The 48,601-nt window shown below is 43.6% G+C and carries 46 protein-coding genes, 1 tRNA gene and 2 pseudogenes; 23 read left to right on the forward strand and 26 right to left on the reverse strand.

Annotated features, from left to right (window positions below):
• Positions 1–197: 197 nt before the first annotated feature.
• On the reverse strand, positions 198–452 hold the full coding sequence (locus F6K49_RS14590) for a hypothetical protein (protein ID WP_070392913.1): 255 nt from the start codon (positions 450–452) through the stop codon (positions 198–200).
• A 432-nt stretch (positions 453–884) separates the two neighbouring features.
• Here F6K49_RS14590 and F6K49_RS14595 point away from each other — a divergent pair, with 432 nt between their 5' ends.
• The gene (locus F6K49_RS14595; RefSeq protein WP_293071548.1) at positions 885–1,073 is read left to right on the forward strand and encodes a hypothetical protein; all 189 of its coding nucleotides are present in this window, start codon (positions 885–887) and stop codon (positions 1,071–1,073) included.
• Here F6K49_RS14595 and F6K49_RS14600 read toward each other — a convergent pair.
• The 4 genes from F6K49_RS14600 to F6K49_RS14615 all read right to left on the reverse strand — a co-directional run bounded on the left by F6K49_RS14600 (position 1,024) and on the right by F6K49_RS14615 (position 4,165).
• Entirely contained in the window at positions 1,024–2,364 is a 1,341-nt protein-coding gene (locus F6K49_RS14600) for a TIGR03279 family radical SAM protein (protein ID WP_293022969.1), read from the reverse strand. The two genes, F6K49_RS14595 and F6K49_RS14600, sit on opposite strands and share 50 nt — an antisense overlap.
• Positions 2,365–2,406: 42 nt before the next feature.
• The gene (locus F6K49_RS14605; protein ID WP_293097708.1) at positions 2,407–2,706 is read right to left on the reverse strand and encodes a hypothetical protein; all 300 of its coding nucleotides are present in this window, start codon (positions 2,704–2,706) and stop codon (positions 2,407–2,409) included.
• 102 nt (positions 2,707–2,808) lie between these two features.
• A complete protein-coding gene (locus F6K49_RS14610; RefSeq protein WP_293037040.1) occupies positions 2,809–3,645 on the reverse strand; it encodes an undecaprenyl-diphosphate phosphatase in 837 nt (278 codons plus the stop codon).
• A gap of 301 nt (positions 3,646–3,946) precedes the next feature.
• On the reverse strand, positions 3,947–4,165 hold the full coding sequence (locus F6K49_RS14615) for a hypothetical protein (RefSeq protein WP_293097712.1): 219 nt from the start codon (positions 4,163–4,165) through the stop codon (positions 3,947–3,949).
• Between the two features lie 105 nt (positions 4,166–4,270).
• Between F6K49_RS14615 and F6K49_RS14620 the strand changes: the two genes are divergently transcribed.
• The 3 genes from F6K49_RS14620 to F6K49_RS14630 all read left to right on the forward strand — a co-directional run bounded on the left by F6K49_RS14620 (position 4,271) and on the right by F6K49_RS14630 (position 6,607).
• Positions 4,271–4,426 (forward strand): hypothetical protein, encoded by a 156-nt coding sequence (locus F6K49_RS14620; RefSeq protein WP_293097717.1) that lies wholly within the window; start codon positions 4,271–4,273, stop codon positions 4,424–4,426.
• Between the two features lie 208 nt (positions 4,427–4,634).
• A complete protein-coding gene (locus F6K49_RS14625) occupies positions 4,635–5,276 on the forward strand; it encodes a DUF3120 domain-containing protein (RefSeq protein WP_293022980.1) in 642 nt (213 codons plus the stop codon).
• Between the two features lie 311 nt (positions 5,277–5,587).
• On the forward strand, positions 5,588–6,607 hold the full coding sequence (locus F6K49_RS14630; RefSeq protein ID WP_293023025.1) for an adenylate/guanylate cyclase domain-containing protein: 1,020 nt from the start codon (positions 5,588–5,590) through the stop codon (positions 6,605–6,607).
• 235 nt (positions 6,608–6,842) lie between these two features.
• On the opposite strand, the gene F6K49_RS14635 is transcribed toward F6K49_RS14630, so the two are convergent.
• Both F6K49_RS14635 and F6K49_RS14640 read right to left on the reverse strand, forming a co-directional pair.
• Positions 6,843–7,205 carry a hypothetical protein gene (locus F6K49_RS14635; RefSeq protein WP_293097724.1) on the reverse strand — a complete coding sequence of 121 codons (363 nt, stop codon included), beginning with the start codon at positions 7,203–7,205 and terminating at the stop codon, positions 6,843–6,845.
• 69 nt (positions 7,206–7,274) lie between these two features.
• Positions 7,275–7,487: a hypothetical protein gene (locus F6K49_RS14640; protein ID WP_293097730.1), complete on the reverse strand. Its 213-nt coding sequence runs from the start codon at positions 7,485–7,487 to the stop codon at positions 7,275–7,277.
• A 39-nt stretch (positions 7,488–7,526) separates the two neighbouring features.
• Between F6K49_RS14640 and F6K49_RS14645 the strand changes: the two genes are divergently transcribed.
• The 5 genes from F6K49_RS14645 to F6K49_RS14665 all read left to right on the forward strand — a co-directional run bounded on the left by F6K49_RS14645 (position 7,527) and on the right by F6K49_RS14665 (position 11,498).
• Positions 7,527–8,390 (forward strand): hypothetical protein, encoded by an 864-nt coding sequence (locus F6K49_RS14645; RefSeq protein WP_293097737.1) that lies wholly within the window; start codon positions 7,527–7,529, stop codon positions 8,388–8,390.
• Positions 8,391–8,458: 68 nt separating this feature from the next.
• Positions 8,459–10,522: a tetratricopeptide repeat protein gene (locus F6K49_RS14650; RefSeq protein ID WP_293071758.1), complete on the forward strand. Its 2,064-nt coding sequence runs from the start codon at positions 8,459–8,461 to the stop codon at positions 10,520–10,522.
• Between the two features lie 225 nt (positions 10,523–10,747).
• The gene (locus F6K49_RS14655; RefSeq protein ID WP_070392920.1) at positions 10,748–10,948 is read left to right on the forward strand and encodes a hypothetical protein; all 201 of its coding nucleotides are present in this window, start codon (positions 10,748–10,750) and stop codon (positions 10,946–10,948) included.
• Positions 10,949–11,203, forward strand: a complete 255-nt coding sequence (locus F6K49_RS14660) for a hypothetical protein (RefSeq protein WP_293071751.1) — start codon at positions 10,949–10,951, stop codon at positions 11,201–11,203.
• 106 nt (positions 11,204–11,309) lie between these two features.
• The gene (locus F6K49_RS14665; RefSeq protein WP_293071752.1) at positions 11,310–11,498 is read left to right on the forward strand and encodes a hypothetical protein; all 189 of its coding nucleotides are present in this window, start codon (positions 11,310–11,312) and stop codon (positions 11,496–11,498) included.
• Here F6K49_RS14665 and F6K49_RS14670 read toward each other — a convergent pair.
• Positions 11,467–13,119 (reverse strand): AarF/ABC1/UbiB kinase family protein, encoded by a 1,653-nt coding sequence (locus F6K49_RS14670; protein WP_293097752.1) that lies wholly within the window; start codon positions 13,117–13,119, stop codon positions 11,467–11,469. The two genes, F6K49_RS14665 and F6K49_RS14670, sit on opposite strands and share 32 nt — an antisense overlap.
• Positions 13,120–13,145: 26 nt before the next feature.
• Positions 13,146–13,271 (reverse strand): hypothetical protein, encoded by a 126-nt coding sequence (locus F6K49_RS14675; protein WP_293060914.1) that lies wholly within the window; start codon positions 13,269–13,271, stop codon positions 13,146–13,148.
• An 89-nt stretch (positions 13,272–13,360) separates the two neighbouring features.
• On the opposite strand from F6K49_RS14675, the gene F6K49_RS14680 reads away from it, so the two are divergent.
• Positions 13,361–13,433 (forward strand) — tRNA-Phe (locus F6K49_RS14680).
• On the opposite strand, the gene F6K49_RS14685 is transcribed toward F6K49_RS14680, so the two are convergent.
• The 6 genes and pseudogenes from F6K49_RS14685 to F6K49_RS14710 all read right to left on the reverse strand — a co-directional run bounded on the left by F6K49_RS14685 (position 13,415) and on the right by F6K49_RS14710 (position 18,352).
• On the reverse strand, positions 13,415–13,585 hold the full coding sequence (locus F6K49_RS14685; protein WP_293022990.1) for a hypothetical protein: 171 nt from the start codon (positions 13,583–13,585) through the stop codon (positions 13,415–13,417). The two genes, F6K49_RS14680 and F6K49_RS14685, sit on opposite strands and share 19 nt — an antisense overlap.
• Positions 13,554–14,066 (reverse strand): hypothetical protein, encoded by a 513-nt coding sequence (locus F6K49_RS14690; RefSeq protein ID WP_293022993.1) that lies wholly within the window; start codon positions 14,064–14,066, stop codon positions 13,554–13,556. Before F6K49_RS14690 ends, F6K49_RS14685 begins: the two co-directional genes overlap by 32 nt.
• A gap of 58 nt (positions 14,067–14,124) precedes the next feature.
• Positions 14,125–14,451 (reverse strand): annotated as a pseudogene (locus tag F6K49_RS14695) (DUF433 domain-containing protein).
• A 247-nt stretch (positions 14,452–14,698) separates the two neighbouring features.
• Positions 14,699–17,308: a bifunctional aconitate hydratase 2/2-methylisocitrate dehydratase gene (gene acnB, locus F6K49_RS14700; RefSeq protein ID WP_293097824.1), complete on the reverse strand. Its 2,610-nt coding sequence runs from the start codon at positions 17,306–17,308 to the stop codon at positions 14,699–14,701.
• 169 nt (positions 17,309–17,477) lie between these two features.
• Positions 17,478–17,900: a DUF4278 domain-containing protein gene (locus F6K49_RS14705; RefSeq protein WP_293083037.1), complete on the reverse strand. Its 423-nt coding sequence runs from the start codon at positions 17,898–17,900 to the stop codon at positions 17,478–17,480.
• A gap of 269 nt (positions 17,901–18,169) precedes the next feature.
• Complete coding sequence (locus F6K49_RS14710) at positions 18,170–18,352, reverse strand: DUF4278 domain-containing protein (protein WP_070392931.1); 183 nt, start codon at positions 18,350–18,352, stop codon at positions 18,170–18,172.
• A 749-nt stretch (positions 18,353–19,101) separates the two neighbouring features.
• On the opposite strand from F6K49_RS14710, the gene F6K49_RS14715 reads away from it, so the two are divergent.
• On the forward strand, positions 19,102–19,545 hold the full coding sequence (locus tag F6K49_RS14715) for a HEAT repeat domain-containing protein (protein ID WP_293097763.1): 444 nt from the start codon (positions 19,102–19,104) through the stop codon (positions 19,543–19,545).
• A 366-nt stretch (positions 19,546–19,911) separates the two neighbouring features.
• Positions 19,912–22,080, forward strand: a complete 2,169-nt coding sequence (locus tag F6K49_RS14720) for a HEAT repeat domain-containing protein (protein ID WP_293097826.1) — start codon at positions 19,912–19,914, stop codon at positions 22,078–22,080.
• 322 nt (positions 22,081–22,402) lie between these two features.
• Here the strand turns inward: F6K49_RS14720 and F6K49_RS14725 are convergent, their stop codons facing one another.
• The 4 genes from F6K49_RS14725 to sufR form a co-directional block, all read right to left on the reverse strand.
• On the reverse strand, positions 22,403–22,879 hold the full coding sequence (locus tag F6K49_RS14725; RefSeq protein ID WP_293097768.1) for a hypothetical protein: 477 nt from the start codon (positions 22,877–22,879) through the stop codon (positions 22,403–22,405).
• A gap of 796 nt (positions 22,880–23,675) precedes the next feature.
• Positions 23,676–23,933: a hypothetical protein gene (locus F6K49_RS14730; RefSeq protein WP_293038642.1), complete on the reverse strand. Its 258-nt coding sequence runs from the start codon at positions 23,931–23,933 to the stop codon at positions 23,676–23,678.
• Between the two features lie 61 nt (positions 23,934–23,994).
• A complete protein-coding gene (locus F6K49_RS14735; RefSeq protein ID WP_293071374.1) occupies positions 23,995–24,138 on the reverse strand; it encodes a hypothetical protein in 144 nt (47 codons plus the stop codon).
• Position 24,139: 1 nt separating this feature from the next.
• Entirely contained in the window at positions 24,140–24,805 is a 666-nt protein-coding gene (sufR, locus tag F6K49_RS14740; protein WP_293023008.1) for an iron-sulfur cluster biosynthesis transcriptional regulator SufR, read from the reverse strand.
• A gap of 392 nt (positions 24,806–25,197) precedes the next feature.
• On the opposite strand from sufR, the gene sufB reads away from it, so the two are divergent.
• Positions 25,198–26,637 (forward strand): Fe-S cluster assembly protein SufB, encoded by a 1,440-nt coding sequence (gene sufB, locus F6K49_RS14745; protein ID WP_075899490.1) that lies wholly within the window; start codon positions 25,198–25,200, stop codon positions 26,635–26,637.
• On the opposite strand, the gene F6K49_RS14750 is transcribed toward sufB, so the two are convergent.
• Positions 26,634–26,822, reverse strand: a complete 189-nt coding sequence (locus F6K49_RS14750; RefSeq protein ID WP_293023013.1) for a hypothetical protein — start codon at positions 26,820–26,822, stop codon at positions 26,634–26,636. The genes sufB and F6K49_RS14750 overlap by 4 nt on opposite strands.
• 284 nt (positions 26,823–27,106) lie before the next feature.
• Between F6K49_RS14750 and sufC the strand changes: the two genes are divergently transcribed.
• From sufC to F6K49_RS14780, 6 genes are all read left to right on the forward strand, one after another.
• Entirely contained in the window at positions 27,107–27,895 is a 789-nt protein-coding gene (gene sufC / locus F6K49_RS14755) for a Fe-S cluster assembly ATPase SufC (protein WP_293023016.1), read from the forward strand.
• Entirely contained in the window at positions 27,895–29,244 is a 1,350-nt protein-coding gene (gene sufD, locus F6K49_RS14760; protein WP_293097779.1) for a Fe-S cluster assembly protein SufD, read from the forward strand. Before sufC ends, sufD begins: the two co-directional genes overlap by 1 nt.
• 1 nt (position 29,245) lies before the next feature.
• Positions 29,246–30,508, forward strand: a complete 1,263-nt coding sequence (locus tag F6K49_RS14765) for a SufS family cysteine desulfurase (protein WP_293097782.1) — start codon at positions 29,246–29,248, stop codon at positions 30,506–30,508.
• Positions 30,509–30,683: 175 nt separating this feature from the next.
• Positions 30,684–30,959 carry a hypothetical protein gene (locus F6K49_RS14770; protein WP_293097785.1) on the forward strand — a complete coding sequence of 92 codons (276 nt, stop codon included), beginning with the start codon at positions 30,684–30,686 and terminating at the stop codon, positions 30,957–30,959.
• Positions 30,929–31,828 carry an Rpn family recombination-promoting nuclease/putative transposase gene (locus F6K49_RS14775; protein WP_293097788.1) on the forward strand — a complete coding sequence of 300 codons (900 nt, stop codon included), beginning with the start codon at positions 30,929–30,931 and terminating at the stop codon, positions 31,826–31,828. The genes F6K49_RS14770 and F6K49_RS14775 overlap by 31 nt, the downstream gene beginning before the upstream one ends.
• Before the next feature lie 291 nt (positions 31,829–32,119).
• A complete protein-coding gene (locus tag F6K49_RS14780; RefSeq protein ID WP_293097791.1) occupies positions 32,120–33,043 on the forward strand; it encodes an Rpn family recombination-promoting nuclease/putative transposase in 924 nt (307 codons plus the stop codon).
• A gap of 209 nt (positions 33,044–33,252) precedes the next feature.
• On the opposite strand, the gene F6K49_RS14785 is transcribed toward F6K49_RS14780, so the two are convergent.
• The 3 genes from F6K49_RS14785 to F6K49_RS14795 form a co-directional block, all read right to left on the reverse strand.
• Positions 33,253–33,810 (reverse strand): amidohydrolase family protein, encoded by a 558-nt coding sequence (locus tag F6K49_RS14785; protein WP_293097794.1) that lies wholly within the window; start codon positions 33,808–33,810, stop codon positions 33,253–33,255.
• A gap of 475 nt (positions 33,811–34,285) precedes the next feature.
• A complete protein-coding gene (locus tag F6K49_RS14790; protein ID WP_293097797.1) occupies positions 34,286–38,296 on the reverse strand; it encodes an FAD-dependent oxidoreductase in 4,011 nt (1,336 codons plus the stop codon).
• Between the two features lie 1,325 nt (positions 38,297–39,621).
• The gene (locus F6K49_RS14795) at positions 39,622–41,343 is read right to left on the reverse strand and encodes a thiamine pyrophosphate-binding protein (RefSeq protein ID WP_293097800.1); all 1,722 of its coding nucleotides are present in this window, start codon (positions 41,341–41,343) and stop codon (positions 39,622–39,624) included.
• 139 nt (positions 41,344–41,482) lie between these two features.
• On the opposite strand from F6K49_RS14795, the pseudogene F6K49_RS14800 reads away from it, so the two are divergent.
• Together F6K49_RS14800 and F6K49_RS14805 are read left to right on the forward strand one after the other, a co-directional pair.
• Positions 41,483–41,698, forward strand: a pseudogene (locus F6K49_RS14800) (IS701 family transposase); the annotation flags it as partial.
• Between the two features lie 120 nt (positions 41,699–41,818).
• Positions 41,819–42,877 carry a Glu/Leu/Phe/Val dehydrogenase dimerization domain-containing protein gene (locus F6K49_RS14805; protein ID WP_293097803.1) on the forward strand — a complete coding sequence of 353 codons (1,059 nt, stop codon included), beginning with the start codon at positions 41,819–41,821 and terminating at the stop codon, positions 42,875–42,877.
• 178 nt (positions 42,878–43,055) lie between these two features.
• Here the strand turns inward: F6K49_RS14805 and F6K49_RS14810 are convergent, their stop codons facing one another.
• The 3 genes from F6K49_RS14810 to F6K49_RS14820 all read right to left on the reverse strand — a co-directional run bounded on the left by F6K49_RS14810 (position 43,056) and on the right by F6K49_RS14820 (position 46,440).
• Entirely contained in the window at positions 43,056–43,868 is an 813-nt protein-coding gene (locus tag F6K49_RS14810) for a hypothetical protein (RefSeq protein WP_293097806.1), read from the reverse strand.
• Between the two features lie 5 nt (positions 43,869–43,873).
• Positions 43,874–44,575 (reverse strand): hypothetical protein, encoded by a 702-nt coding sequence (locus F6K49_RS14815; RefSeq protein WP_293097809.1) that lies wholly within the window; start codon positions 44,573–44,575, stop codon positions 43,874–43,876.
• A 1,178-nt stretch (positions 44,576–45,753) separates the two neighbouring features.
• The gene (locus F6K49_RS14820; protein ID WP_293097812.1) at positions 45,754–46,440 is read right to left on the reverse strand and encodes a hypothetical protein; all 687 of its coding nucleotides are present in this window, start codon (positions 46,438–46,440) and stop codon (positions 45,754–45,756) included.
• 641 nt (positions 46,441–47,081) lie between these two features.
• Here F6K49_RS14820 and F6K49_RS14825 point away from each other — a divergent pair.
• Positions 47,082–48,050 carry a carbohydrate kinase gene (locus F6K49_RS14825; protein ID WP_293097816.1) on the forward strand — a complete coding sequence of 323 codons (969 nt, stop codon included), beginning with the start codon at positions 47,082–47,084 and terminating at the stop codon, positions 48,048–48,050.
• Between the two features lie 197 nt (positions 48,051–48,247).
• On the forward strand, positions 48,248–48,493 hold the full coding sequence (locus F6K49_RS14830) for a hypothetical protein (protein ID WP_293097820.1): 246 nt from the start codon (positions 48,248–48,250) through the stop codon (positions 48,491–48,493).
• Positions 48,494–48,601 lie beyond the last annotated feature (108 nt).

Raw genomic sequence — 48,601 nt, forward strand, 5'->3', positions numbered from 1 at the left:
CCCGATTCCCGATTTCCGATTCCCGATTCCCGATTCCCTACTCCCTTCTTAACAAAAAAAAATAGCCGCAGAAATACCATCCACGGCTAGGAAATTGACCTTATGTGATTCCGTTTTCAACCCTATCCAAACCTGCTCCGATAGCAGCAGACTCGATGATTTTGCCAGGGGGCAAAGCCCCCCAGTAAGTTAATCCGTTAACCCAGAATTATGTACTTGGTCATCATCGTAATAAATTCTCCAGGAATGCCCGTCGGTTGTAGAGGACTCCACTCAGAAATTTCGGCGTAACGCAGTGCATAGAGGGCATGCATCGTGTTAATGATAGCCTTGCGGGAGCCCTTGAGAATGTGCTTAACAGGGTATTTTTTTGGAGAAGATTCCTGAGGATTATTACTAGGAGTTATATCCTCAGGGTTATTTTCAGGGTTTGGGCGAAATTCGGAATCCATGTTGGTCACCTTTTGCTTGTTGTTTGTATAATATAATTATAATGATTATTAAATGTGTTGTCAAGGGTTTTTATAAATTTTTTTTTGGGAAGGTATTTTAAATAAAATGTACGGGAATGGAATGGAGTGTGATTTTTTTAAGGAGTAGTTGAAAAAGGGAATCGGGAATAGGGAATCGGGAATCGGGAATAGTGCTATAATTATTAATAATTACTGATTAATATAGCGGGTTTTAAGCTAGTAAGGTACAATTTTTTTGGTTTATAGGGAGCAGGGAGCAGGGACTTCGGAGCAGTAAAGTCAGAAGAAAGAAAAGGTAAAAAATCCTGTGTACCTCATTAGGCTAAAAACCGCTGTAATTACTGATTAATAATTACTGATTACTGATTCCTAAACTATTTGCGATCGCAAAACTGATCTAGCGGTTCTCCTATGAATCAGGTAAACAGAATTTTTTCCCGATTCCCGATTCCCGATTCCCTACTCCCGATTCCCGATTCCCGATTCCCTACTCCCGATTCCCGATTCCCAATTCCCGATTCCCGATTCCCGATTCCCTACTCCCTACTCCCTACTCCCTATTCCCAAGAGCCCCATCGATCAATTCCTCAACACCATTAACAGGAATAATTGGAGTATTGAGCTGATCAGCCACTTCTGCTACAGTCATATCATCCAGAAACCGGGTATCACCATGCTTAAGCATCAACCCAGGTAACAGAATCATTTCTCCTAAATCTTTTCCTTTTAATCCCTTCAGTAAATCTTGTCCAGTCAGCAAGCCAGTAACCGTTATCTCCTGACCCCAGTAATCACTAGATAACGCCACCATCCTAATCTCCAATCCTGGCACAGCATTGAACCGCTCTACCACAGGTTCAAACGCTTTTTCCACCGCATTACCCACTACCCAAGTCCCCCGTCGGGGGATTTCTAGACCCTTAGGTAACCGTTGAGTAGCAGCAGTTTGGAATTGTTTCAGGAACAACCGAATCGAACCAACACCATTCCCAATTTGAGGGTAGTCTCCGTAATCCGATTCTGGAGGTAACTCTTCTCTAGCAATCAAAAACCACTCATCTGCCAACCAAGCAAAGGTAGACCCCAACTGGTGCTTAAATTTCTCCTGAAGCCTTTGAACCTGAGCAATCACTTCCCTAGCTTTCTCCCCAGTAACACTAATTAGTTCATCCTCCTGGGGTCGAAACCGAGTCAATCCCACCGGTACTACTGCCGTTGAAGCGACTGCGGGCAGATCACCGGTATAGAATTGAGCTAAATCTAACAGAGTACGTTCTAAGTGAATGCCATCATTAATTCCAGGACACACCACTACCTGGGCATGAATTTGCAGCCGTCGCTCCTGAAACCACCTTAACTGCTCTAAAATTAGCCCAGCCCGAGGATTTTTCAGTAACCGTATGCGCACATCCGGTTCAGTAGCATGAACCGAAACATAAAGAGGAGATAGACGCATCCGTTCGATCCGATCCCACTCCGTTTGCTTCAGATTAGTCAGGGTTAAGTAAGACCCATACAGAAAACTAAGCCGATAGTCATCATCTTTGAAATAAAGGCTTTGGCGCTTACCTGGTGGTTGTTGGTCGATAAAGCAAAATGGGCAACGATTATTGCACTGAATCAAACCATCAAATAACGCTGTCTCGAATTCCAGCCCTAAATCGTCATCATAGTCTTTCTCAATTTCGATCACATGAGTCTTACCCGCCCCATCGATCACTTCCAGTTCTAGAATTTCATCCGCACACAGGAATTGATAATCAATCAAATCACGGGGATGGCTACCATTAATCGCAACAATAGAATCCCCTGGTTCAAATCCAACCTCAGCAGCAATGGAGTTGGGAAGAACCTTTGTGATTAATACTGGACGAATCGAGCTTTGACTCATTGATAGCAGTTTTCAATTGGGTGACGCACAAAGTCGTTGGTTTTAGGGAACAGCGGATCTGGGAACAGGGAACAGGGGGAAGAGTGTGGGGAGAGAGGGTAGTGTGGGGAGAGGGGGGAGAGGGAAGAAGAGTGTGGGGAGAGGGGGGAGCTCACAAGGGTAGGTCTTTAAACATTGGGGCGAGTAATTACTTTCATTGCCTAGAATCTCTTCCAAATAAATATATATCAAAATATACAATAATTGCTGGAATAATTCTCCCCATCTCCCCACACTTCCCACACTTCCCACACTTCCCACACTCTTCACTAGTTTAAGGGATAATTCTCCCCATCTCCTCATCTCCCTATCTCCCCATTCCCCTCCTGGGAGGGGTTAGGGGTGGGTCCCCATCTCCCCATCTCCCCATCTCCCTATCTTCCCATATTCCTACACTTGCGATCGCTAACTATTTTGTAAAACCCCAGTTATAATAGCACCTAAAATTGCTATCCCAAACAATAACCGATACCAGACAAATATCCAGACACCTTGTTTCTTGAGATAGCTGATCATCCATGCGATCGCTACGTAGGAAAATACTGCTGATGAAATCACCCCTACAATCAGTGACATTGCGCCAGCATCCCCAATGCCATCTTTGAGCAAACCGACTAACTCCACTAAACCAGCTAAGGTAATGGCGGGGATGCCCAACAAAAAGGAAAACCGTGCTGCGGTTGCTCGTTCCAAACCCATGAATAAACCAGCAGTGAGAGTCGAGCCAGACCGGGAGACACCAGGCATTAAAGCCAACGCCTGAGCCAAGCCCATCCCAATCCCATCTTTAAGACCTAAATCCTCAAAGTTACGCTTACGCTTACCCACGACTTCAGAAACACCCATCAACAAACCCATCACAATCGAGACATAGGCGATTGACATGGTACTCCGTATCGGAGAATTATCATAATCAGGGATAAAGATTTTAATCAGCAGTCCAAAGAAGACAATGGGTAGGGTGCCCAAGGCAATTCCCAGGGCCATCTGGAAGTCTTGGGATTGGTAATCGGATGTACGGATAGCTTTGAATGCGCCAGTAGTGACTTTAGCCAAGTCTCCCCAGAAGTACCACACTACCGCCGCAATGGAGCCTAGTTGAATCACAGCCGTAAACGCAACCCCTGGATCACCCCAGCCTAAGGCCACAGGTACCACTTTTAAATGAGCGGTACTACTGATGGGCAGGAATTCCGTGAACCCCTGTACAAAACCCAGCACCACAGCCTGAAAAATAGTCATGTGGGGCGTAGTAATTGTAGCAGTGGTACTGGTTGAGGATAAGACATCTGGGGCAGGAGTTGTGGCGAGAACCTTCAAGGGGAAGGTAAGGCAGGCGCTAAGGACAGCAATGATAGAAAAATTGATAAATTGACGTTTTGATAAGACCATTCTTTCCCCTATTGAGGTTGCTCCAGCTGAATCAGCCAGCCTTAATTCAATCGGTATTCTGGCATAAGTTACCAACAATCGCCAAGGGAATCTGGATACTTAGCAAACTCTTTATCGTATCCCAATTCCATGTCGTATTGATCCTTAATCCTTAAACCTTAATATTTAATCCTTCTCGGGAATCAGGAATCGGGAGTCGGGAATCGGGAATCGGGAATCGGGAATCGGGAATCGGGAATCGGGAATCGGGAATCGGGAATCGGGAATCGGGAATCGGGAATCGGGAATCGGGAATCGGGAATCGGGAATCGGGAATCGGGAATCGGGAGCGGTGCGCTTGACCTAGGGAATCGGTAAAAAAGTCTAGCAATAGCCCTGGCCCTACCGGTAGCGCACCACCCAGGCTAAGGAAATCTTAATTTTCCATAAATTTTTGAGTTCATCCTTCAGATTTTAGATGGCAATTATCATAATCATGAGGTACAAAAAATTTTTTCCCTATTCCCTACTCCCTACTCCCTACTCCCTACTCCCTACTCCCTACTCCCTGTTACCTATTCCCTATTCCCTATTCCCTATTCCCTACTCCCTACTCCCTAAAAATTTGTACTTCACCCAATTGAAAAATTAAATATTTCTACCCTTGCCATCAACCACCACATTTCAGTACTATTACCAATATGCCCCCAGGGGGGATATTGGTAATGATATATTAAGTTCAATAAAGATAATTAACGATAAGTAACAAAATTTTGTTGAAAAATACTTGGTTTTCTGCTAGAGCCCCAAGGAATTCCCATCAGTCAGGGCAACTGCTTCTATCGATCCCCCCTAGGGGAGTGAGTAATCCTCAAGGATGGCTATTATTTGCTGCCGCCTCTTTCCTGGTTTCTGTACCAGTGTTCTTTCAAGCTCCCCTAGTGCGCCTTTTCCCACTGTTGAGTTTAGTCATCACCTTCGCTTGGGTGTGGCTGGGGGTAAAACTGCTCCAACGTCCATCAACCCAAGTCTGGGGTGACTTGCTGTTGGGATTTAGCTGGAGTTGGCTGGCTGGTTCACTATATTGGGGTTGGTTGCGCACTGAACCTCTATGGCATTTACCCGTAGAAGCGATTGGTCTACCATTCGCTCTGTGGGGATTGTGGCGGGGTTGGGGAAAGGTAGGAAATCTATTTTACTTGGGTTCGTTATTCGGTACAGCCATGACCGACATCTATTTCTACTTGACGAATCTAATTACTTACTGGCGTCAGGTGATGGTAGTAGAGCCAGTCCTGGCAAAACCAATCTTTCAAAATGCGATCGCACAAGTCCAAACCCCTTGGGGAATTAGCTGGGCAGTGGTTTTGGTTGCTACGCTAGGAATAGTTGGTCTTTGGTCATTGACAAAAGAACAGCCCCATTGGTGGACGTTTAGTGGAGCGGTGTTGAGTACAATCGTGGTAGATAGTCTTTTTTGGTTGGCAGCTAACCTAGCATGATCACTCCAGACACTAACCCTAAAGGGTACAGTGTGGGCTTCTTCGGAAGCCTTCGTCATTTATTTATTTATATTTAGTGATTTATATATTTATATTAGGTTAGGTTAGTTTTGAGCGTTGTCATTCCGAAATGACTTGATCATCCTTTGAATCCATCTACTAGGGTCAGCTTCTGAGTCTTGCTGGGTCATTGACAGCAGCAAACTCAAGCTCGATTAGCAGTAATTGGTTAGTAACTTATGGCTGCTATTGTTTCTCCAACTTCTGCGCTATCCTTCCCTGATCAGGGGAAATCTTGGAAAATTGATGCAATGATCAACGTCTCAATTAACCCTGTTGTTGCTCCTATATCTGTGGTGACTTTGCGATCCACCCCTTACCTACTTATGCCTACCGGCTCTGACGATCAGTATATGCCATTAGTTGGTAGTAATTGCTGGACCGTCGGTCGTAGTTATGATAACAATTTTGTACTTTCAGATCGCTGGATTTCCAGAAACCATGCGATGTTGCAGTGTACCGAAAACGGTGATTTCTATCTTATTGATTTAGGCAGCCGTAACGGTACATTTGTCAATGGACGCAGAGTCAGTATTCCGGTGACCTTGCGCAATGGCGATCATCTTACCTTTGGTCAGACAGAATTGGAGTTTTATTGCCCACCCAAGGCTCATAAAACTGAACCATCCGAACCTATACATAAAGATACCCAAACCTCAATATTGCACGTGCGCCGCCTGATTTCTGTGATGGTGGTGGACATCCGGAATTTCACCGTACTCACCCACCAGTTAGATGAAACCACCCTCTCAGTGGCAATTGGTAGTTGGTTCCGGGAGTCTGGAGAAATTCTGAAAAGGTGTGGCAGTTGGGTAGATAAATACATCGGTGACGCGATTATGGCGATTTGGTTTCATGGCTCTGAAGGGGTCAGTGATCAAGAAGCCATGAGTATTTTGCAAGCAGTCAATGACCTCAACAAAATGACTACCAATCTGTCTAATGAATATCCTCTGCCCTTCCCACTGCGAATTGGTACTGGAATCAACACAGGAATTGCGATTGTTGGTAACACCACTGGTAGTGGCGATCGCCCAGAATACACTGCTATTGGGGATACTGTAATTGCCGCTTTTCGCCTCGAATCTGCCACCAAGGAACTTGGTCTAGATATTGCCCTAGGGGAGGATACATACCGTTACGTTTCTAAAATCGGAAAGTCTGAGCTTAACTTCAAGCAACACACTGTAAATCTCAAAGGTTATGATAATTCCACTATTACCTACGCTGGAACCTATGGAGATTTAGAAAATTTCTTGCGTGCGAGTTAATTCTACTCAACCCGCTATTGAATAAGCTTTATTAAAAGGTATTGCTAAAGTATCAATCATTTCGGTAACGGTTAGTAGAATTGAGAATTGAGAATTGAGAATTGAGAATTGAGAATTGAGAATTGAGAATTGAGAATTGAGAATTGAGAATTGAGAATTGAGAATTGAGAATTCAATATTCAACCTTTAACCTTCAACCTGCTAACCTGCAACCTTAAAAATTAATCCCTAACTATTAAAACTTGAACTGAGCCCCTGCTTGGACTCTAGCATCAAATCCCTGGTCACCGGTACCTAGTTTAGAATCTATAAATATACCATTATCTGAATGGTACCTCAAGATAGCGCCATAGTTAAAGTCTGAAACTCGACTTTCAAGCCCCACATTGGTAGTGGTGAAATTTCTGACATAAGCGCCTAGAGAAAAATTATCGATCACTCGTTGTAAAAGCTCTACATCATAAAACACCTTTCTACCTATCTCTAGATTAAGCTTGGATTTTAAACCGCCGACAGTTCCTAATTCTCCAGTAATATTATATCCGACAATTTCCCATAGGAAAGGATTCACCGCTAAATTCAATAAATCCTTGGTCATCGCTCCCTTTGGCTGTGCAAGTTGAGAATTATTTAATAGGCGGAAAGTTTTGAATTTTATTAAATAAATTTATTTTATTTGATAACAAAAAAATAAGTAATTTTTTATCCGGATAAAAATAGAAGAATAGGGAACAGGGAACAGGGAGTAGGGAGTAGGGAGTAGGGAGCGGCGGAATATAGGGTAGACAGAGAATATATTGGCACTTTCTGGATTTCTCACCACTGAATCAGTAGCTAATATAATGGATAGCAAGAGCATCAGGGTCACGAAGCATCTCAATAATAATCTCAATGACCTTCATTCCTGGAGAGCTAGTCTGTGAGTGATCGTAACGATTTAATTGAAATTTTTGGTGCTCAGAATCCCTCTCGCCGTGGGGATGTAATTTTTGTCCATGGACTCGGAGGTGATGCCCGGGGTACTTGGCACCCGCAAGAACGGCGAGATGATAATAATTTTTGGCCTGCTTGGCTGGGGGAAGATTTATCAGATGTGGGAATTTGGTCTCTGGCTTATGAGGTAGAACCATTTAGATGGAAGGGTAATTCTATGCCTCTGGTAGACCGGGCGACTAATAGTTTAGATCTACTGGATAGCTATGAGATAGGCGATCGCCCAATAATTTTCGTTACTCACAGTATGGGGGGACTGCTGGTGAAACAGATGCTGCGCAGTGCTAGGGATTTCGGCAAATGGCAAGCGATCGCATCTGGGACCAGGGGAATTGTTTTCCTGTCTACGCCTCATTCTGGTTCTGATCTGGCAAATTGGATTAATTATATTGGCACAATTCTACAAACCACTGTCAGTGTTGAGGAGTTGGAGGCGCACCATTCTCGCTTACGGGAACTGAATCTTTTGTATCGCAATGACGACCAGTTTAGCCAAATCCCGATGCTGGTTTACTGCGAAACCAAAGCTACTAATGGGATTTTAGTGGTGAATCAAACCAGTGCTGACCCTGGTATTAAGGGGGTTATTCCTGTCCCGATGGATGTTGACCATATTTCTATCTGCAAAGTAGAGCATAAAAAGAATCGAATCTACCGTCAGGTAAAGCGGTTTGTCAATCATAATTTAACAACTCCTCTGCCACTGATTCAACCGAAAGTAGCAGTTCATCCCGATAGTAATCCTGATAGTAAAGAAGAAGAGGAAAAAAAAAAGTTGATGATGGACTAGGTTTAAAAGACATTCCCCAAAATCTGCCCCGCACCTATGTTTCCAAATTCGTTGGACGCTCAAGTGAACTGGAAACTCTACACCAGCGGCTACAGCAGGCAGAACGGGTGGTAATTTCTGCTATTTCTGGCATGGGTGGTATCGGTAAAACTGAATTAGCCCTGCAATATGCCATCAACTATTACCGGAAACATTATCTCGCTGGGGTTTGCTGGCTGCAGGCGCGGGATGTGGATTTAGGTAATTTAGGGACTCAAATTGTAAAGTTTGCGCGGAACAAAATGAAGTTATCCGTGCCGCAGAAATTAGACGACCAACCCCTCAATCTCGACGAACAAGCGCAGTGGTGCTGGGACAATTGGCAGCCATCGGATAATTTGGTGCTGGTGATTTTGGATGATGTTACTGAATATGATAAAATTAAAGCCTATCTGCCTCCAAATCACCCCCGTTTTAAGATTATTATTACTACCAGGAAGCAGTCGTTAGCAGAGTCTTTTGAGATGTTGCCATTGCAAGTACTTTCGGAAGCAGCGGCTTTGGAGTTATTGGAATCCCTAATCGGAAAAGAAAGACTAAACCGGCAGTGGTCGGAAGCCAAAAAACTCTGCAAATGGTTGGGATATCTACCCCTAGGTTTAGAATTGGTAGGGCGATATTTAAAAACGAAAAAGGATATATCCCTGACAGATATGCAGCAGCGGTTGGAAAAAAAGCATTTGGAACAGCGATCGCTAAAAGAACCAACTGCTACTATGACAGCACAAAAAGGAGTGGCAGCTGCTTTTGAGTTGAGTTGGCTTGAACTGAATCAAGATGCCCAGCAGTTGGGTTGTCTGCTGAGTTTGTTTGCTTTGGCTCCCATTGAGTGGGAATTGGTGGAAAATTGTTTGCCTGACCAAGACTCAGAAGATTTAGAAGATCTTAGAGATGACTTTCTGTTGGAACTGAATTTACTTGGGCGCAAGGGTCAGGGAATCTACCAGCTGCACGAGTTGATTCGAGAGTTTCTACGGGACAAAATGGAACATTACGATGGGGCTGATCAACTCAAGCAGGGATTTGGTGAGGCAATGGTGGCCGTAGCAGATAAAATTCCCAAAGCAACGACACAAAAGGATATTGCTACAGCTAGTCCCGCCATCCCTCACCTGACAGAAGCTGCGACAGTACTCTTAGACTGGCTCAAGGATGAAGATTTATACCAACCTTTCCAGGGTCTGGGTTGGTTTTACGAAGGTCAAATGGCTTATGACCAGGCATTACTCTGGTTAGAGCAAGGCTTAGAGCTTACCCGCGATCGCTTGGGAGAAGAACACCCAGATGTGGCCACCTCCCTCAACAATCTGGCAGTACTCTACTATAGGCAGGGACGGTACTGCAAGGCAGAACCTCTCTATGTCCAAGCCTTGGAGATGAAGAAAAAACTTTTAGGTACTGAACACCCCTCTGTCGCCATCTCCCTCAACAATCTGGCATTAGTCTACAATTATCAGGGGCGGTACTGTAAGGCCGAACCTCTTTTTGTCCAAGCCTTGGAGATCAGGAACAAACTATACGGTCAAGAACACCCACGTCTCGCTATCTCCCTCAACAATCTGGCATTAGTCTACCGTTATCAGGGACGGTACTGTGAGGCCGAACCTCTCTATTTCCAAGCCTTGGAGATGAAGAAAAAACTATACGGTCAAGAACACCCATCTATCGCTATCTCCCTCCACAATCTGGCTACTATCTACTGTGATCAGGCACGGTACTCCGAGGCAGAATCTCTGCATGTCGAAGCCTTGGAGATGAAGAAAAAACTTTTAGGTCAACAACACCCACGTGTCGCAGAATCTCTCAACGGTCTGGCTAATCTCTACTCTAATCAAGGACGGTACTGTGAGGCCGAACCTCGTTTTGTCCAAGCCTTGGAGATGAGGAAAAAACTTTTAGGTCAACAACACCCAAATTTCGCCAACTCCCTCAAGGGTCTGGCAGAACTCTACAATAATCAAGGACGCTACTCCGAGGCAGAACCTCTTTTTGTCCAAGCCTTGGAGATTTTTGAACAAAAGTTAGGGTCAAATCATCCCAAGACTATCGCTTGCCGCGAGAATCTTCAAAAATTGCGGGATGAGCTGACCTAGGAAGGCAGAAGGCAGAAGGAAAGGCAAGAGGCAAGAGGCAAGAGGCAAAAGAAAAAAAAATAGCAATTAAAGTAGGGTGGGCAAAGTAATCTAATCTATCAATACTCACGCATAACCAAACGGTTTTTGCCCACCCTACAAGCTAAAAACTATAGCCTAGAACAAGTTAATTTTTATGCTATACTATAGAGGTTTAATCACCAGTATTGCAGTCAGTTTTTTCTGATGACAAAAGTAGAACAGATTCAAGCTGAAATTGAGGCTCTCTCTAAGGAAGATTTCGTGCGCTTGAGAGAGTGGTTTGCTGAAAGAGACTGGTTACTCTGGGATAAACAGCTTGAAGCTGATATTGCCGATGGTAAGTTAGACTTCTTACTTGAGGAAGCAATGACAGCTAAATCCGAAGGAAAATTACAGGATTTGTAAGTGCATCGAACAACACCGCAATTTTGGAAGCGTTTTTACGCACTACCCGAAGCTGTTCAAGGTCTAGCCCGAAAAAATTATGAGTTGCTCAAAGCAGACCGACATCATCCATCTCTAAACTTTAAAAAGGTGGGTAAAAAATATTGGTCAATACGTGTTGGATTGAGTCACAGAGCATTAGCAATAGAGGATGGCTCTGACTTCATTTGGGTTTGGATAGGTGACCACGATGAATATGACAGACTAATCCGCTAGCTTCACTTTTCTGTTTGAGCTGGAGGAGCGAGACTGGTTGACTGACAAAAGATCATGGCGTAGGGAGTCGTTGAGGCAATGAAACCCAACAAAGGGTTAGACTTTCGTGTTCGTTACGCTATCGCTAACCCAACCTACGGGAGCATCAACTGTTCCCTGTTCCCTGTTCCCTGTTCCCGATTCCCGATTCCCGATTCCCGATTCCCGATTCCCTACTCCCTACTCCCTACTCCCTACTCCCTACTCCCTACTCCCTGATCAAATTACCGTAACCGTCCCGAACGCAAGATACTAACAATCAGCCACAAGCCTAAAAAACTAGCAGCAGCAAACAGGATATTAGTAACCACAGACATCTGGGGAGTTTGGCTTCCTGAGGCCACAATTGCTGCACCCACAATCAGGGAACCGACTACAATACTGAAGGAGAGTCGATTAGCGGAATCATCGATACTGTAACGTAGTTTGTCTAGCTCTGGGACAGTAATATTCCACTTCAGGGTTTCGGAACTGACCCGGTTTAAAAATAATTCGATTTGAGAAGGCGATCGCAATGACAGGCTTTTGAGATCCAAAACCGTTCTCAGAAGGGTTTGTAAGGGATCATCTCCCAGGAGTTGACGGCGAAACACTTCCGTAATCAGGGGTTTGATTTGGTCGAGCAGGTTAATTTCGGGATAAAACCCACGGGTAACCCCTTCCAAGTTAGCTAGGGTTTTGGCATATAAACCCATATTACCGGGTAAGCGGATTTTATTATTGCGCGAGACTTGCAGTATCTCATAAAACACTTCACTAAAGTTGATTTTGGAGAGGCTTCGGTTGTAATACTTGCGCAGCATACGGTCATAGTCATTTTCCAGGCCAGATAAATTGACCGACTCACCTGCTTCAGATAGTTGTAGGGTTAACTGAGCACATCGCTTGCCATCTAAATCTACAATTGCTAAGAGCATCTCCGTCAAAATCTGTTGGCTGCGGGGGTCTAAGCGTCCAATCATGCCACAGTCTAATAAGGCGACGCGACCATCCCTCAGATAAAATATGTTTCCGGGATGGGGGTCAGCATGGAAGAAGCCATCGATGTAAACCTGCTGGAAAAAAGCCCGAAATAACAGGGTGGTAATTTCCCGTCGCTGGGTCTGGGTATCTTTGCCCTCTTGAGTTTGTGATAATTGCGCCGATAGCAGAGGTGCCCCTTCCAGCCACTCAATGGTAAGTAGCTTTTGGCTGGTCAAATCCCAGTAAATCTTTGGTATCACTAATTGCTGGGAATCGAACCAGCGGCTATTGGATAGATTACTGCGGAGTTTATCGGTATAGTTAGCTTCTTGGGTAAAATCCAGTTCTGCTTCTAGGGCAGTAACAAATTCATCGGCTATGGCAACGATATCGTAAGTCTTACCAAATTCCGTCAGAGACACTAACTCTGCTAAGCCTCTAATGATAGCAATATCTTGGGCAACGATCTGGTCAATCCCAGGACGTTGAACTTTCAGGGCCACGTCTTGACCATTTTTGAGGGTAGCCCGATGGACTTGACCAATGGAACCAGCAGCAATGGCTTGGGGATTGATGGTAGTAAAGGTTTCTGAGATTGGCTGTGCTAGTTCTTGCTGTAGCAAGCTTTCTATTTCACTCCAGGCTACTGGTGGTACATTGGCTTGCAAGTCAGTCAGGACTTCCACATAGGCTCCTGGTAATAGGTCGGGACGGGTAGACAGAAGTTGTCCTAACTTAACGTACACCGGACCTAAATTGATTAAAATGTTGCGAAGGACAGCAGGAGGGGGGAGTTGAGGTTCGTCATTATTTTTGTTGCCCGTTAGGAGTCCTCGCATGTAATCCCAACCGTTTCGGAACACAACTTCTAGGATTTCTCGCTGGCGGGTACTGGTTTGAGTTAGGGAAAACATTCGCTGAGGGTGGTTGAGTCATTTGGTTATATACTAGACTTCGCGGCAAAGTGGGGAAGAGGGAATCGGGAATCGGGAATCGGGAATCGGGAATCGGCAACAAGAATTGATGCCACAGCGTCGAAGCCTGTGGCACAAGGGCTGGATCGCACAAAAAAAAATTTTCTGATCTACTTGCCAATCCAGACTAGGTTTGTTAGACTTAATAAGGCGTCAAAAAAGACAAGCCGAAAAAAGACAAGCCGGGATAGCTCAGCTGGTAGAGCAGAGGACTGAAAATCCTCGTGTCGGCGGTTCAAGTCCGCCTCCTGGCATCTTCTTTAAATTGGGTGAGTTGCAAATTCTTGGGTTTTAGGGAATCGGGAATCGGGAATCGGGAATCGGGAATCGGGGAAAAATCCTGTGTGGCTGATTGCTGATAGCTTAAATAGACTTCAATCCCACCAATAGCAAACAACAACTGCATCGCGATCACGTTGAATACCGTCTCCCCATAATGCCCCTTCGTATCGATATCTTAATCGGCGTTTGAGTCGGTAACTATACTCTTCGTTTGTGCCATCAGTTACCTCTACCGAGTCAGCTCGCCATTTTTTACCCAAATCGATTAGTTGGGAAACTTTGGTATCTTGATTTTCTGCAAGTATGTATAGGGTATCTGCTGGATAGGCCACAAAATGAATAATGCTGCTATCTGGCATTGGACGATAGTTTGCCATTGCCAGCAGGGTATCTAGCAAACCACCAAAACTTAACCCATGTTCATCTGGGGCAAAGACTGGTTTGGTAAACAGAAAGCTTGCCCATAAATCTCTGTGCTTGGAAAGGTCAGTAATAACTTCTGGGCCATCAAACTCATTGAATCGGCGCTGCCAAACTAAAGCAGCAAATAGTTCTTGGGGAGAATAGGATTCAGCAAGGGATTGGATTTTAGTCAAGTCAAGCATTGTTGTTATGAGGGGTTTTACCTCGCCTAACTTCTTCTGCGTAAAAACGTGCCATCTACTAGGCTACCTCATTGCGCTCAATCGCTATTTCGATTTCATCGGGGTGAGCTTTTGCGTATACCCAAGCATTGGCTAAATCAGCAGCTGTAATTGTTGGATAACTTGTTAAAAGGTCACCATCACTGTATCCAAGACGACGAGCTTCTACAATTACCCAGACCGTAATACGAGTATTGGCAATACAAGCTTATTCCCCACAAACTCTAGGGTTTTTCTCAATTCCTTGCCAATTGTTTGTGAGACTTTGAGCCAGTAACTGAATAACCTGCACTTTTTCACTAGGGCTAAGGGCAAGAAGTTTTTGCTCTAAGTCTTGAAGTATCACAGAAGTCAATCCTTTGCTATAAATCTGATCTTAGTATAATATCATGTTAATAGAATCACTTATCAAAAAATATACCTTACTTTTGGTAGGTAATCTTCCTCCTTATCCCCTGTTCCCTGTTCCCTGTTCCCTGTTCCCTTTTATCTACTAATTATAAGTGTTCAACCAACCTTGATATAAGTGATAAAAATAATCGGGTGAACCCAAAAGCTCACCCGATTATTCAGCTAAACTAAACTAAACTAATCTACTTAAGGGTTCCCGCTGGGATGCCTAAAATATCTTCAATCTTGGGCATTTCTTCGATAGGAATCACCCGTCCTTCATCTTCAAATCCAGCGATTTGATCAAAATTCAAATACTGATACAAATCACTAGCAAAGGGATTAATTTTCTCGGCTACAATTGACTGATACTCTTCAGCGCTGGGAATCCGACCTAACAAGGCACAAGCTGCTGCTAATTCAGCAGAACCCAAATAGACTCGGGCACCTTTACCCATACGATTATTAAAATTACGAGTAGAGGTAGAGAATACGGTGGCTTTATCAGCAACCCGAGCTTGATTCCCCATGCACAGGGAACATCCAGGCATTTCAGTCCGGGCACCAGCTATGCCAAAGATACCGTAAACCCCTTCTTCTTTGAGTTGTTTCTCATCCATCCGGGTAGGGGGACAAATCCACAACCGAGTGCTAACAGGGGGTTCCCCTTCTAGGACTTTGGCAGCGGCACGGTAGTGTCCAATATTGGTCATGCAAGACCCAATGAAGACTTCATCAATGCGATCGCTTGCGACTTCAGACAACAATTTCACATTATCTGGGTCATTGGGAGCCGCTACAATCGGCTCAGTGATTTCATTCAAGTCAATCTCGATAATTTCAGCATACTCTGCATCTGGATCTGCTTCCATCAGTACCGGATTTGCCAACCATTCTTCCATCTTGGCCACCCGACGCATGATCGTACGGGCATCTTGATAGCCTCGTGCCACCATATTTTTCAGTAGCGCGATATTGGAACGCAAATACTCAGATACTGTTTCTATTCCCAGCTTAATGGTACAGCCAGCACAAGACCGTTCCGCAGTAGCGTCAGTAAGTTCAAAGGCTTGCTCAACTTTCAAATCGGGCAATCCTTCTATTTCCATAATCCGTCCCGAGAAGACATTTTTCTTATTCTTCTTCTCTACCGTCAGCAACCCTTGTTGAATAGCCACATAGGGAATAGCATTGACAATATCCCGCAATGTTACCCCTGGTTGCAATTCACCTTTGAACCGCACTAACACAGATTCGGGCATATCTAAGGGCATGACTCCCAAAGCGGCACCAAAGGCCACTAATCCAGAACCGGCAGGGAAGGAAATGCCTAGGGGGAAACGGGTGTGAGAGTCTCCACCAGTGCCTACGGTATCAGGTAATAACATCCGGTTCAACCAAGAGTGGATAATGCCATCCCCAGGACGCAAGGCTACACCAGCACGAGAGGCAAAGAAGTCGGGCAATTGTTTATGGACTTTGACATCAACGGGCTTGGGATAAGCAGCAGTATGGCAGAAGCTTTGCATGACTAGGTCGGCACTGAAACCAAGACAAGCCAGTTCTTTTAATTCATCCCGAGTCATGGGTCCTGTGGTATCCTGGGAACCAACTGTAGTCATGATCGGTTCGCAAGAGCTACCTGGACGAACACCCGGTAAGCCACAGGCTTTACCGACCATCTTCTGGGCTAAGGTGAAGCCTTTGCCTGTATCTTCTGGTATGCTTGGACGGGTAAACAGGGGACTTGGTTCTAATCCCAAGGCTTCCCGGGTTTTATCCGTAAGCGATCGCCCAATCAGTAACGGAATCCGTCCACCAGCACGGACTTCATCGAGGATGGTATCGGGTTTGAGGGTAAAGGTGGAAATGACTTCCCCAGCTTGGTTAGTGATTTCACCCTTGTAGGGATGGATAGTAATCACATCCCCAGTTTCCATTTTTGAAACATCGCACTCAATGGGCAATGCACCAGAATCTTCAGCAGTGTTGAAGAAGATCGGGGCAATTTTGCCACCTAAGATATATCCCCCAGCTCGCTTATTGGGAACATAGGGGATATCTTCACCGATATGCCAAAGTAAGGAATTAATTGCGGATTTCCGGGATGAACCAGTACCAACAACATCCCCAACATAAGCCACAGGATACCCGTTTTGTTTTAATTTAGCAATAGTATCTAAAGCCGACGGTATCCGAGATTCCAACATGGCCAAGCCATGTAACGGAATATCTGGGCGAGTGGTGGCGTGAGTGGCCGGGGATAAGTCATCGGTATTGGTTTCTCCGGGTACCTTAAATACAGTCACAGTAACTGCTTCGGGGAGTTTGGGACGCTGGATGAACCAGGCAGCATTGGCCCAAGCATCGATGACTTGCTTGGCGTAAGGATTGACATCGGAAATTTCTAGAACATCATTGAAGGCATCAAAGACAAGTAATGTCTTACTTAGGGCAGTAGCGGCTTCGGCTACTAAGGTGGTCTGATCAGACTGGAGTAACTCAACTAGGGATTGGACATTGTAGCCTCCGACCATAGTACCCAATAGGTCTACAGCACCCTGGGGGGAAATTAGGGGACTAGTGAGTTCTGCTTTTGCGATCGCAGTTAAAAACCCGGCTTTGACATAAGCTGCTTCATCCACTCCAGGGGGAATGCGATCGCGTAACATAGCCATTAATGCTTCTTCTTCCCCAGCTGGTGGATTTTGCAGCAGTTCACAAAGTTGGGATGTTTGCTCAGCACTTAGGGGTAGGGGAGGAATTCCTTTAGCTCCCCGTTCAGCTAGGTGTTCACGATAAGAGTTCAGCATCATAGATTTACCTGTGCGCGGGCTTCATGTAAGACAATTGTTACAAAATATTGCCCTACCAGAGTGTGGCAAGTCATCAAAGCATCAAAAATCAAAGCATCAAAAAAGCGATCGCTGTGGATCGCTGTGTCTGATGTTAGAGAGTTGTGAGAGTATCTGGGTTAACTCACTAGATAGGCTGCATCTGCTTTGACTCATCTTCTAGAAGCCTGACCAAATTCTGATCACCTTTAGCTTTAGCTACCTCTAGACGATGTTCCAAAGTTTGGCGCATCGTAGCCAGATGAACTTTTCTGCTCTCATTCAAGACTTTTTGCAGCCGGTGGCGAGCAATCGATGTCTTTGCCGCTACAGTAGAAATCGATTTAGCCATTGGTTGAGAATCAGCGACAGTATTAGTTACAGTTGCATTACCAGTGCAGTAAGAAACACCACGCCATTTCAGATGATTTACCGGTGGCGGTTCAGGCATGTGTCTGGGATAGTGAACTCTCCAATTCTGAGCCCGATAAGTGCCACCAATTTCACCCTCTCTCACTTCTAGTAGAGAGGGTTCAGCGTCGTAACTTACACCACGATACCTAAGTTTCATATCTATTACCCCTCCGATTGACTAATAATAATATCAGACTACTTTTTTCAATAGTCTTGAGTGCTTTGAATAATGTTGAGTACTGAAATATTGAGTAATGAAATCTTGAGTACTAGAATGCTGAGTACCGAAATGCTGAGTACCGAAATGTTTAGTACTGAAATGTTTAGTATTGAGTAATATGTGATCAATGTTTACTCAGCCCTGAGGTCTTGACGCACCCAGCACCCAGCACTTTTTGACTCAAACAAAACTAGTGATACAAAGAGCTACCCTCTTTTATAGCTAACACCACGATAGGTCATGTTAGCCGATGATTTACGCCAAGGATTATGCTTAATCCGGTGAACTTTCCAGCTATGACCCCGGTAAGTTCCACCAATTTCCCCTTCAGATACTTCTAGGGTAGATGGTTCACTTTGATAACTAACACCTCGGTAAGAAAGTTTCATTGCTCGAATACCTCCGATTGGATTGCTTAATGAGATTGCTTAATGGAATTGCTTAATAAGTTGCTTGGCCAAGAATTGCTTAATAAGTTGCTTGGCCAGGTGAGGAATTCTGTCTAAGGGTTAGGCAAGCCTGCCCTAGGTATTACTTTCTTGGATTCTCTACGGCTGATCTACTTCAGGACATCTGAGTTGAGAGCCACTGAGCCGACAGAGACCTCAGTGTTTATTCAATTCCAATTTTTATTTCTGTATCTATTTTGACACTTTTTTCCAAAAAAGTCAAATGTTAAGAAAAAAAAACCAAATTAGATCCTATCCAGTGATTCAGGTTATAGGCTAAGGAGGTTCTGACCAAGTTTGCTAGCTCCTCGGAAAGCACGGAAGCCCTCAACTACGCCTCTTGTCCCTAATACTCAATAATTAATACTTAAGTATTAATTATTGAGTATTAATGCCTAAAACTTAATATTTCTAAAACTTAATATTCCTAAAACTTAATATTTAAAACAGTAAGCTATCAGCGCTGCCTCCCCAAGACCGCGCTGCATCGCTCCTAAACTCCGAAACGTGAGTCTAGTTTACTTCTGACTTCTGACTTCTGACTTCTGACGCTAAGCGTAGCGCTATATCAGGGAGTGGGGAATCTTCAAGAGTACCCCCAAGGGTACTTTTATAGCCCTTGAGAGACATAAAACTGGATTTTTGAAGAGATTCTTGTATCTATACTAACGAAACCTTGGAGAACTTCTATGATTAGGTGCATAAAACAACCCACTTCCTCAGTGCTCAAGGTGTTTTTACTGGGCTGCTCATTGCTACTGCTGCCCTGTAGTCCTGCCTTAGCTCAAGGGTGTACTCAAGCAGAGATTAAGACTAATATCGCCAGATTCAACGATATAAACAATACAACCGCTAAAGAAGCTATAGTCCAATGTGGTCCAAAATCTGTCTATTTACTGATTGAAGCCCTGAAGACGGATAAATCTGCTGCAGTTCGGGAGGGAGCTGCTGTTGCTCTGTGGAGTATAGGAGAGGAAGCGGATCAAGCTGTCCCTTGGTTGATTAAAGCCCTAAGGAACGATGAGTCGGCGACAGTTCGTGCCAAAGCCTCTGCTGCTCTGGGATTGATGGGAGAAGCATCTTTTGACATCCTCCCGCCGCTAAATCTGGCGATTATAGCGGGGGATTCCTAAACCTCGCAATTTAGGTTTTCTGCTTCATAGCAACAGCCTCCACCCTCAAGGGGCTTTCTGGTCTTACGCTCGCTCCACAGACTATCCCCGCAAGCCCTGCGGTTCTCATGTGTCGAGTTTTTAAAAGTATTGATTTACTTTTGATTCAAGGGTTGGCCTTCCATTGCCCCGTCATCTTTTCCCGGTCTACCAATTTTGCTGCGCCGCCAGATTACTGGACTTCGCTCGTTAGGCTGTCTGAATCCATTGTCTCGGGTGGGTCATTGACCATTTTTCTTATAACACATTTGTCCTCGGAAGACGCAATTCCTCTCCCGCTAACCCTACGGGTATAACGGGAGTCTCCTTGCTCTTAAGGATGAAGCTATCCCTGATCTGATTGATGCACTTAAGGATGAATCTGCTGAAGTTCGCGCCAATGGTGCTTATGCCTTAGGGAACTTGGGAAAGAAAACCCATGAGGCTGTACCTCACCTAATTGAAGCCTTGAGGAATGACCAATCTGCTCAGGTTCGTGCTAACGCTGCTTATGCCCTAGGGAATAAAAAAGAGGCAGCCAAGTCAGCTGTACCTTACCTGATTGAAGCGCTAAAGGATGAAACATTCTCGGTTCGTATGACTAGCATCAATGCCCTAGAGCAGATTGCCGAGAAAACTAAAGATGTTGTTCCCCAGCTCATTGAGCGACTCAGGAACGATAAATCTGTCCTGATCCGGATTCGCGCTACCGAGGTACTAGGGGAAATTGGAGAGGCAGCTAAGGATGCTCTGCCTCTATTAATTGAGTTGCTTGAGGATAACTCAGTCTATGTTCGCTATTATGCCGCCTCTGCTCTAGGAAAGATGGGAACGGAAGGGGTTCAGGCTGTCCCTGACCTAATAGATGTCTTTTTCAAAGATGAATCTATCGATGTTCGCTATTCCGCCCTCTCTGCCGTTGTCGAAATTTCTTCTAAGGTTGGAAAACAGAGGAAGCAGCTCACCAAAGTGCAATTGGAACAATCCATACTGGAATTTGAAACAGTTATTCAAAGGCTAGAGCAAGACACGGAGAAAATTTTCCAGGATAGATGGATCGAAACCGTGCGTGGTGGTCTTGATAATCTCCAGCAAGAACAGGATTCTCGTAGTTATCAGAAAATTTTTAGCAAAGGGGTGATTATCTGGCTAACTCATATGCTGTTTTGGTTTGGACTAATACTGGTTTATCCCAAATCCCCCCAAGTCCAAGCTATCTTCTTTTGGAATCCCTCGGTGCGGAAGTTTTTTGGACTGGGGTACGTAGGCATAGCCCTAACTTGGATTCCCTTTCTACGCTCGAAGTTATTTGCCCCCTTCCAGGAATCCTTGCTGTCAGATGCAGATTTAGAAAACTTTGATGAACAAGCTTACTTTCCTAACTTGGAAGTCCAGCCCCAGGGAAGAAGTATAACGCAACCCATTCAAGAAGCAATACCGGATCTGGAATTACCCATTGTCCTGGAAGGAGAATCAGGATTAGGGAAATCGATGTTTCTACGGCACTTAGTGAAATCATCTAAGCGGATCATCGTCTATTTACCTGCTGAGAAATGCGCTAATGGCGTGATCGAAGCGATTCAAGCAAAACTTCATGGATTCGCCCAAGACTCTGGTTTCTTGCGAGACCTGATTTACAGTGATGCCATTGATATCTGTATTGATGGACTCAATGAAGTCACTCCAGACACACGAGCGATGATTACCACTTTTGTGGAAAGTTACTTCAAGGGCAATATTATCATCGGGACCCAATCCATGGAGTGGCAGACCCCCTCTTGCGCTACAACCTATGTACTGCAACCATTGAAACCTAAGCAGATTGAGAAATTTTTACTATCGCGCTATAAAATTATGCCCCCAGATGCTCCCATCTCGGGTATAAAGTACAAACAAGCCTGCGAAAAGTATATTGACACCGTTTTACATCAGTACCAATCAGAAGAAGAACACAGAGCTGTGCGTCGGATGCTGTCTAACCCTATGGACCTGACCATAGTGGCTCAGATGATAGCCCATGGGCAGAAACCAGACTTGCTGAATTTGCAGCAACAGCAGTATCAATATATGGCTCAGGAGTATGAACAACTCTATCTGAGAAAATTTCCCCTAGAGGCATTTGCTGAGACAGTTTACCAGATGCGCTTGCAAGATGAGGTAGCTATACCAGCTGAGAAATGGTTTGAAGAACTGATTTGCATCGAACGCCACAAAATGGTTTTGTCCCGTCTGTTTGTTGACCATGAAGGCAATGATCGAAAAGAATGGTATTTCCGCCACGACAAAATCCAGGACTTTTTCATCGTGCAGACCTTTCTAGGTGAGGGAAATGATTTGCCAAACAAGCATATCAGTGACCCTAGATTTCGCGGTGTGTACTTCCTCTTGGCAACTCTACTGCCGTGGAATGCTGCTTGGCGCTTGCGGGAAACCTTAATTAAATACGCAGCGAATACTAAAGACCATACAGTTAGTGATACTTTTGTTCAACTGTTGTTGTCCCGACAAGCGGCATGATCTGTTGAAGGTTGAGGGTTGTTGGTAAGAATGTAGAATGCAGAATGTAGAATTAATAATTAAGAATTAAGAATGGAGAATGAAGAATGGAGAATGAAGAATTAAGAATGAAGAATTAAGAATTAAGAAGGGAGAATGAAGAATGAAGAATGAAGAATTAAGAATTAAGAATTAAGAAGGGAGAATGAAGAATGCAGAATGAAGAATGCAGAATGAAGAATGGAGAATGAAGAATGAAGAATGGAGAATGGAAAATGCAGAATTCCAAATTCTAAATTCTAAATTCTAAATTCTAAATTCTAAATTCTAAATTCTAAGAAGGTTAAGGGTTCTGATAAAAGCCCATGACTCTCTGGACATAGTCAGCAGTTGCGCCACTGTTGCAGCCAGAGGGTTTTCCTGTCATCCACCAACAGGCGGTACGGCGAACAGCAATCATTTCATTGTTGCCACTATCTGTCAATTCAATATCCAGTTCCCGTCTGATGATACAAGCCACAACACTGCGTGCTGTTGCCGGGTCGGCTTCAAATTGTGCAGGTGTCATGGCCTGTCCTGCACATTGAGATGTCCAGCTCGGGATAATGGCCGGTAAAACTTGCCACTGGCTGTACATGCCGTCATTGGGACGATTGGGTGGTGCCGAAAGCCGCAGTGCTTCTACCAGAGCGTTGACTTGCTCATCCTCTACTTGTGCTGATACTGGTATTGCCCACAACCCCACACTCACTATTATTCCGGTCAAGAGCAGATTTTGAAATTTATTGATTACTTTATTGATTACATTTAAAGTGATCATTTTCAGATTTATTTGATATCTAAAATTAACTGAACTAAGAATGCTACTGGTCGCGACAGTGCTCAGGGAACTATGAATAATTAATGATTAATAATGATAACCCATGCTAGGAGTTAGGGGCTTGTACTGGCAAAACGATTAATGCAGAATTGTTAAATTCTGTATCTTATGTGTCTTATGTGTCTATTATGTATGTGTATGTATGTGCCGATTCATCGTTCATCATTCCTAAGACATAGTTCCTGAGACTTAAGGAATTTTTGATAATAATCCGATGATGATGGGGACTGTGAACAATAGAGCAATATCTAAAATCGTGATGGCTGCGAAGCTAATTTGTTGAGTATTCATGATGCACCGTTTCCTTGAGTATTAACAGCTGACCTAAGAATGCTAGCGGTAACTTAAATCCATTTCATCGATTTAGATCACGCAAGACTGTGATTTATGACAATCTATCTATGTGATATTGATCACTAATTTTAACCAAAATACTCTATACTATTCTATACTGTAATTTATAAAGAAAAGATTAAATCGCTGTAGGGCGCTTGATAGCGTAGACCATTGGTAAGTTTTTACTAGTGACAGGACTAAAATTAGTCCCAGAGGAACTATATTATATAAGTGCTTTAAAAATTATTAACGCACCCAAAGGATTTAATATTTATTTTATGAATAAGCTTTAAATTACTGATTTTTGATTAGGTTTGGTTGAGGTTTGTTTGTCAACAGTACTAGGCAGTAAACTATGAACAAACAACCGATTATATCAAGTCCAATGAATCACTTCTAATTACCATTTCAAAAATGCTGCCTCAACCCCTTGTTCTCGCCGAATCTTACTATCCTTCTCAAACCACTCGATGATCTGCTGATGGGTCAACTCTTCCATGGGCACCCCAGTATCTTGTGAAATATGCTTCAACAGTCTGAGGGAGGAAATCGTTAAACGAGTTAAAAATTTCTCTGGGGAAGAGAGCAATGCTTGGTCTACATCAGCGGATTCTTCCGGAGTTAAGAATTGGATTGAGGATTGCTGGGAATCAGCCATAAGGGTTTTCAAGGTTGACTACATAACTTTTAAGCTATCAGCTATCGGCTAATGCACTATGTCACAGGCTAGAAGCCTGTGCCACGCAAGCTAGTTGAGGTGCTATTAGCCAAAGGCTTGTGGCCAAAGGCTGACAGCTGAAGGCTGACGGCACCTCAAGTAGCGTGCGCGTAGCGCTTAAGCTTACAGGCTTAGTTATTGGCATGTTAGTTATTTGCTGGCGCTTTGATTAAATAGCCACACTGATGCTCTCCATTATTGAGCCAGTGAGTACGCTCGACTGTACAATCTGGCAATACGGCGGCAAACATTTCCAATTCATGACCACAGACACTGGGGTAAGATTCGGCAACGTTGGAAATAGCACAATTGTATTCAGTTAAAATATACTGCTCACTAACCCCATTATTTAAATTACCTGATTCTAGGGTGTGCCACTCTGCCATATAACCTTCTAGTCTACGTAGTTCTACCAACTTGGCTACTCGCTCTCCCACTGTACCATTCCCGATACACTCCCGGTATTCTTGAGCTTTACGTTGCCATTGCTTTTGTAGAATCGTGCTAGTCTGTTCACGACCCAAGGTTTCTGTCATGGTATCAAGCAGGGAAACAGAAAACTCTCCGTAATGATGGGGAAAGCGATCGCGTCCTTTGTGAGAGAGGTGATAGATATGTTGAGGACGCCCCATACCAATTTGAACAGCTTTGTACTCAATTAGCCCTTCTGCCTCCAATTCTTTGAGATGACGTCGAATAGCTTGGGCGCTAACCCCTATGGCTGTGGCTAACTCCTGGGCTCTTGCTCGATCCTGTTTGAGGAGATATTGTAGGATGTCTCGCTTGGTGGAAGTTTGCTGAGTAGGCATCATGGGCTTAGGAGTTGGGGAATTGGGTAACAGGGGAAGGGCACTCAGGCTTCCCTTTGGTGCTTGTCGGTACCGTTATTTCTATTTAATCTAAATTCTCTTGACTTTAACAACATGTTTGTTGTTAATATAACCTAGAATAGAGTTAAACAACAAAAACGTTGTTTTAATCCACCCAGTAACCAGATCACATCCCGTGGGCATGAGGAAGCTATGGATTTTAGTTGTAACCGGCGATAAAAGCAAGCCGCTGTCTTGATGCAGTCGCTACCCGCAGTCTACAACCTCTAACCTTCCAAGCTGCCAACCTACTCTACGGGAAAGTCAAAGGCGAACAAGCTATCACTGTGTTTGTAACTCTGTTGAATCCTTAATGATAAGAGAGCACTAAATCGATGACTGCCACTGTCAAGACATTAGTCAACCAGCCCTATAAGTACGGCTTTGTCACAGATATTGAAGCGGATACCATTCCTCGCGGACTCAATGAGGATATTATCCGTCTGATTTCCGCTAAGAAAAACGAACCTGAGTTCATGCTGGAGTTTCGCCTAAAGGCGTATCGACAATGGCAGAAAATGACCGAGCCAACCTGGCCCCATGTCACCTATCCTCCCATTGATTACCAAAAGATTATCTACTACTCAGCACCCAAACAGAAGAAGGAAAAACTCAATAGCCTGGACGAAGTTGACCCAGCTTTACTGGAAACCTTTGATAAATTAGGCATTTCCCTATCTGAGCAAAAGCGGCTGGCTAATGTAGCAGTGGATGCCATCTTTGATAGTGTCTCGATCGCCACTACCTTCAAAGACAAGCTGGCTGAGTCGGGAGTAATTTTCTGCTCGATTTCGGAAGCGTTGCAAGAACACCCAGAGTTAGTAAGAAAATACCTGGGTAGTGTTGTTCCTGTGGCAGATAATTACTTTGTTGCTCTCAATTCTGCTGTTTTCAGTGATGGTTCCTTTGTCTATATTCCCAAAGGAGTCAAGTGCCCGATGGAACTGTCTACGTATTTCCGGATTAATAATGGAGATACTGGACAGTTCGAGCGTACCCTAATTGTGGCGGAAGAAGGCAGCAATGTTAGTTACCTAGAAGGCTGCACTGCGCCCATGTACGATAGTAACCAGCTGCACGCAGCTGTGGTGGAATTGGTTGCCCTGGACAATGCTGAGATTAAATACTCCACGGTGCAAAACTGGTTCGCTGGGGATAAAAATGGTAAAGGTGGGATTTACAACTTTGTTACCAAGCGGGGATTGTGCAAGGGAGTCAACTCGAAGATTTCCTGGACTCAGGTCGAAACTGGTTCTGCAATTACTTGGAAGTATCCCAGTTGTGTTCTAGTCGGTGACAATTCTATTGGTGAATTCTACTCTGTTGCTCTAACCAACAATCTCCAACAAGCCGACACAGGTACCAAGATGGTGCATATCGGTAAAAATACCCGCAGCACGATCATTTCTAAGGGGATTTCTGCTGGTAAGTCCAAAAATAGCTACCGTGGTTTAGTAAAAATTGGTCCGAAGGCAAAGGGAGCACGGAACTACTCCCAGTGTGATTCTATGTTGATAGGGGATACGGCTGAGGCGAATACGTTTCCTTACATTCAAGTCCAGAACAACATGGGCAAAGTGGAACACGAAGCCTCGACTTCTAAAATTGGTGAAGACCAGCTATTTTTCTTCGCTCAACGAGGGATTTCAGAAGAAGATGCGATCTCCATGATGGTGAGTGGCTTCTGTAAAGATGTCTTCAATGAACTTCCCATGGAATTTGCTGCTGAAGCAGATAAACTTTTAAGCCTGAAGCTCGAAGGCACAGTGGGCTAACTAAGGTTAGCAGGTTGAATGTTGAATGTTGAATGTTGAATGTTGAAGGTTGAAGGTTGGGAGGTTGAAGGTTGAAGGTTGGGAGGTTGAAGGTTGAAGGTTGGGAGGTTGAAGGTTGAAGGTTGGGAGGTTGAAGGTTGAAGGTTGTTAGCAGGTTGAACGCGCACGCGTGGCCTTTTGGCCAAGGTTTATAGATTAAGATGTTCAAAGTTAAAGCTGATCAAATTCAACTATTATTCAACCTGATAACCTTCCACCTCAAACCTAGTAACATTCAACCTTAAACCTTAAACCTTAAACCTAGTAACATTCAACCTTAAACCTTAAACCTTAAACCTAGTAACATTCAACCTTTAACCTGCTAACATTCAACCTTTAACCTGCTAACATTCAACATTCAACCTTAAACCTTAAAGCTGATAACCTTATAACAACACTTCTGGGATAAAGCATTTATTATCAAGTCGAAATGATTAGTGAAACTAGTGAAATAATATTGTCTGTTCGGGATTTGACGGCAGATGTGGATGGTAACCAGATTCTGAAGGGATTGAATCTGGAAGTTAAAGCTGGAGAAATCCATGCGATTATGGGGCCAAATGGTTCTGGGAAGAGTACTTTGTCTAAGGTATTAGCCGGTCATCCTGCCTATGATGTAACGGGAGGCGAGGTAAGTTTCTTAGGGCAAAATCTGTTAGAAATGGAACCGGAGGAACGCTCTTTGGCTGGAGTATTTCTGGCGTTTCAGTATCCGTTGGAAATTCCTGGTGTCAGTAATTTGGATTTCTTGCGGGTGGCTTACAATTCCCGTCGAAAGCACAAGGGATTGGAAGAAATTGATACATTTGATTTTGAGGATTTAGTTGAAGAAAAGCTGGAAATTGTTAAAATGAATCCCAGCTTTCTAGAGCGTAGTCTAAATGAAGGCTTCTCTGGAGGAGAAAAGAAGCGGAATGAGATTCTCCAAATGGCACTTCTAGAACCTAAGCTGGGGATTTTGGATGAAACAGATTCTGGCTTGGATATTGATGCTCTCAAAATTGTGGCCAATGGGGTGAATCAATTGGCAAGTAGCGAGAATGCGATGATTTTGATTACTCACTACCAACGTTTACTGAATTATATTGAGCCGGATTTTGTTCATGTGATGGCAGATGGTCGTATACTCAGGACTGGTAGCAAGGAGTTGGCTCTAGAGTTGGAATCCCGTGGTTATGACTGGGTGCTAGAAGACGAGACTGCTGAGGTGAGTGTCTGATGACTATGGAAGTTTCTGTAAAACGGGAGGTTTCTTATTTGTCGGCACTGCTAGAGCAATGTCGCCAGGATAATCCAGTTGAGATGGATTGGTTACAAGAGCTAAGTAACCACGCTAGGGGGATTGCTCAGGAATTGGCGATTCCCACCACTAAAGATGAGGAATGGCGGTTTACGGATTTGTCGCCACTGTTGCAGGAGACCTTTGAGGGTGCTGTAGCTGTTGATACAAGCACCATTGATATTAGTCCGGTAGTTTTGCCAGAGGCGGTTAACAGCCGATTAGTATTTGTCAATGGGATTTATGCCCCCGAGCTATCGTCTTTGGCTGGGTTGCCTGAAGGGGTGTTTGTGGGGAATTTGGCCGAGTTGCCATCAGAGTATCAGAGCCGAATTGCTGATTATTTGGGCAAGCAGCAGGGGGCAACCGATGTGTTTACGCTGCTTAATACCGCTGGTTTGACTGATGTGGCGGTGATCTGGTTGCCTAGGAATACTGAGGTGACGGTTCCCATTCATCTGCTGTTTGTTTCCATGGCTGATGGGGTGCCTAGGCTGTTTCAGCCCCGTTGTTTGGTGGTGGCGGAGGCCGGTAGTCAGCTGAGTTTAGTTGAAGAGTATTGGCAAGGCCAAGAGGAAAATAGCGCCCAGGGTGTTTATTTGACCAATTCCGTGACCGAGGTATGGGTTGGGGAGAATGCCAGAGTGACTCATATCCGGGTTGATGGGGAAAGTAACCAGGCTTTCCATGTCGGTAAGAGTGCGATCGCACAATCTCGGAATAGTTTTTATAGTTGCCATGGGGTAGCCTTTGGGGGGAAGTTGTCTCGCCATACTCTGGAAGTGTTTCAGATGGGTGAAGGGACCGAAACGATTCTAAATGGCTTGACCGCGATTAGTGAGCAACAGTTGGCAGATACTCATAGTGCGGTGATGTTGAATCATCCCAATGGGATCAGTAATCAGCTGCAAAAGTGCATTATAGATGGTAGTGCTCATGCGGTGTTTAATGGTAAGGTTAGTGTTCCTCAAGCAGCCCAGTTGACCAATGCAGCTCAGTTGAATCGTAATTTGTTGCTATCGCCGAAGGCTAGAGTTGATACCAAGCCTCAGTTGGAGATTACAGCTGATAATGTGAAATGTTCCCACGGTGCTACAGTCAGTCAGCTGGAAGCGGATGAAGTCTTCTATTTGCAAAGTCGTGGACTGAAGGAAACCGATGCCCGTAATCTCTTGATTGATGCGTTTGTAGCAGAAATAATCAATCAAATTCCCCTAGCTTCTCTTCGTCAAAGACTTTCGGAAACAGTCATCAGTTCAAAACGGGAACAGAATAACGTTCAACAGTAACATGACCTTAACTCAAGAAAAAACCATTGCTGATCAAGTCCGGGCTGACTTCCCTATTTTGCACCAGGACGTTAACGGTAAACCGCTGATTTACTTTGATAATGGGGCTACTGCCCAGAAACCGGTAGCGGTACTGGATGCACTGCGCCACTACTACGAAATGGACAATGCTAATGTTCACCGAGGTGTCCATACCCTTAGCACTAGAGCGACAGACGGTTATGAGGGGGCACGGGATAAGGTAGCTAGTTTTGTAAATGCCCAGTCACGACAAGAGATTGTTTTTACCCGCAATGCTTCGGAAGCGATTAACTTAGTGGCTTACAGCTGGGGTTTGGAAAATCTGCGCCAGGGAGATGAAATTATTCTCTCGGTTATGGAACACCACAGCAATTTGGTGCCTTGGCAAATTATTGCTCAGAAAACTGGAGCCCTATTAAAGTATGTGGGATTGACCGAGACTCAGGAGTTTGATTTACAACAGTTCCGACAGCTGATTTCTGAGAAAACCAAGCTGGTAAGTGTGGTTCATGTCTCCAATACTTTGGGATGTATTAATCCCGTAGAGGAAATTATTGCGATCGCACACAACTATGGCGCTATGGTAATGATTGATGCTTGCCAAAGTATCCCCCATATGCCCATTGATGTCCAAGCTATGAATTGTGATTGGCTAGTGGCATCGGGTCATAAAATGTGTGCTTCCACAGGGATTGGTTTTCTGTATGGGAAACTAGACTTACTGCAAGCCATGCCTCCATTTTTAGGTGGTGGTGAAATGATTGCCGAGGTATTTCTGGATCACTCCACCTATGGGGATTTACCCCATAAATTTGAAGCGGGGACACCAGCCATTGCTCAAGCGATCGCACTTGGTGCTGCAGTAGACTATCTGACTGGGTTGGGTATGGATACTATCCATAGCTATGAAGAGGAATTAACCGCTTATTTGTTTAAGCAGTTGCAGGAAATTCCCGATCTAATCATGTATGGTCCCCAACCAACAATAGATGGTAAAGGTAGGGCAGCATTAGCAACATTTAATATTAAAGGATTGGATGCTAGTGATGTGTCTACGCTGTTGGATCAAGACGGTGTAGCTATTCGTTCTGGAAATCATTGTACTCAACCCTTGCACCATCGTTTAGGAGTGACTGGTACAGCACGAGCTAGTTTGTATTTTTATAATACTCGTGAAGAGATTGATCGGTTTATTGTGGCGTTGAAAGAAACAATTGAGTTTTTCAGAAGTGCTATGGATTGAATATAGCAATTATTTGGGTGAGGTACTTTTGTTATGGGTTTTAGGGAGTAGGGAGTAGGGAATCGGGAATCGGGAATCGGGAATCGGGAACAGGGAAAAAATATCTAGCAATTATCTTTTCCATGAGGTGCAAAGGGATCCCCCTAAATCCCCCTTGAAAAGGGGGACTTTGAGGTTGATAAGTGTACCTCATACATGCCATAAATTACATACCTCATTAGGCTATAAAAAGCTAGATAGCAATCCTAAATTAATTGTTATAATTATTAATCAGAAGTTACCTACTCCCTACTCCCTACTCCCTGTTCCCTATTTCCCTACTCCCTACTCCCTACTCCCTACTCCCTGTTCCCTATTTCCCTACTCCCTACTCCCTACTCCCTACTCCCTACTCCCTATCAGCCATAAAAGCATTTTGATATGGTTTTCCCGTTGCCAGATAAATACATAGACCTGCTCACGGATTTCGGCTTTAAACGTGTCTTTGGCACTGAGCCAAACAAGGCACTGTTGATCGACTTCTTGAATACTCTGTTGCCTCCCCATCATCAGCTGAAGAATGTTACCTTTAAGAATCCAGAGTTTTTGGGCAATACTTTAGTAGATCGAAGGGCTATTTTTGATATTTATTGTCAGAGCGAGACTGGTGAACGGTTCATCGTAGAAATGCAGAAGGCCAAGCAAAATTTGTTTAAGGATAGAAGTGTATATTATTCTACTTTCCCGATCCAAGAACAGGCTGAACAGGGATTTTGGAACTATGAGCTTACAGCAGTTTATACGGTTGGCATTCTAGATTTTGTATTTGATGACCATAAGCATGAGTCGGAATTGCTACATGTGGTGGAGTTAAAAAATCAGCACTGTGAAGTGTTCTACGATAAGCTCAAGTTTATTTATGTTGAGCTACCGAAATTTAGCAAGTCTCTTGATGAGTTGGAGTCCCATTTTGACAAGTGGTTATTTTTATTCAAACATTTAGCCCAGTTGAATGAACCCCCATTACCGTTGCAAGAGGATGTGTTTGCCCAGCTATTTGATGTTGCAGAGATTGCCAATTTTTCATCTAGGGAACAAGCGCTGTATCAGGATAGCCTGAAGGTCTACCGGGATATGTACAATGTTACCCAAACCTTGATTGATGAAACCTTAGAACAAGGCATAGAACAAGGTAGACAACAAGGTATCAAACAAGGTAGAGCAGAAGGTAGACAGGAAGAAAAACAGCAGATTGCTAAGCAGATGAAGGCCGCAGGGTTACCTGCTCAGGATATTGCCCAATATACGGGGTTGACTATCGATGAGATTGATCGGTTGTAGGTTGAAATTGCTTCAAAGAGTTATGCCCCGTCTGTTTAGCGTTGCTGAATCAAGCTATGAATAGGAGTATAGTGAGCATCCTGCCTGCCCCAGAATATTGATAACGGGCAAGATGCCCATTCCACAAATAGGATAAACGCTATAGTTAATCTATCTATCAGTGTTTATCATAGCGATTAAAAGCACTATACTATAGCAATCCGTTTAGGAATTGTTAGAATTTATAAACATAAGTTTCCTACTCCCGACTCCCGACTCCCGACTCCCTATCAGCCATAAAAGCATTTTGAAATGGTTTTCCCGTTGCCAGATAAATACATTGACCTGCTCACAGATTTCGGCTTTAAACGTGTCTTTGGCACTGAGCCAAACAAGGCACTGTTGATCGACTTCTTGAATACTCTGTTGCCTCCCCATCATCACCTGAAGGATGTCAATTTTAAGAATCCAGAGTTTTTGGGCAATACTTTAGTGGATCGAAGGGCTATTTTTGATATTTATTGTCAGAGCGAGACTGGTGAACGGTTCATCGTAGAAATGCAGAAGGCTAAGCAAAATTTGTTTAAGGATAGAAGTGTCTATTATTCTACTTTCCCGATCCAAGAACAGGCTGAACAGGGATTTTGGAACTATGAGCTCACGGCAGTTTATACGGTTGGCATCCTAGATTTTGTATTTGATGACCACAAGCACGATTCAGAACTGCTACATGTGGTGGAGTTGAAAAATCAGCACTGTGAAGTGTTCTACGATAAGCTCAAGTTTATTTATGTTGAGTTACCGAAATTTACCAAGTCTCTTGATGAGTTGGAGTCCCATTTTGACAAGTGGTTATTTTTATTAAAACACCTAGCCCAGTTGAATGAACCCCCATTACCGTTGCAAGAGGATGTGTTTGCCCAGCTCTTTGATGTTGCAGAGATTGCCAATTTTTCATCTGCGGAGCAAGCGCTGTATCAGGATAGTCTGAAGGTCTACCGGGATATGTACAATGTTACCCAAACCTTAATTGATGAAACCTTGGAACAAGGCATAGAACAAGGTATCAAACAAGGTATCAAACAAGGTAGAGCCGAAGGTAGAGCCGAAGGTAAAGCCGAAGGTAGACAGGAAGAAAAACAGCAGATTGCTAAGCAGATGAAGGCGGCAGGGTTACCCGCTCAGGATATTGCCCAATATACAGGGTTGAGTATGGATGAGATTGATCGGTTGTAGGTTCAAATTGCTTCAAGAGCTACAAATTCCTGGGTTTTTGCGAAAAATTGTTGCTTAGATAGGGGAACTGAAATACCGATAATCCCCCAACAAGGCACTTCACCATTACTTGGTCATAAAGACGCTTGAGCGAACCCTATACTCAGTCTTGAAGACACTTCCAATGACTGTCGAGAAGAATGCCCGAAATAGGGTTGGATTATAGGGCATCACTGATGGGGTGAAATGGGCTTACAGAGTGCATTCCATAGATAGTGATGATTAGTTTTTCCCTTACAATCATATCCGTTGCCTAGAATCAAACCGAAAAGATCTGAAGTACGTGTACCGAAAAGATCTGAAGTATCTGTCTGGTCCCAGCTCCTTAGCTTGTCCTGAAGTTGTGTAATGTTATCTACATCTCCATCAGGAGATGGAAGCAAATTAGCAACGATACTAGAAAATCCTACTAGAAAAATGTGACCGTGACCATCAATAAATCCCGGGACCATTGTTTTACCATTGAGATTGATTACTTCAGTTTTATCACCTTGCAAATTTTGGAGTTCCTCGAGAGAGCCAACTGCCAAAATTTTGCCACTTTGAACAGCAACAGCTTCGGCGGAGGGGTTTTTATCGTCTAGAGTTATGATTTCTCCTCCTGTGTAAATCTTATCTGCTGTGACCTTAACTTCCCTTGATAGATTGCTGTCAGTAGTGATTGCTTCAGAATTTTTATGGCTCTTATCGGCTCCTTGTTTTTGGAGTAAACCTAAAGCTGTTTCCAACGCTCAACTGCCTAAGAGAGGTAACCTCCAGGGTATAATAAAAGGTTCACTTAGAATGGAAATGGCTGGGTTACAACAAGGGCAATTAACTGGATGAATTAGTTGGCGTGAATTCATCATGGTAGTGATTTTATCCTAAAACTTAAATATCCGAGGAATTTCAACCTACATTCCGCAGGTTTGTCAAACCAACAGGGTAAGGGAGTGTTACAGCATTTTGAGGCTCGATTTAGATGCGATTACCCTGACTCTAATAAGTAGTCGGACAAAAGTTTTGGGTGCTGTATAAATTTTTGTAAATATCGACCAAACCTTTTGGTGTAAAGGTTACAAGGATTTTACAGTTTTTGAGACAGTACCGTTTATTTATATCCGACTACTTAAAGCAAGTTTGTTAGTCTTAAGCGTACGCTAAATCAAAAATTGCAAAATTATCAATTGTACCACGAAAGACTTTTGCAAGAGGTCTAGTGAATTAAGTTTGAATCGTGTTCATCACTTTTGCAGGTGTGATTAAGTCGAATAGTACGGTTTCAGGGACATTGGGACTTTCTGGATGCAGTGCACCGTATCGAGCTATATCTTTGCCTTGTCTTTGTCGGATAGACTCTCCTACTTTTCGTGCTTCCTGATAAAAATGATCTACGGCTTGACGTAAATTAGGATCGGTGAAGGCATAGGTATCTTGCAAAACATTGATGGACGGCTCTAGAACGCCTCTTCCAAATATTGTTTCTGGATAAGGTCCTTGCCCAGTTACTGATGCATTAATTTGAACATCTGTGAAGTTCATATTGCCCAGTTCATGGTAAGTTGCCGTTTGAGATGGCATACAAGCAAGAATATCCGCTGGGGTCCAGTCTTTAGATGCTTTTCCTGTTGGTAACGGCATCATCAGTGTGGACGCATTTGGAACAAACGCAGCATGATTATAAGCACCATCGTTAACAACCGTATGTTGCACAGAAAATTGCCAAACAAACATGGTAAGAACTTCTTTCAGTAAATCTGTTGTGACTACTTTCTTAGGAAACCGTTGTGCTTGTTCTGTACTACCTTCGATATGGTTGAACGCTGGAATGAGTTTGCTGAAAAATCGTTGTAATTGGATATCTTTCGCTACTGCGGTATCACCATCAGGGTAAACGATGCTAACAAACTCGTCGATGAAAGTTGCAATTGCATTATACCAATTGGTGGCATCATGAACGTAAGGATAGGAAAATGGTGTGTCTTGCACACCTCTTTTTTCGACGTCTTTTGGTATGGCTAAATCAAGAAAACGAAATTCTCCATCATCGTTATACATTTTATCCTGAAGTTGATAATTTCCAATTCGTCCACAAGAGAAAATGAGATCATAGACAAAACCAAGATTATAAACACCCGGTTTTCCATTGACATCACGGGTTTGTGGAAATGATTTGGGATATGGGTTGTAGGTTCGATTATATATAGTCTGTTGAAACTCTGAGGTTTTAACAACATGTGGTCGAAGCAGTTTGAAGACAGGATGTTCCTGAAAAGGTATCGTGGAAACGGGTGGGGTTTCTGGGTTAAAGACTTCTTCTGAAAATAAGGAAATGGAAACCATAGCACAAATCTGATGTGTATAAAGTTGATGAAAACCAACATCATGAAGTGTTTGTCCTGCGCAATTAGTTTGCATTTTCGCTAATAACCAAGCATTCTCTGCATTAGGCATGGTTGGAGTGAATAGTTCCCCCGATTGCTCCAGTTGGATACCGATAGGTAGCAGTTCATTGTCTTTTGTTACCTTGAAGAAGACGATCGGTTTTGCCAGATAATAATCAACCGGCGTGACGGTGCAGGCTTCAAGATAACTTCTATAGTCTGCTATATAAAGGACATCATTTAGTGAACCAAGATCCTCACAATTTGGTATGTTGGATTGTTTGACGATCGCTTTCACCTCATCTAACGAAACCTTTGTTAATAAGTTCGGCATAAATCCCGCAAGCTGTTGTCGGGCGAATTCATCATCATCCTTTAACCAAAAAAGTGGTTTGGGAATTGTTTGGAAATTATTTCCATAGTATATTTTTTCGAGGATAACGACAGCAGAATCTGTTGGTAGTATTTTCGTATCTTCTTTTGATTGAGATTCAACGCTTTTTCTTTGAGCAACATTAGCGTCCCATAAGTCATTCAGCATTTTCAGGACATTTTTATCGTCAATTGTCTTTTTCATGGCCTGTGGGACTTTAGCAAAATCGGCTACAAACGCAGGTATATTGCCAGTAAATTCAAACTGTGAATTGCCATAGATACTTTTCGTTGCTTGTGGTGGAATTGATGCGGCTTTACGATCAATTTCGTTATAGGAAAAGGCATATTCCATTTTGTTGACAGTTTTAGCATCTGGTGCGATATCTGGTGATGTAAAATAACCCCAGGTTTTTTGCATTTGCTCAATTTTCTCGGTAGCTCCAGCCTGTTGGAGAATGTGATACACCGCGTTATAGGCTGAATCAAGTGCGCCAACTATCCATCCGTGATGAACCGAACAGCATTCGCCTGCAAAATTTAAACAGCCACCAAACTCAGGAGTAAGTAGTGTTGGATACATCTTCTTATATTGTTCTGGAGCAAAAAGAGCAAAAGCACCACCACCAGCGTGAGTATCCCAAAACCAAGTTTTCGTTGTTGTTCCATCGTTGTAGCCAGAAAATTGCTCATAAACATCCACGTCAGGATAGAGATACGCAATTCCTTTTAAACATTCGTTGATACGTTCTTCATCTGAAAGAGCTCCAAGTCTCTCTGCATCTTGTGCCCAACAATAAACCTGAAGAACACCTTCAGTCGCCGCATATCCATAGGAAGGGTAAACAATTTGACGATTTGGTCGATCTGTTGCTGCCGCTCCAAGACCTTTATCTTGACGTTCCCCAAGAATCGCCCAAAATTGTGTTTTAAATGTAAGAAATGCTTTAAACGCAGACATGTAATAGCATTCTCTAATTGCTTGAGCCTTGGAAAACGAAATTTTATTGAGTAGATTATCTTTTAGTTCACCGTTGAGGTATGCACCATTAGGAAGAGTGGTAATAACATACGGATATTGTTTGTCGATTACTTGAGGTTCCGAAGCAGAACAGGATTGATTCTTAACTTTTACTTTCATCCCACCGTGATTCTCATAAAGAGTTGGACAATACTCCATCTGCACCACTTTATGTTCTAGAAAGACACGCTGTTTACCGATGGGATTACCACTACATTCGACACTTGCCTTTGAGTCTTTGGTCACCTTTGATGTCGATCCTGGAGGTTGAGCGTCGGGTGTGAGATTGGGTGCTGTATAGGAATATTGATTGTTCTTATCTTTTGCCATTCCCACTTGAACTTGGGCAAGTTGACCATCTGCTTCATGCACCCCTTGAGCCAAATTTAGTACCGTCTGACAGGCATCAGAAAAACGTTGCATCCCTTTATCGACAGTCAACATGTATATTTGGTCGTCGTTTTTATCATATGGATTCTTACTTCCACCCCAATCATAAACAGCGATAACCATTTCCACAAATGAGACAGAATACATCCCTGTTCCAACGTTGGTGGTTTCAAGGAAACTGGCAACAGACCAAGGTAAAAAATCACTTTTTGCTCCCATGGCGGGATCGTAATATTCTCCTAAATCGCCCAATGTAAATACATTCGTTAAGTAATCCCACATGGAATGCTGATCGTATTGCATCATCAAAGCAAAACCTTCTGCAAAGGAATTGTTGATGGCATCAATAAATGGTTCATTAACTTTTTCTAAAACCATATTGACAGGCAAATAAGCCTTGCCATTGGAATCTGTTTTTGGCTCTACCCAAACTTGAGGTAAATCACCACCTTGATCAACTCCAAAGTTAAATGCGTTTAGATTAGACTCAGCTTTCGTTATAAAGGTTGGCATGTTGTTATATCGCATGCGTTGTTCTGGTGAGTCGTAATAAAATTTTCGCCAATTAACAAGTTTGTCTTCCATGCCGTTACGTTCAAGAACAGCATTTACGGCAAGAGCAAGCTGTTGTACTGGAAGCATATCGGCAGAGAATTGAGGTAAACGCATGCCACCAACTTCGCCATAGAGTCCAGATTTATCCACCTCTGTATCAGAATAATCTGTTGAATACCATGTTTTAATACGACCGCCAACGCGATCGGAGCTCTCAAAGACTTCGCATTCAATTCCGAGTGATTGTAAAATAAGTCCTGCATAAAGACCAGCAAATCCACCTCCTACGATACCCACTAAAGGTTCTTCAGTCGGATTTAAACGACTGCAGGTAGCAAGAATCTGGTTAAAGTTTTGAGCATTTGGACGGGTGCGCTGCTGCTCAATTTCTTTCCGATAAGATGAACCGTGATTGGCTAAAAGCCAATCCGCAAATGCCGATCGCAATGTACCTGCTGATGCAGGAGCTTTCTTTAAAGATGATGACGCCGAGTTGAATGATAGATAGCTCATACTTGTTTCCCCTTAGTAGGTTATTTGTTGTTGTGAATTTTTTTGGAATCGTTATTTGCAAACACAATGGCACTGGTTTCCGCCTAACGGCCACCCCATCAGGGGCGCGAACAGATTTTAAAGCGCTCAACAGCAGCTTACGCCTGAGCCTCCTCTTGCATGGGCTGGTTAGACCACGGTCCAGAAAGACCTTGATATGTTCATGGTTATGGTTATTTACTGGACTTTAGACTAAATTTTGGGATTTACAGAAATCTGCCCCAAAGCAATTAGGGCTTAAAACCTATACCTCAATCCCTATAGAGCGTTTTGGCTGTTTTTGGGCGACTTGATTATTTGCCTTTTTTGCCGAGTTTAGGAAACCCAGCCCTCACCCAAACACTTCAACTCGTCTCGAGATCGCACAATTACCTTAAACGCACAGGCTCAAAACAAGTGCCTTAAAAATTGCTGTAATGCCTATGCATAAGGGGTTTGCTGTTGAGTAAGTCAGTATTACTAATCTAGAAGATACAGTTTCCGGCTCTCTTGAATTAGTCTAAAGTCCAGTTATTTAATTACCAAAAACAATTCACTATCATAATAGTGTTTTTTGTTGTAAAAAGAGATTAAGATTATATACAATTATTTAAGCTTGCTTTCAATTACTCTTCTGCCTCCACTTCCAAGGCTTCACACTTCCCACCTTACGCACCCCCAACAGCGATACATGAATGGATGGCGTACTGCACTCACCAGTTGCTTCCGCTTTAATTCCTTGTTCTCGGTCATAGCTCCTATTCAGAAGCAGGTAGGGGAGGCTTTTAAAAAATTCATCTTGATAGTGTACTCAGGTTAACAACATGATCTTGGGTATGTCACCGACGCACGACCCAGTTCTTTTTCCAGGACTCGACCCTGTTTTATGGCAAAGATTCCATCAACGGAACTAGTACCAATGATCGTCTGCGTAGATGGGGGGACTGAAGTACCAATAACGCCCATTAAAGGTATTTCATTATACCAGGAAAGGCTTCAAAGATGTTCGAGGGGTTGGCTGCTGCTTAACTCTTGAATTCCAGTCCAGATAATGGTTTTGGCCTCGTGTCCTGCTTGGTGCTTAACTAGTGGATTGAAGCTGTGCCCGATTAGGCACAGTCCCATGGTCGCTGCATAGGTAAATGTCGGTTTAAAGGTACAACTAATCCATAATGTTTACAGAGGTAGAAGCTGCTCGTGATCCGTTGTTATTTAACAGGCTTACTAATGAAAGGAAAAAATAGGGCGACTCTAACTTTGACAAATCGCCCCACTAATTAACACTTAAATTATTCAAGCTACCAAAACTAATGGCGAGTCTTACCTTCAAAATAAGACTTCAAAGTTTCCGCTCGCATTCTCAGGGTAGGGGGAATCAGTTGTGGGTCAACCTGGGCATCAATTAAACAAGGCTCATTGAGATCTAAACACTTTTGTAGAACCTCCTCAAATTCACTGGGAGTACTGACCCTAAAAGCCTTGACACCAAGTCCCTGTGCCACACTACACAAATCCAGTGCATTCTTGTATCGGCTGGGACTTACGGATTTACCAAAGAGTAAATTTTCCCCTTGGTCAACCATGGCAAAACCCCCATCATTAAGCACAATAAAGATAACCGGGATATTGTACTCCGCAGCCGTATGAATTTCTAACCCATTCATGGTGAAAGCTCCATCCCCTAAAACCGCCACCGCAGGGCGATGGGGGGCGGCTAACTTACCTCCTATCGCCATACCTAGGGAAGAACCCATAGAACCTAAACCCAATCCTAAAAAGAAGCTATGGGGGTGACGTACTTCGTAGTAGTGGAGAAACCAAGGCATGCAATTGCCGATATCCACAAACAGCATCGTATCTTCGGGTAAGATAGCTTGCATAGCCCGAATCATCCTTGGTGGATAAAGAGGACTATGTTCAGCTTCCAGCAGATGAGCTTCGTGGTAACGGGGCAATGGGTCTTTCGCCTGGGCAAGGGAAGATGCCCTAGAGCTGGAATTCGGGGGCAGCAATTTTTTCAGCTCCACCAAAGCAGTGCGTGCATCTGCTACTACCCCCACATTAACTGGATAGTTCACACCAATCATCTCAGGGTCGATATCGATTTGAACTAGAGCCTTAGCAGGCATCAACCGAGGGTTCCATGCATGAGTGGCAATTTCCCCCAAACCACTGCCTATCACCACTAAAACTTCCAATTGGTCAGAGAAAATATACTGCTCTGCTTGGGGATGACCAGAAAAACCAAAAACTCCCAAAGATAGGGGATGGTTTTCAGGAAACACTCCTTTTGCTTTCGGGGTTGTGGCAACGGGAATATGTTGCTCTTCTGCCAACTGGCGCAGGGCTGCTGCACCTCCAGATAAATTAACTCCGTGACCAGCTAAAATACACACCCGTTGGTGATTAGTTAGTAGTTCTGCCACCTGGGACAGGGAATCTAAATCCACAGGGCGATTTTCAGGACGATACTGGTGAGGGGGAATTAGCTTGTGGGGAACAGGTTTACCCGCCACATCTCCGGCAATACTTAGATGCACAGGACCAGAACGCCCACTGAGGGCAAGGCGTAGGGCACGTTGGGTTAACTCCGCCACCTTTTGCTCGTGGGGAATAGCAGCAGACAATTTAGTAACGTGTTTAAACAGTTCAATGGTGTCTACCCCAAAAGGAGAACTTTCCTGAGCAGCTCCCTTGCCGAGGGCAGCCACCGCAATTTGTGCCGTCAGCAACAGCACGGGGATGGAATCTGCATAGGCAGCAGCAATACCAGTTAAAGCATTGGTGGAGCCGGGACCCGTGCTGGCACAACAGGCTCCTAAACCCTGCCGGACACGGGCATAACCATCAGCCATAAAAGCAGCTCCTTCCTCATGTTTAGCAAGAATTGGTGTTATCCCATCCTGCTCGGCTAGCGCTTTGTAAAGCATGGTGAGGGGACCCCCTGGCACGCCAAAAATGTACTCCACTCCCTCATGGCGAAGGTAATCCAAAATAAGCTGAATTGCCGAAGTAGATTTATGTTCCATTTTTCTTTTTAAAAAAACTAATAAATGAGTGTTTTTTTCCTTAGAAAGACTATATAGTCAAGATATTTTCCCGGAAAATAAACTAACGGTACTTAACCAAAAATCGAGATCAAATAAAGTATAATACAGTTATGGTATACATTTCATGCTTGTGTTTTGTGCCTATACATTTATTTTATGGCACACCTTAACTGGAGGCTTAAGAAGACGTTGGGCTAACAAACCTTTAAAAACCTTTCCTGAGGCATTAGAGGCGTTTCGGACAGCGATGTCTTTCCGTTTTGTGGAGTGGCTTGCTCAAAATCGGAACCTATTCTTCTGTTACAAAGCTGCTTTGGGCTTTATTTGGGCTTGATATCTGTTTAAGTCCCACTAATTAAAGTGTTGCCTAAAAATACATCAGTTAAATAGTATAAATTCCAGAAATTTTTCTCTTTTTTTCTGGATTAGAAAGATAATTACCTAAGAAATTTTTATGAACATCCTTAAGACCTTGGAAGCAACAGGTCATAAACAGGTACTGTTTTGCCAAGATGAACAGACAAATCTCAAGGCTATTATTGCCATTCACGATACGAGCTTTGGCAGAGCCATGGGAGCAACCCGTCTTTGGCCTTATGCTAGTGAGGAAGAGGCTTTGCAAGATGCACTGCGCCTGAGTCGTGGTATGAGCTACAAAGCAGCCTGTGCCAATATTCCCGTGGGTGGTGCTAAAGGGGTGATTATTGCCCAGCCAGAGGAAAAAACAGAGGAAATACTCACATCCTACGCTCGCTTTGTGGATAGTTTAAAAGGACTTTTTATCACTGGGCAAGATGTGAATCTTTGTCCTGAGGATGTGCGCTTAATTGGCAGCCACACTCCCTATGTGGTAGGTCTTACGGAACGCTCCGGAGGACCTGCTCCCATAACAGCTAAGGGGGTTTTAGTCGGGATAAAAACTGCGGTGGATTTCTTGTGGGGAACCGAAGATTTAACAGGATTAAAAGTTGCTATTCAGGGGGTAGGAAATGTGGGGAAGAACCTCTGCCAACTACTCCATGAAAATGGCGCAGAAATTTGGGTCACGGATTTAGACACAGAAAAAGCCCGCAAAGTGGAATCCTTATACGGGGCAAAGGTAGTACCTGTGGAAGACATTTACTCCCTTGAGGTGGATGTATTTTCTCCCTGTGGTATGGGGGGGATTATTAATGATTTAACTATCCCTAATATCCAAGCCAAAATTATTGCTGGGGCTGGTAACAATCAACTGGAAAACGAGTTGGCACACAGTCAGTTACTCAAAGAGCAAAATATTCTTTACTGTCCAGATTATGTAATCAATTCTGGAGGATTAATCAATGTTTACAACGAGTTAATTGGTTATGACGAAGAAAAAGCTCTAAAAATGCTTGATAATATTGGTCATACTTTGTTCGATATTTTCCATAGGGCAAGGGAGCAGAATATTACAGCCTATGAAGCTGCTAACTTTATTGCTGAGGAGCGTGTTGCCAAGGCAAGAAAGGATTTTTTAGCTATTAATTATTAGCTTTAAAGTTTATGCCCGATAATTTATAGCGCTACGGGCAAAGCAGAGGACAGGAGGCAGGGAAGCACAGAGCAGAAGTTTACAAGTAGATCTCTTTCAAAGTAAAAAAGCAGCCATTTAGGATAATTTTTCTCTCCATTCTTGCTCACTTTGCCCTGTTCCCTTAGTACCAATTACCCTAAATCGAATCCCTAGGACTAACGCGATCTTCCCTACCCACATACTCAATAAACTCCCCAGGTAGTTCTCGTAATACAGGCTGAGGTTCCCTGACTGCTTCTATGGCATTGGAAGTAAATGTGGCATGGATTAGTGAGACAATCAGGGCTGATGCATCCTCAGCCCTAAATCCCAAATCCAGCAGCACCGCAGGAGAACCGAGATAGATGTTGGGAACCATGGAAAATTTCTGTGCAGATACTTCCTTAATCGCCAGAAGCAAACGCCAAAAACGGTGATTATGCTTATTTCTCTTCTGGACGCAAGATTCCAGCACCACTAAACGGTCATCAAAATCTTTAAAAGGAATACCAAAACCCTTTGGTAATCCTTGGTAACCAGAATGTCCCTCTTGCTTAGTACAGTAAATTCTAAGGAGGGATTCAACTTGGGATGGTGAGAAAGTATCACCCAGTTTTTCCCCAAACTCCACAAGCATTTGTGCCGTTGTATTACAAGTCGCTGGTCCGATGAACATTTCTTGTACACTAACTAATCCCGCAGCTACACCCTGTAAAAAACTACCATATCCTGCAGCCATGCGACTAATTTTCAATGGCCATATATGGGGATCTGCGATGGTCATAACCGCAGCAATATCATTGAGCATGTCAATATCATCAGCCTGGAGAGAATGTTTCGAGATAGATAAGGCGATGATCTCGGTGAGATTGCTATGACCCACCAAATCGTTAAAAACACTTTTGCCACGAAATCTGTGGTCATTAAACCCCACTTGAGCAACTTGGGTTTTAATTATCGGGAGTTCCATCTACTTTAGTCCTCATAACGGAAGTTAGGCAATTTCATGGGATAGTTCTCTAACTTGCCTTTTTGCCAGTAACCAACTTCAGCCACAATGGCAGGTAAGCGAGATAGTACAATCACCGAGCATAGCTGGAGGGGTGTTTTTAATCCCACCCGATGGAGGGTATAAAGAAGGGCAGCATCACGGCTAAATTCTTTGAAAGGTAGGGTTATTCCGGTTTCCTCTAGGGCTAGGGCTAAACGTTCCACAGAAGCCCGTTCTTGGGCATCTTCGGTTTGAAACTCTTCGGGAAGATAATTTAACTCTTCTTGATTGAGTAAATTCAGCAATAACTCATGGCGTTTAATTAAATCCTGGGCTTCCTCCGTTAGTATCATCAAGGTTGTGCTGAGGATTGGACTAGGGCTAGCCCCAATTACCTGGGTTAAAATTCCCGCATGGGTAGAGTCGTGGGCTACACTTTTGGGGGAGAGGAAAATCAAAGCAATTTCTAGGGCACGTCCATAATTTTCAGGGGCAATTTCCCCAGTAAAAGCTAAGAGAAATGTTTCTAATAGGCTGTAATGGCGAGCCAAGTCATGCTCCACATCATAACCATGGATACGCCAGGGTAGTTGCGGTGTGACAACGTGAGCCAGAAGTTTTTCTGTAGAGGAGATTGTGTCTACTACAGAGTCGGGATGATCATCCACAGTCTGTTCTTTCTTCATAGTGGTTTACCTGTAGATAACATCTCCATAAATAACATTTATATCTTGAGTTAAAAAATTAAAGGCATCAATTTTGCACTTTCTAAAAAGAAAACGAACCCAGTGCATCAGGGCTATTTCATTCTAAACAAGTCCTTGAGTGTGTTAAGAGTAGAACCAGCACGACGCTGAGCCTGAACCATATTCTCAAAGCCATACTCACGATACAAGTTGAGGGAAAAGTTTCGGGCAATGGCCCAAAGTGGTAATTATACTAGTTCAATCTTACTATATGCTACATTTTTCTTATAAACAAAATAAATTTTTATTATAAAGTTATTTTTATTTTAATACAAAAATTTTTATCTAGTACAGTCCTACCGATTAACACTAGACCTCTTGCAAAAATAAATCGCACTCCATCCTGAACCCCGTCTAACCCTATCTATACTTGGCATAGCGCATTGTATTTAGGGTTTCCGAGTAGAGTAACTTCTCAATAACCGCTGTCGGGTGAAAGAGATAGGTGTGTAAGCAAACCTATCAACTTTATGTACTTGAGAACGTCACCGACACGTTCCCTAGTTCTAATTCCAAGACTCGATCCTGTTCCTTTAGCAGAATTCAGACAATGGAACTACTTCTCATTACGGTCAGTCTTTAACTTTTTATTATTTTCGATAAAAATAAAAAATAACAAAAAGTGAATTTAATGAGGAATTAGAGGAAAAAATGAAGTACCAATAAATCCGATTACTTGCATTTATACTAATAGAACTACTTCCCACCACGGAAGTCCCAATAACTACCGTTACAGGTATTAATACGTCTTTTTATTATCTTTTTTACTACTGTTAGGAAATAACAAAAAGATAACGGCACTTAATATTAAGTGAAATCTGTTAATTCTTGTGTTGGAAGTGGGTAGGTCGTCCGTTGGGACTACCGCCTGAAAGTGGAACTAGGTTAAGGGACCGATTGGTCGCTGTCTGTCGTTGGTACTGGGTAGGGGACTCGGTTGGGTCACCTACCCATCATTGGAACTAAGGAAGGAGTCGGGGTTAGCCACTACCTTTGTTGGGTTTTATGTAGCCTTGTTGGGACTGGGTGGTAAGGTTTTTTCCTTACCGCGATCGCTGTACCAATGACTTGCCCCAGCGACTGCGGGGGTGTGGAGTGCAATGATAGGATGTGATTGATTAAATGTAGTTCTGCGGGGAATAGGGATTGATTCCATGTTCTCGCAGTATTCGTAATAGGCGAGCATTTTCTGCCTCTAGATGGTCTGGTTCAGCCATGCCTTCATAGAGGTCTTCCAATTGCTGATTTAGTTCCTGGTTGATATACTGCCAGCATTCGCTATTGTTTCTTAGATCGGTGTTCTCAGCTTCTAAGAGACTCACGTATTCAGAAAGCTTTTCATTTCTTTCGGTGATTGTAGTCGTATCACCAAAAGCTTCACGAATCCTTTCCTCTAATGCATCTATGATCAATCCGTTAGTCAATGCAAAAGCCCTTTTGTTGCCTTTGTTTCCACGACTATGCCAGTAAAGCCCAACTATGACCGGAGGCCATCCACTGATACGAGTCTGCCCTTTTAGTTGCTCTGGGTTTAAAACCTCAAAAGTGCCGGGCGTAAAACCCTTGCCCCATATATCTTTGAAGGCTTTTGAACGCAAAAAACGCCGGGCGTAAGATTCATCTTCTCCGATGGTTTCAGCAGAACCAGTCTGAGACATCAAGTAATCTCCAGACTCCGTCTTGAAACCATCAGCCTTAATGTCCCCAATGTAGAAAGGACAGTGAGTTACGTATTGCTTATTTTCCATGGTTAGAATGAATATGACATTGAACTGGAGTAATCCTCCACTTAGCGATCGCACCATTGACCGGGAATGCGATCGCTTATTAATAAGTATACCTATTTTATCGTCATCGGCAAATATTGCTTTTGTTATCTTTGTCGCCTCAAAACGTTAACAATAGACGACAGGAAAATCAATGATCACTGCAAGCCAGTAATGTATAGTGCCCCGGCTTAGGCCAATCGCTTTTAGGTGTTCCGTTCATAAAAACGCTGAATTAATCGATTTTTATCGTCTTTATTTACGAGTAAAAATAGCTTACTTTGCCCAACGAGAGAAATGGGCGACGTTATGCTTGCCCACTTTTCTCCTTGTTTTATTCGTTTTCCGGAAAACTAGGTAGAGTTAAGGTACACGTCACAGACTTCCCGGCGTTGGACAGAGAGGCACCGTAGGTGATCGCATCAAATACCTGCCATTTCCACTAATAGAACTACTTCCCACCAGAGTTAAAACTCTTCCTTAAAACTATTGTGTAAACAGGGGAACTAAAATACCGATAATCCCGGTTATGTTAATTAGTCGGGAGATAATAATAAACCTACAGTATAATTTGATGTCAGTTTGGGTGAAATACTTGCGCGCCACTTCCTTCTTAGAAGATGGGCGATAGACTACCCGAATCACCGTTCAATTACATTTGGTAGGTAAGGAATAGCCTCATGACAAGTCCCCAGGTGATCTGTGCTGGTGAAATGTTGTTTGACCGTTTGTCTAATCAGCCAGGAAAACCCCTAGAACAGGTGGAGTCTTGGACAGACTATCCCGGTGGCGCACCAGCGAATACTGCTTGTGCTTTAGTAAAGCTGGGTATACCCACTGCATTTATTGGTTGTATTGGTCAAGATCAGCCAGGAGACATACTGGTAGAGTTGTTAAAGGACGTTGGTGTCGATGGTACGGGAGTACAGCGTCATGGTACAGCTCCCACACGGATCGTCTATGTGGTGCGAGATGCGTCAGGCGATCGCAGTTTTGCTGGATTTGGTGATATCGATACCACAGAATTCGCTGATACACGACTTCAAGGGGATCACTTGCCTACTGAACTATTTAAGGAAGCGAAGTTTCTGGTATTGGGGACTCTGGAATTAGCCTATCCCGACAGTAAGGCAGCAATTAACCAAGCAGTTAAGTTAGCACAACAACACCAGGTCTCTATCTTTATAGATGTGAACTGGCGACCGGTCTTTTGGAATGATGCCAAGATTGCCATTGAAATCATTCAAGACTTTATCCAGCAAGCGGACTTCCTGAAACTGACTGATGAGGAGGGAGAGTTTTTGTTTGGCACTGCTGATCCAAAAGCGATCGCACAACGGTTGGATAAGGTCAAAGGGGTATTAGTCACAGCCGGGGAACGAGGCTGCGCCTACTATCTGGGAGGAAACGAAGGTAAATTACCAGCATTTTCTGTAGCAGTCCAGGATACAACCGGTGCCGGGGATGGCTTTACTGGTGGCATTATTTATCAACTATGCCACCGTGACCGGTCCAGTCTGAGTGATCCAACCGTTGCCAAAGATGTGGTTACCTATGCCAGTGCAGTAGGCGCACTGACCACTCTCAAGCCTGGTGCGATCGCAGCTCAACCTACATTAGCTGAGGTGGAAGCTTTTCTATCTAGTTAGTAGACTTCGCGGCAGTTGTCGGGAACAGGGAACAGGGAACAGGGAACAGGGAACAGGGAATAACTAATTTAAATGCACATCAGCTTACTCTATAAGTTTTTATCTTTAAACTGAAGTTTCACTTCCTACACTTGTCACACTCTTCCCCCGACTCCCGACTCCCGACTCCCGACTCCCGACTCCCGACTCCCTAAAACATGGATAATTTAAACTACTATTCCAATTCAGAAACCATGACCCCGAAGGAAAACTTCGACTTTGTTAATGCTTACCTCAAGGGTGTTAGTCCCGAGATTCGCAATCAAAACGGCTTTATCGTCAAGTTTATCGGAGATGGTATAATGGCTGTTTTCCCTGATGGCACCGATGAGGCAGTAGCAGCGGGAATTGCCAAGCAAATCAGAGTGGAAGAATACAATCGCGAGGCTTTGTTGCATGAATGATGAAGGGGTCAAAATGCTCCCCCTCTCAGGAGCAGTTTTAAGCATTATGGGCATAGCTATCAGGCATACCCAAATGGGTCATAGGATTGAGGGCAGCACAAGCAAGTA

It is taken from the genome of Moorena sp. SIO3I6 (genome assembly GCF_010672095.1).

Coding starts and splice junctions, on each gene's coding strand:
- F6K49_RS14590 (WP_070392913.1), bottom strand. CDS start 452: ATGGATTCCGAATTTCGCCCAAACCCTGAAAATAACCCTGAGGATATA.
- F6K49_RS14635 (WP_293097724.1), bottom strand. CDS start 7,205: ATGACCAAGGATTTATTGAATTTAGCGGTGAATCCTTTCCTATGGGAA.
- sufD (WP_293097779.1), top strand. CDS start 27,895: ATGACTATGGAAGTTTCTGTAAAACGGGAGGTTTCTTATTTGTCGGCA.
- F6K49_RS14765 (WP_293097782.1), top strand. CDS start 29,246: ATGACCTTAACTCAAGAAAAAACCATTGCTGATCAAGTCCGGGCTGAC.
- F6K49_RS14775 (WP_293097788.1), top strand. CDS start 30,929: ATGGTTTTCCCGTTGCCAGATAAATACATAGACCTGCTCACGGATTTC.
- sufB (WP_075899490.1), top strand. CDS start 25,198: ATGACTGCCACTGTCAAGACATTAGTCAACCAGCCCTATAAGTACGGC.
- F6K49_RS14715 (WP_293097763.1), top strand. CDS start 19,102: ATGATTAGGTGCATAAAACAACCCACTTCCTCAGTGCTCAAGGTGTTT.
- F6K49_RS14595 (WP_293071548.1), top strand. CDS start 885: ATGAATCAGGTAAACAGAATTTTTTCCCGATTCCCGATTCCCGATTCC.
- F6K49_RS14810 (WP_293097806.1), bottom strand. CDS start 43,868: ATGGAACTCCCGATAATTAAAACCCAAGTTGCTCAAGTGGGGTTTAAT.
- F6K49_RS14790 (WP_293097797.1), bottom strand. CDS start 38,296: ATGAGCTATCTATCATTCAACTCGGCGTCATCATCTTTAAAGAAAGCT.
- F6K49_RS14620 (WP_293097717.1), top strand. CDS start 4,271: ATGAGGTACAAAAAATTTTTTCCCTATTCCCTACTCCCTACTCCCTAC.
- F6K49_RS14725 (WP_293097768.1), bottom strand. CDS start 22,879: ATGATCACTTTAAATGTAATCAATAAAGTAATCAATAAATTTCAAAAT.
- F6K49_RS14655 (WP_070392920.1), top strand. CDS start 10,748: ATGACAAAAGTAGAACAGATTCAAGCTGAAATTGAGGCTCTCTCTAAG.
- sufR (WP_293023008.1), bottom strand. CDS start 24,805: ATGATGCCTACTCAGCAAACTTCCACCAAGCGAGACATCCTACAATAT.
- F6K49_RS14705 (WP_293083037.1), bottom strand. CDS start 17,900: ATGAAACTTAGGTATCGTGGTGTAAGTTACGACGCTGAACCCTCTCTA.
- F6K49_RS14820 (WP_293097812.1), bottom strand. CDS start 46,440: ATGGTGCGATCGCTAAGTGGAGGATTACTCCAGTTCAATGTCATATTC.
- F6K49_RS14805 (WP_293097803.1), top strand. CDS start 41,819: ATGAACATCCTTAAGACCTTGGAAGCAACAGGTCATAAACAGGTACTG.
- F6K49_RS14670 (WP_293097752.1), bottom strand. CDS start 13,119: ATGTTTTCCCTAACTCAAACCAGTACCCGCCAGCGAGAAATCCTAGAA.
- F6K49_RS14710 (WP_070392931.1), bottom strand. CDS start 18,352: ATGAAACTTTCTTACCGAGGTGTTAGTTATCAAAGTGAACCATCTACC.
- F6K49_RS14780 (WP_293097791.1), top strand. CDS start 32,120: ATGGTTTTCCCGTTGCCAGATAAATACATTGACCTGCTCACAGATTTC.
- F6K49_RS14600 (WP_293022969.1), bottom strand. CDS start 2,364: ATGAGTCAAAGCTCGATTCGTCCAGTATTAATCACAAAGGTTCTTCCC.
- F6K49_RS14690 (WP_293022993.1), bottom strand. CDS start 14,066: ATGCTTGACTTGACTAAAATCCAATCCCTTGCTGAATCCTATTCTCCC.
- F6K49_RS14795 (WP_293097800.1), bottom strand. CDS start 41,343: ATGGAACATAAATCTACTTCGGCAATTCAGCTTATTTTGGATTACCTT.
- F6K49_RS14830 (WP_293097820.1), top strand. CDS start 48,248: ATGGATAATTTAAACTACTATTCCAATTCAGAAACCATGACCCCGAAG.
- sufC (WP_293023016.1), top strand. CDS start 27,107: ATGATTAGTGAAACTAGTGAAATAATATTGTCTGTTCGGGATTTGACG.
- F6K49_RS14825 (WP_293097816.1), top strand. CDS start 47,082: ATGACAAGTCCCCAGGTGATCTGTGCTGGTGAAATGTTGTTTGACCGT.
- F6K49_RS14630 (WP_293023025.1), top strand. CDS start 5,588: ATGATCAACGTCTCAATTAACCCTGTTGTTGCTCCTATATCTGTGGTG.
- F6K49_RS14735 (WP_293071374.1), bottom strand. CDS start 24,138: ATGCCAATAACTAAGCCTGTAAGCTTAAGCGCTACGCGCACGCTACTT.
- F6K49_RS14685 (WP_293022990.1), bottom strand. CDS start 13,585: ATGCAGTTGTTGTTTGCTATTGGTGGGATTGAAGTCTATTTAAGCTAT.
- F6K49_RS14610 (WP_293037040.1), bottom strand. CDS start 3,645: ATGACTATTTTTCAGGCTGTGGTGCTGGGTTTTGTACAGGGGTTCACG.
- F6K49_RS14730 (WP_293038642.1), bottom strand. CDS start 23,933: ATGGCTGATTCCCAGCAATCCTCAATCCAATTCTTAACTCCGGAAGAA.
- acnB (WP_293097824.1), bottom strand. CDS start 17,308: ATGCTGAACTCTTATCGTGAACACCTAGCTGAACGGGGAGCTAAAGGA.
- F6K49_RS14815 (WP_293097809.1), bottom strand. CDS start 44,575: ATGAAGAAAGAACAGACTGTGGATGATCATCCCGACTCTGTAGTAGAC.
- F6K49_RS14605 (WP_293097708.1), bottom strand. CDS start 2,706: ATGAGGAGATGGGGAGAATTATCCCTTAAACTAGTGAAGAGTGTGGGA.